This is a genomic window from Polaribacter sp. Hel_I_88 (genome assembly GCF_000687935.1).
Taxonomy (GTDB): Bacteria; Bacteroidota; Bacteroidia; order Flavobacteriales; family Flavobacteriaceae; genus Polaribacter.
The window spans coordinates 288,358-346,028 of record NZ_JHZZ01000001.1; the positions used below are offsets into that span (position 1 = coordinate 288,358).

The following is a 57,671-nucleotide window of genomic DNA, read 5'->3' on the forward strand; positions in this document are numbered from 1 at the left end:
TTTGATAGAATTCCGAAAGGTGTTTATGTGTTTGAATATGATGTTCGTGTAAACAATGCTGGGAATTTTAGCAACGGAATTTCTACCATCCAAAGTATGTATGCACCTGAATTTAGCAGTCATTCAGAAGGGATTAGAATCAACGTAGAAAAATAAATATGAAATACTTTTTAGTAATCTTTTTGTCGATAATTAGTTTTGAAAATTATGCTCAAACAAATCAAAAATCTAATATTGAAAATATAAAAAAACATCTTTCTGTTATCACAAAAACAGAAAAGCCTAGGAATTTTAAAAATTTAGAAACACTAAATTTTGTTGCTAATTATATCAAACAAGAACTAAATAAAGTTTGCGATTCAGTTGAATTTCAAAATTTTAATGTTGCTGAAAATGAATACAAAAATGTAATAGGATCTATAGGTTTAGAACATCAACAAAGAATAATTTTTGGTGCTCATTATGATGTTTGTGGAGATTCTGATGGTGCAGATGATAATGCAAGTGGTGTTGTTGGTTTGTTAGAGTTAGCCAGATTATTATCAAAAGAAAAGCTAAATTATAGAATTGATTTTGTGGCCTATAGTTTAGAATAACCGCCTTTTTTTAGAACAAAAAAAATGGGAAGTTATATTCATGCAAATTATTTGTATAAAAATAAAATACCTGTAAAGGGAATGATTTCTCTTGAAACAATTGGTTTTTATAGTGATAAAGTTGGTTCTCAAAAATTCCCAATTGCAGGAATGGAAAAAATTTATGGCAATGTTGGTAATTTTATAACTGTGGTTCAAAACAATAAAAATGAGTCTTTTAGCAATGAAGTTAACAGTTTAATGAAAAGAGAAAATTTAATTAACACAAAATCTTTTAAAGGAAATTCTCAAATTTCTGGAGTAGATTTTTCTGATCATTTAAATTATTGGAAACATAATTTTGAAGCTGTAATGATTACAAATACTGCTTTTTTTAGAAACGAAAACTACCATACTTCTAAAGACAAATTAGAAACTTTAGATTTAGTTAAAATGAATTTGGTTATTGAGCAATTGTATACTGTTATTAAAAAAATTGAATAATTTTAGCACCAGAATTTCTACAATCCAAAGCATGTATGCACCAGAATTTAGCAGTCATTCAGAAGGTATTCGTTTAAAAATAATTAAGTAATCATAAGTGTTAATAAACTTTCTGATTGCGTTAATTAGTAATGCTATTTATATCTAATATTGTGGCTCAAACAAAATGATATAAATTATGAAAAAAGTACTTTTATTAGTAGGATTTATAGTGAGTTCAGTAGTATCAATAAATGCTCAGGATATTTCTGAAAATGCAATTGGTTTACGTTTAGGATCTGATGATGGTTTTGGAGGAGAAATTTCTTACCAAAGAGCGTTAGGTGGTAATAACAGACTGGAAATTGATTTAGGTATACGAAATAGTAATGATTATGATGGTTTTAAAGCAACAGGTTTATACCAATGGCTTTGGAATATTGAAGGTGGATTTAACTGGTATGCAGGTGTTGGTGGTGGTTTAGCAAATTACAATGGAAACAACAACAATGATTTTTCTGAAACTTTTATTTTTGCTGCTGGTGATATTGGAATTGAATACAATTTTCCAAGTACTCCAATTTTACTTTCTTTAGATTATAGACCAGAATTTGGTTTTGGAAATCGTTTTAATGACTTTGGCAACGATGTTGCTTTGGGAGTTAGATACCAATTTTAATTTAAAAAAATATTAATAAAGAAAATCCTCTAATTAATTTTAGAGGATTTTTTTTGAGATTATTTTAGTTTTGGTGGATATTTCTCCAAAATATTTTTTATAATTTCTTGAAAATGAAGTTCTTTTTCTTCAGGTTTTCTTTTCTCTTTTATTTTTGAATTTAAGACAGCTTCCCAAAAAAGTGTATTATTGCTTGCATCTACAAACTCAACAACAAACTCTTCATTTAACTTATTACCACCAATTGGGATACCTCCAGAAACGCCAAAACCACCATTTCTATTTCCACTTCCTATTCCAATGCCAATGGTGTTATTATTGTTTGCTTCTGATATTTTTGAAATAATATTGATAAAAAAATCAGGATTTTCAGATTCTTGAACTCCTAAAGTATTCAACTCAGTTTTCATTATGGAAATAACTCGTTTTACATCTAATTCATTGAGTCCTTTTCCAACATCTTCATAAAAAGCATACGTTCTAAAATTCGAAAAATTAACTTGACCATCATAATCTGTAATTACTTTAGATGATGAACAACTCATCATCAAAACCAAAAACAAATAGTGTACATTTTTCATGATGTTATTCTTTTAAAACAACTCTAGTTGGTGTATCTTTTCCGTTAATAATGGTTTCAGTACCTTTTGCAACAGCCTGAATTGTTTGTGTAATAATCGTCATATTTAAGGTTTCTGCTTCATCAGAAACTTTGTGATAATCAGGATCTGTATCTATTGCAGTTGTAGAAAAAGTATGCGAAGGTACCCCTAAACGTGCTAAAGATGCATTGTCTGATCTAAAAAATAAATTAAAATTTTTATACGGATCAGGAAATAATTGATAGCCAGAACCTTCTAAATTTTTCTGAACAATTTTCCCAAAATCCGATCTTTCAAAACCTGTTAACCAAGCTGTGTTTGGTCCAAAACTTGGTATTTTACCAATCATTTCTAAATTAATTCCTGCAACAAATTTGCTAGCATCAATTCCTTTTCCAAAATATGTTGAACCAATTAAGCCCATTTCTTCTGCAGTAAAAGCTGCAAAAACAATAGTTCTTTCATTCCCAACTTTCTTAAAATATTCAGCTAAAGCCAAAACTCCTGTCACACCAGAAGCATCATCATTGGCACCATTGTAAATTTTATCTTCACCTTTTCCTTCATTTCCTAAATGATCATAATGTGCAGAAATAATTACATATTCATCTTTTTTACTTTTACCTTCTAAAACCCCAATAATATTAGCACTTGTAATTTCTTCCTTACCTCTTCTTGGAGTAAAATTAAACGTTTGTCTATAAGTTTCTAAACCATCAAAAGTGGTTAAACCAATTCTTTTAAATTCATTTTCTATATATTTTGCAGCTTTTTCAATTCCTGGAGTTCCAGATTTTCTGCCTTCCATTTCATCGGATGCTAATGTGTATAAATGTTTTTTAACAATTAAAGAATCTATAAAGAAAGTGAGCATTACTGTTTCTTTTATTTCTGATTTAGATTTCTCTACAATAACATTTTTTGTGCTATTACAAGAAATTATACTTATTGATGCTGCTAAAAGAAAAATTATTTTTTTCATTATATATTGATTTTTAAGTTGCTAAATATAGCATTTATAACGCTTAAATTTTATGTATTTTTGTTTAAAATTTACAAAAAATGATTTTATCTGAAATTCCGAACATAAAAAATATTGATGCAAATAACTTTTTTCTACTTTGTGGACCTTGTGCTATTGAAAGTGAAGAAATGGCCCTAAGAATTGCCGAAAAAGTAGTAACAATTACTGATAAATTAAAGATTCCTTATATTTTTAAAGGCAGTTTTAAAAAGGCTAACAGAAGTAGAATTGATAGTTTTTCTGGAATTGGAGATGAAAAAGCTTTAAAAATTTTACGCAAAGTTTCTGAAACTTTTAATGTACCAACTGTTACTGACATTCACGAAAGTTCAGATGCTGCAAAAGCTGCTGAATATGTAGATGTTTTGCAGATTCCTGCATTTTTGGTTCGTCAAACAGATTTGGTGGTTGCTGCTGCAGAAACTGGTAAAGTTGTCAACTTAAAAAAAGGACAATTTATGAGTCCTGCTTCCATGAAACACGCCGTTCAAAAAGTATTAGATGCTGGCAATCACAAAGCTTGGGTCACTGATAGAGGAACCATGTTTGGCTACCAAGATATGATTGTAGATTTTAGAGGAATTCCTGAAATGCGTGCTTTTGCGCCTACAATTTTAGATGTTACACATTCTTTGCAACAACCCAATCAAGTTGCTGGCGTTACTGGTGGAAGACCAGATATGATTGAAACCATTGCAAGAGCAGGCATTGTAAATAACGTAGATGGCTTGTTTATCGAAACTCATTTTGACCCTGCAAATGCAAAATCTGATGGTGCAAATATGTTGCATTTAAACAATTTAGAAAAGTTGTTAACCAATTTGGTTGCCATTCGTAAAACTGTGAATAGTTTACAATAAGCTCATTTTTATTTGGGCGTTTTAACAGGCTTTCCACTATATCTTTTTTCTGAAAAAGAAAAAAGGATGTCGTTTCAATCCTTAACGCAAATGGCAAGTTTATATAAACATTACATAAAAGGGCACAATATTTGACTTCTAAAAGTGTTTAAACTTTTATAATGAAACAACTTATTTTTATATTTCTATTTATTTCGTTTGCTACATTTTCTCAGAATTTTGATGCTGTTGATGCTAAAGTTGTAACCTATCTAAGATTTAATAAGGTAGAAGATTTAGCTAACCAAATTGAAAAAGATTTTAAAACAGATGCTGATAAAGCAAGAGCAGCATTTTTCTGGATAGCAAAAAACATTCGCTATAATTTAAAAGAATATTACAATCCAAAAAAAAGAAGTTATCGTTTTAAATTTTCATCAGAAGAAGATCGACTTCAAAAAATACAAGCCATTAATGATTCATTTATTGCAGCAACCTTTAAAAGCAAAATGGGCGTTTGTGAAGAATATGCACAATCATTCAAAAAAATATGTGATTTACTAAATATTGAAGCTGCTGTGATTAAAGGAAATGTTAGAAGTGATGCTAGAGAAATTGGAGTAATTTCAAATACCACCAACCATGCTTGGAATGCTGTTAAAATTGATGGAAAATGGCAAATTTTAGATGCAACTTGGGCAGCTGGTTATGAATATAATGGAAAATGGGTTCGTAAATTTAACGAGTATTTTTACAACATTCCAACAAACAAAATATTTAAAACTCATTATCCAAAAGAAGCTATTTGGATATTGCATTTTGGAAGAATGAGTTTGGAAGAATTTTACAATCAACCAATTTATACCAATACATTTTTAGCCTTAGAGGCTGAATTGATTGCTCCAAAAACTGGTTTTATCAACCTAAAAAAAACAGAAAATATTGAATTAACGTTTAAGAATTTAGATACAAATTCTCAAATTATTTATGGAATCACAGGTCAAAAGTATGCACAAAAACCTATGATTACTATTAAAGATAATATTGCTACTTTAACTATAAAAAATCCGAATAGAAATGCAGATTTAACATTGTACATTAACAATAATGATGCGCTACATTTTAAAGTTAATGTTGAATAAATAAACTTCTCGATACAAAATTTCTGAAAAAGAAATTTCACTCGAACTGACAGATTTTTAGTTTCTTTTATAAAATCCTTTCTCTTTTAGTTGATGCGCTTCTTCTAAAACAGCTAATAAAATTTCTTCATTGATTTCATCAACTGAAAAATAACGTAAGGATTTTACTACTTTTCTGTTTTCTGTCACTAAAAATTCGGTGTATTTAGTTAAATGTGCAGACACCCAAAATGCAACATCAACAAAACCTTTTTTGTGAGATGCATTTAAGTAACAAAAAGGTTTGTCTTCCAAATAATAAACAGGCAATCGCCATTTGTATTTCAAATCTACTGTTGGAAATGCACTCTCAATTAGAATTTGCACATGCAACAACATCGATTTAAAAGGTTCTGGCTGTTTTAAAATATATTCTTCTGCAGGTTTCATTTGTGTATATTTGTGAAAGTTATAAAAATTATGAAAACAGACACTACTTCTCAACTAAATTTTTCTTTAATTGGTTTTACGAGCATTCAAATTGGGATCTATATTTTACTAGCAGCTTATGCCATAGAAACGTTACTTTTAAATTTTATGGAAACTGATACTTTAGGGCTTTCATCGGAAATAAATTTAGTAATTGCTATTGCAAGTATTACGTTTTTTACAGTTCTATTTTCATTTTTCGCGATGTTTTTTAAAGGAAAAAGAAACGCTAAAAAACAGCAACTACAACTTTGGAATCAAAAATCAATTAGTACCTTCTGGATTATTTTTGTTTCTTTTTTAGCTATTTATGGAATACTATATTTGTTTTACACTCAAAACCTGGAAGACTTTATAACTCCCACTTTTTTAATTTTCTACGGACTTTTACTGTTTGCATTTCACAAAAAAGAACGAAAAAACCTTTTAATTATTAGTGGTATTTGCATCTTATTTTCTATAATTTGCTTTATGATTCCTAGTTATTGGTATTCTGCTTTGGTTATTTTAGGAGTTGCTCATATTACTTATGGAGTTGTTGTAAAAGAGTAATTTACACATAAAATTTCACAAACTTTTTTAGATTATATTTAATTTACATTTTTATAGAAATCAAAATATTGTTAGATAATTTACACCTAATATGAGTTGATTAACTAATAAATTAAACTTAAGAACAGTAATATTATTGAAGCCTTAAAAATCAAACTTTGTTAGTTTTTTACAGGAATAACTAAAGTTGGTATTTTAGAATTTTTAACAATACTTGTAGCAATATTTCCCATAAATACATCTTCTAAAAAACTGTGGCTATGAGTACCAATAACTAATAGATCTGCATTCCATTCTTTAGCAAAATTAAGAATTTCATATTCAGGATTTCCATCAAGTACCTTAACTTCAGTGGTTGGTTCTCCTAAATATTTTGCTGTGGAATTAAGAAAAGATTTAGCTTCTTTTTCTAAACTTTCTACAATTTTAATATTCTGATTTACTAAAAAACCATTATAATTCATAATAGGGTCATATCTATTTACATAAAGTCCAGCATCATAAACTACGTGTATAAATACAACTTCAGCTTTCAAAGCTTTTGCATAATTAAGGCCTGTTTGGGCTATTTTTTTAGCTGAAGGACTTGTGTCTAAAGCAATACAAATTTTTTTCATAATTATTGTTTTTTTTTAAGATGTTAATTTTTTAATACTATTTAAAATACTCAGAATTAAACGTTTGTTCTCAAAAATAAATATTTATACAAGCTTAACAAAATTAAAAGTACATTCTACTAGAATATAAAATTATTTGAGCACAAATTAAATAATAAGTGATTTTTAAATCTTAAATTCAATTTAAACAATAAATGCGTTTTTTATATTTTTTTGATTTTATTTAAATTTTATTAGTAAAATTAAGAAATAAGTATTTACTTTGTATTTCAAAGTTCTTTAAAAATGAGTCAAGAAGATTATTTAAGAGACATATCAGAAATTAAAACATTAATGAATAAATCATCGAGATTTATTTCTTTGAGTGGTTTGTCTGGTATTTTAGCAGGAATTTATGCACTAATAGGTGCAGCTTTTGCTTATTGGTTAGTTAGCAATAGTGGAAGAGAATATTTAATTTTAGACGGAAAAGTTTTTCGTTTGATAATTTTAGATTTAATAGTAATTACTGTATTAAGCATTGGAACTGCCATTTTTTTAACCACAAAAAAGGCAAAAAAGAACAATGAAAAAATCTGGGATTCTTTAACCAAAAGATTGTTAACCAGTTTTATTGTGCCATTATTGGCTGGCGGAATTTACATTATTATTATTTTAAGTAACCAAAAATATGGACAAACTGGAGCTTTAATGCTACTTTTTTATGGTTTGGCTTTGTTAAATGCATCAAAATATACCTTAGGCGATATTAAGTATTTAGGCTATACTCAAATTGTTTTGGGATTAATTTCTGCTCTATATCCTGGTTATGGATTCTGGTTTTGGGTAATTGGTTTTGGCTTTATGCACATTATTTATGGTGCAATTATGTACTTTAAATATGATAAAAAATAGCCCTATTTTTATATTTTAAATAAAAATTCGTTTGAAAAACATAATTCTTAACATAAATAAAGCTTTCGATCATAGAATACGACTAGGAATAATGTCGGTTTTAATGGTAAACGAATCTGCCGATTTTACAACCTTAAAAGAATTATTAGGAGCAACAGATGGTAATTTAGCAAGCCATACAAAAGCTTTGGAAAAAGTAGATTTTATAAAAGTAGAAAAACAATTTATTGGAAGAAAACCAAATACAAAATACATAGCCACCAATTTGGGTAAAATGGAATTCAAAAAACACATTGAAGCACTCGAAAAATTAATCAAAAACAAATAAGCTATTTTTTTAATTTATTACTTTGAAATACAAAGTACTTTTAAAAATGAGTATGAGAAAGAAATTTATTTATTGGCTCTTTGAACATTCACAAAGAATGTACATCAAATTTAAGAACAAAACTCCTTGGGGAATTACTTCTAAAGAGCTCCTAACCTACTCTAAAGATAGTTTTGGGTATCATTTAGGCAAACTTTTAGTAGATAACAATTTCGAATTATTACCCAAAGTAGAAAGACACGATTGTTATCACTTATTAACCAATTATGGCACAAAAGTAGAAGATGAAATTGCCTTACAATACGTATGTTTTGGCAATGGAAAAAGAAGTCCGTATTTACTTGGTGTGCTTTTCATTGGCACAATTCTACTGCCTGAATATTACAAATATTATTTAAAATCTTACAAATTGGGCAAAAACTGCAACCAATTTCATCACTTTAATTATAAAAATATTTTACAATTTTCCCTACAAGATATAAGAGAAAGCATTTTTAACAAACAACAAATTTTACAAATTCAATAATTATGGAAACGAACAAAGAACAAACAGGAAAAATTGGTAAATGGGCCAAAAAATCTATAACAGCAAGAATGTTAATGGTAGGTGTTTTAATTATTATTTTAATGATTCCACTTTCTTATATTGAAATGCTAATTACAGAAAGATCCATGAGACAACAAGATGTTGTTCGCGAAATCAATCAAAAATGGGCAGATGAAGTTTTAATTTACGGCCCAATTTTAAAAGTACCTTATAAAGTTTTTACCACAAAAAGTACTTATGAAGAAAAAACAAAAACTTGGTTAAAAGAAGAAATTGAAAGCATAAAATATGCATTTTTCTTTCCTGAAAAACTGGATATTATATCAACTATAAACCCTGAAGAAAAAACTAGAGGCATTTATAAAACTGCTGTTTATCAAAGTGAAATAGAAATAAATGGATTGTTTACCAAACCAGATTTTTCTGAAAAAGAAATTAAAGATGAACATATTCTATGGGATAAAATTAAGTTAATTGTACAAACCACCAATTTAAAAGGCGCTAACAGTTTATTTGAAATCAATATCAATAAAAACGTTTATCCTTTTTCTTCATCGCATTTTAATGATAATTATAACTCAAAAAATTATAGTAATCAAAATGCTGTTTCTCTAAATGAATTAGAGAGTAAAACATTAGAACTTACTGATATTCCCAAAGAAAAGAAAGTGTCTTTTGCTATGAATATCAACATGAAAGGAAGCAAGCAAATACAATTTATTCCTATTGGTAAAGAAACCAATGTAAATGTAAAGTCGGATTGGAAAACAGCCAATTTTATAGGCGAATATTTGCCTTATAATTCAGATAAAATTACAGAAGAAGGTTTTAATGCAAAGTGGAAAATATTAGACATAAACAGACCTTATTCGCAACAATTTTTTAAAGGAATTCCAAACTTAAAACAATTTGCTTTTGGTGTTAACTTTATGATTCCAGTAGATGAGTATCAAAAAAGTGAACGTTCTGCAAAATATGGGTTTCTTGTAATTGGTTTAACATTCTTAATTTTCTTTTTAATACAAACCATGAGTAAAATTCATATTCATCCTTTTCAATATTTAATGATTGGAGTTGCGCTCACCATGTTTTACACGTTACTAATTTCAATTTCAGAACACAGTAGCTATTTAAAAGCCTATTTAATAGCAGGTTTTGCAGTAATTAGTTTAATAACATTATATTCTAAATCAATCTTAAAAAACGTAAAGTTTCCAATTTTTATAGGTATTTCATTAACAGCATTGTACACCTTTATATTTGTTATTATTCAATTAGAAAACTATGCTTTATTAGTAGGAAGTATTGGGCTATTTTTAATACTTGCAGGTGTTATGTATGCTTCAAGAAAAATTGATTGGGAAAATAATTAACTAGTAGTTCCAAGATTTGAGCAAAATCTCTTCTAAATTTTATGCGATTTTGCTTTTTTGAAAGATAAATTAATCAAAAAAATCCTTCGATAGCCTCAGGAAAACATTTTTTAGATTTTAATTGTGCACATGAATTCTGAAAAAAATATAGTATCAAAATTAAATTAACAAATGCTTTCTCCAATTTTTATAACAAAATGTCAGTCTGATCTTGTCGAAAACTTCTAGATTTTATTTTAATTAGAAATGTAATAAACTAATACAATATATATGATGAAATTCAACCTAAAATATTTCCTAATTTTCTTACTACTCTTTTTTTCAGAAATTATCATTGCAAAATACACAACAGGTTTTATAAGACACACAATTGGCGATTATTTAGTTGTAATCTTACTCTATGCTCTTATTAAAAGTTTTATAAAATTATCAAACCTAAAAACAGGAATTATTGTTTTAATAATTGCTTATATGGTTGAATTTTTACAACTCACAAATCTCCAAAATTTTTATCCTGATAAATATGTACATGCACTAAAACTGGTTTTAGGGACTTCCTTTTCAATTGGCGATTTAGTAGCTTATACTTTAGGAATCATCACAACTTTACTAATTGAATACAAACCAAAAAAGCAACATGAAAAAACTATTTAAATCTATAAAAGGATCTTTATTAATATTGGTTTTGTTTTGCATTTTTCTTTGGTTGATAAGAATCTCAATAACCAAGTCTTTGTTTTTTGGTTTTTTAATTTGGAACTTATTTTTAGCAATTATTCCTTATTGCATATCAACAATTGTAAAAGATAAGATGCAGCAATCATCTAAATTAAAGTTGGTTTTAACACTATTAATTTGGTTACTTTTTTTACCAAATGCACCTTATATTATTACCGATTTTATTCACTTACATCATATAAAAGCGAACATAATTTGGTTGGATATTTTTATACTATTCGCTTTTTCATCAACAGGTTTACTCTTTGCAATACTATCATTAACTGACGTTTACAACATAATAAAAAAAAGATGGAACTTACAAAACGCAAAATATTTTTTAATATCAGCTACTTTTTTGTGTGGCTTTGGCATCTATTTGGGCAGATTTTTAAGATTCAATTCTTGGGATGTTTTAACAAGTCCATTGACTATCGTAAAGAAAAGCTTTTTAAGTATAAATGACCCAAAAACTTGGTTTATAACCATCAGTTTTGGATCATTTTTATATCTATTATTTTTATTTTTTAACAATGTAGAAAACAACTTGTTAAAGAAACAAAAACATTAATCATTCTTTATTATTGGTAATTTTTCTTTTTTGTGATATTAGAATTCCTAGTAAAACTCCAATTGCAAAACTGCCCAAAATTATCAAAACTTTAGAAATGGATAATTTCCAGAATAAAAATTTAACATCTGTAATTTCAGCATTTTGTAAAGAAAAAACTACAATAATAGCTGCAAATATTAAAATCAGTATAGTTTTAGTTTTCATTTTTTAATTAATTTTTAGGAAACTTCGTAATTTCGAAAGCTGCAGATGCTACTTCTATTCTTCCTTCAGAGGCTTTTATAGCTGATAAAATCTTATCAAATAAATTAGATTTTGTACCTCTTCTTGATTTGTAATCTACAACATATCTTAAGGTTAAAGTAATCCAGTTTTCATCAAAAGTCATAGAAACCATGGGTGCAACTCTTGCATTTTCTATGCTGTAAGTTCCTATCATTTGATCCCAAGCAATTTGAGATGTTTTTGAAAAATCGCCTACTTCATCTTCTAAAATTTGTGTAAATATTTCTTTGGCATATTTATAATCACCTTCTGTTTTTATGGGAATTGTCATTTCATCCCACAGAAAAGGAAAATCGCCAGAATAATTATAAACAGGTTCTTTAAACACAAAACTGTTGGCAATTCTTACCATTTTTCCATTATACAAATCGCCATTTACCCAATCACCTATTTCCATCAAAGTCGTTCTTAATAAGCCAATATCAATAACATCACCTTTAATTCCACCTAATTTTACACGATCGCCAACTTTATAGAAATTACTAGTAAAAACGGTAACATAACCAGCAACACTTACAATAACTTCTTGCAATGCAAATGCAATTCCTGCACCTGCAACTCCTAAAGCTGTTCCAATTCCATCTAACTTTGTATTAAAAATGTATAAAATTCCGAATACAAAAAGAATATAGCCTCCTAAGTTGATTAGTTTTTTAAATTTATATTTAGAGCTATTGTCTTTTGCTATTTTAAAAGCGGCTTTTTGAAGTACTTTAACAATTGCATATACAATTAAAAAAAGCAAAAAAATAGATGCCGTTTTTGTAAAAATAGGATGATTTAATATTTCGTGAAATTCCATGTAATTTGTCAATTTTATTTTTACAGTTCTTTATAAAAGTAACGTTTTTTGCTATAATTTAAAACTATTAAGAAAAATCGCGCTGAATTTTACGAACAATGTCTTCTAAACCATTCAACTGAAGTTCATAAACCAATTCCATTTGTTTCCCTAACTTTCCATTTGGAAACCCTTTGTTTTTATACCAAACTATATAATGTTCAGGTAAATCTATTAAAAAACTACCTTTAAATTTACCAAAAGGCATTTTCATTTTGGCTAAATCTATTAAAAATTGTTGATTTTGTTCCACTATTTTGTTTATTTGGTTATTTGGTTAAATTAAAAAAACCAAAATGGGATATAACAAAATAAAGTGCTTTTTAAAATTAATTTTATAACTGAAACTGAAAACTGCGACTGCCTATTCAACTACTACCAAATTATTCCTTACCATCAACATAATCTTGTAAATAAGAAAAACGTTCTGTTAATTTTCCGTTTTCGGTCATTTTTGCACGTTCTAAAACTCCATCTTTATCATTATTAAAAAAAGCTGGAATTACATTTTCTAAAAACATTTCACCAAAACCTTCACTGGCATCTTTTGGAAGTTCACAAGGTAAATTATCTACAGCCATCACCACTATTGCATCTTTATCTTTGTAATCAACTTCAATTTCTTTTTCTGGGTGATATCCATATATTGGATCTGCAATAGTGGATGCTCTTAATGTAGAAGCTACTGGTCCATCTACATCACAAGAAATATCTGCCACAAATTTTATATTGAAATCTTTGTGTTTTGCATCTTCCCTTGTATACAGATAAGGTGCTCCATTTCCATAAAAGTGTCCTGCAATAAAAAAGTCTGTTACTTTTGCAAATCGCATAAAATCCGAATCGTAATTTTCTGGGTGATTATAAAAATCAAAAACGTCAATTACTTTTCCATCTTTACGTTTGTTATAATCTAACACATCTGCCAAACAATATACTGGTTCTTTAAAATCTTGACTTAAATATTCATCTACAGAAACTTGTTTGATGTGCATTGCATCTAACATTTCTTTGGCTCCGTAAGCAACTTTTCCATTTCCTGTTAATAGGATTTTTAAGTTTTTTAGATTGATTTTTTTTAGTTCAGCAATCAACTCTTTCTGGCTATCTAACGTTTCTGCTTTTGGTAAATTAAAGGTTTCTTTGGTTACACCAATAGCTCTAAAACCATTGTACACACCAACAATTCCTGCATATCTTCCAAAACCAATTAATCTTGCTCCATTTTCTTTAATGATGGTTTCGTGATCAAAAAGTTGAATATTTTTATCTAAAATTGCGTTTAATAATTCTCTATTATAAGGTTGTTTTTTGATAGTATGACTAAAAAAGAAATATTTTTTATTCGGAATTAAAGCATCTATTGGTACTTCTTTTACGCCAAATAACACATCACAATCTTCCATAATTTTGGTAATTTCCAAACCTTCTTTTTGATATGATTCATCAGAAAAAACACGAATATCCGAGCTTTCTACTGCTATTTTTGCAGATGGAAATTGAGTTTTAAACTCTTTTAGTTTCGTAGGTGAAAAAACAACTCTTCTATCAGGTGGGGTTTTGCGTTCTTTTATAATGCCAAATTTCATATTTCTGTATTTTGCTCGAAGATATTTTATTTTAAAGGGAATAACAAATCAAAATTAGATTTTAAAAAAACAAAATTCGTGAAATTGTGACACAGATTTGACTGATTTGCATAGATTCTAAATAATTTTATAAATATTTAAAATTTTATTTGCATCAACTATGTAGACTTTTCTTTTTTCTCTTTTCATTTCTAGCTGAACATCCCTGATTAGAATTGACCGTTTCTTGTTTCTAAAAAAAACTAATCAACTCTTTCTACTTCACTTTCTGATTTTAATACTTTATCTCCATCTTCTTGTTCAATATATAAAGCTTTGTTTCCTTCTTCGCCATTTCTGGTAATTTCGTTCCCTTTAATGGTTTTGGTAACTTTTTCTGTGTAAGTTTCTAGCACTTTACCTTCTGCTGTTCCATTTCCCCAGTTCCATTTTACTTTTGTTCCTTTTTGTATCATCTTTATATTTTTTTTGATTCTATCAAAAATAATGCATTTTTAAAATTTTCTTTTGCTCGATAAAATCTTTTTTTAAAACAAACGCATTTTAACGTTTATTTTATTGTTTAAATAAATTGTAAACTTGACTATTTTTGTATTTTTGCAAACCGCGTTAAGGATTGAAGCGATATCCTTTTTAACTTTTTCGTTAAAAAGATTTAGCGGAAAGCCTGACCAAGCTTTTTTGCTTGGGAACGCCCAAAAACATAATATTGTTTTGCTCTAAAAAATTTTAGAATTTTGTAAAAGGTTCTGAAACGAGTTCAGAACAAAATAAATTAAAAATTTATTTTGGGGACGACTGGTTTTGACAGCAAGGACAGTTGATTTGTAAGCATATCAAGGATTGAAATTACACTTGTAAAACTATTTCAACTTTTTAAACGGCGAAGATAACTACGCTTTAGCTGCATAATTCGAATCATAGTAGAATTTGCCTAGGCTCACAAGGTGAGCAAGCTTTATGTCCACGAATAGCCTTGATTTACGGCGCTTCACTTTTGGATATCGTAAAAGTAAATATAGAAAACCTGAAGCTTTGGTGGGTTTTTGAAACTAAAGAAGCTAAGTTAAAAGTGGATTGTTCTTAATCAGCTTTTAAACGAAAACCAAGAAAGAACTAAATATGTAGAAAGCTTTTTAGCTGCTTGTTTGGACCCGAGTTCGATTCTCGGCGTCTCCACTTAAAACCTTGTAAATCAAACATTTACAAGGTTTTTATTTTTTACGATATCAATTTTTTTATTTTAATTAAGAGTTGATCCTCTATAAAATTCTAAAACTTTCACTCTTAAAAAATAATCGTATTTGGCAATAGAAAGATTAATTTTTGCATTTTCTAAATTGTTTTTACTAGTGATGTAAGCTAAAAAATTAGAAACTCCATTGTTAAATCTAGTTTCATTAATTTCAAAAGATTTCTCGAAAGCAGTTACTTGTTTTGATAAACTTTCATATCTGAGAAAAGCAGCTTGCATATCAAAATGGACTTGTTTTATAGCATTTTTAATTTCAAATTGTGTTTGTTCCAAAGCAATTAAAGATTCTTCTACTTGTAATTTTTCTAAAGCCACATTATTTTTTGCTTGAAAACCATTAAAAATGGGAATATTTACAGAAAAACCAATTACCGAATTTAAATTGTTATCAAATTGATCTGTATAGCCAATTTGCTGCGCACTAAATAAGGTTTGATTTGTGAAAACTGGACTATTTTGATTGTTGATATTTACAAAATCTCCAGTTTCAACAATAGCTGAACCAGTTTCTGTGAACGTTTCTGCTGCACTTGAATAATTAGTATTTAAACCCGCAAACAAAGAAATTTCTGGAATGTATTGTGCTTTTGCAACTTGTACTCCTTTTTTTGCTGATTCCACTCGTATTTCTCTTGCTTTAAAAGTCGCTAAACTTTGTAAAGCATCTCTAAAAACTTGATCTGATGTGAATTGGTATTTATCTAAACTAAACAAAAAACCATCTGAACTTACATTAACTTTTGAAGTTAAATTCAATAAGGCTGTTAAACTCAATTTTGCATTATTTAGTGCAATTTCTGATGCTAAAATATTGGTTTGATCAGCTGCTTTTTGCCCTAATAAATCTGTGTAATCTGCAGGATTATCTCTCCCTAAATCATACAGATCTTTCTGAATTTTAAGTTGTTTGTTTGTAGCTAGTAAACGTTGTTCGTTTAAAATCAAAACATCTTTGCTATTCATTACTTGTAAATACGCTAAAGTTACAGATAAGATAAGATTTTGCTTTTCTTGTTCAACTTCTAAATTGGCTGCTTTTGTATTTAATTGTTGTTGTTTTAAACTATTTATCAATCTAAAACCATTAAAAACAGTAGCATTTAAACTTAAATTTGCAGTAGAAAAGGTTAATTGTTGATTGATAAAATCGTTTGTAAAAGGATCAATACTTCTACCATTATTTATCCCTAAATTATAACTCCCATTTACAGTGGGTAACAAATCCATTTTTGATTGTTGGTAGTTTATATTGGCAGATTTTTCTGAATTTTTAGTTGATTTTAAACGTAAATTATTCTCTAAAGCAATGTTGATACATTCCTCTAACGAATATGCTTTTTCCTGTTCATTTTGACAAAAAACAGTAAAGCTAAAACCAAAAACAATTGCGTAAATTAAACTTCTTTTTATCATTATTAATTTTGTTGAACGTTTACAATTTTGCCATCTAATAAATGCACAATTTGCGATCCATAAGCTGCATTTTCCTCTGAATGTGTTGCCTGAATTATGGTAACACCTTCTTTGTTTAATTTTGCAAAAAGCTCCATAATTTCTTTACTTTGGTTGGAGTTTAAGTTTCCTGTGGGTTCATCTGCCAAAATTAATTTTGGACTGCTAATTAACGCTCTTGCAACACCTACTAATTGTTGCTGACCTCCACTTAATTGCTGTGGAAACAGGTCTTTTTTACCTACAATATTAAATCTGTCTAACATATCTGCAACTAATGCTTTTCGTTCAGAAGATTTTACATTTTTGTAAATTAAAGGTGTTTCTATATTTTCTTGTACGTTTAACTCATCAATTAAATGATACGCCTGAAAGACAAAACCAATATATTCTTTGTATAATTTTAATCGATTTCTTTCTCTCATATTTACAACAGATTCTCCCAAAAAAGTATAATCGCCATTTGTAAAACTATCTAACATTCCAATACAATTTAGCAAGGTCGATTTTCCTGAACCTGAAGGGCCCATTAAGGAAATGAATTCGCCTTCCTTTATTTTTAAATCGATATTAACTAACAAGTTAAATGTGTTTCCTCCAGATTTTATAACTTTTGAAGCCTTTTGTATGTCTATTAATGTATTCATCATTGTTTACTCTGTTTTTAAAGAATCTATAGGATTTGATATGGCTGTTTTTAATGAGACTAAACCAACCACAATAAAAGTGACAATTAATACTGATAACGAAATTGCCAATATTGCAAAATGATTAATGTCGATTCGATATGCAAAATTTGAAAGCCAATTTTTAACCACAATTATGGATATTGGCCAAGCAATTACAGTTGCCAATACAATAAAGAAAAGATATTCTTTAACGGATATTTTAAGAATTGAAGCCACTGAGGCTCCTAAAACTTTTCGGATTCCGATTTCTTTTGTTCTCCCAACAATTAAAAGCAACGTAATTCCAATAATACCCAATAAGGATAAAAAAACTGCTATAAAATTTAGGATAAAAACCAACTTTCCAACTTGTTGATCTTGTGCATGCAATTGTTTGTAATTAGTATCTAAAAACTCAATTTCTAAAGGATAAGGTTCGTTTAATTCGGCATATACTGCATAAATTTTATCTAAACCAGCTGTTGTACTTTCTGAATTTAAAGCGATAATGCTATTGCCATTCATACGAACTTGATTGGAAATTATGATAAAATAAGGTTTAATTTCTTCTCTTAACGAAAACAAATTGATGTCCTCAAAAATACCATCAATTTGAAATGGAAACCCAACATTTCCTTCTGCATCTGTATAATCTGGCTCGCTGATAATAGTTGTACCAATCAATTCTTCTTCAGATATATTTTTAATTGCTGCCATTTTTTTTGCAGCAGTTCTGTTGATTATTGTTCTTCTCTGCTGATTATCAGTATTTTCAAAAACAGATTTTGGTAAAGTAGTTTTTAATTCATACACTTGTATGGCAGCATAATCCATATACAATTGATTTGCATCATCGTAAATCGTTTCTATACCTTCTACTTTATAGGTAAGTTGATTAAAAGTACCAATTGCCAAAGTAGAACCATTTGCAACCCTTTCTACTTCTGGAATTTGTTTTAATTTTTGCTGAAAAAGCTCTAAATTGTCTGGAGAAACATTGGCGTAAACAATGTTGTTTTTGTTGAAACCCAAATCTTTATTTGCTATAAAATCTACTTGACTTTGAATAAAATAAGAGATTACAGTAATTCCAATAATAATCACAAATTGGCTAATCACTAAATATTTACGTACCGAAAAATCTTTGTATCCTTTTTCTTTTAATCGATTTTGAAACAAACTTTTTGCACTTTTTTGCGATAAATTTAAAGCTGGTAAAATACTAGAAACCAAACCAATTAGTACCGCCAAAATTAAAACTGCAAAGTAACTTTCATAATTTTCTATAAAACTCATTTGGATTTTTACACCCATCAACTCGTTAAATTTTGGCACAACTAAAGGCAAAAACAAAACTGCTAAAGGAACTGCAATTACTGCCAATAAAATTCCTTCAAAAATAAATTGTCTAATTACAGAACCTCTTGATGCTCCAATCACTTTACGAATTCCGATTGTTTTAGATTGTTTCGTTTTAATTGCTAACGTAAAATTGGAATAATTAAAAACACAAATTCCTAAAATAAATAAAGCAAAAAAGCTTATTAAATAAAGGTAATTTATATTTCCAGGTGTTTTTAATTCATACAAAATATTCGATTTTAAATGAATATCTTGTATTGGTTGTAAAAAGTGATTTTTATACGTTGAATTCCCAACAAGCCTTGGATTTAAAGTCGCAATGTTTTGATTAATTTGTGCTTCAATGGTTTTTTGATTTACTCCATTTTCTGCTTGCAAATACACGTGACTTCCCCAATATTCTAATCTTTCTTTGTGCAATGCCAAAGAAAAATCGAAATGCGAGTTTTTTGGAACATCTTTTATAATACCTGCAACATTGTATTTTACCCCAGCAATTTCAACTATTTTGTTGATTAACTCGTAATTATTATTCCCAGAAACCAATCTTTTTGCCACAGATTCTGTTAGTAAAACTGAATTTTTATTTTGATAAAAATCACTAAACGTCCCAGCTGATAAATGCCAAGAAAAAATATTTGTAAATGATTTTGGCGTATTTGTAGACAACACATCTTTAATAGTGATTTCTTTATCTCCAAAACGAATAAAATCTGAACTAGTTTCAGTTATAAAATGCGTTGCAGCTTTTACATTTGATAAATTAGCAAGTCGATTGATTTGAGCTACTTGATTTTTACCATCATCATTATTCCAATTCCCAAAACCAACAACACTATAATCTTGAGAACGCATTGTAATTCCTAATCGATATATTTCATCTGAATTTTCGTGAAATTTATCAAAACTTGTTTCAAATTTTAAGTAGGTAATCGCAATATAAATAACCATAATGCTAGCAACCAGACTCACCAAATTAAATGTGGTAAAAAAGGCTTGAGATTTAAAACCTCTAAATGCTGTTTTTAAACTATTTTGTAACATATTTTACTCTGTTTTTAAAGAATCTACAGGATTTGCAATTGCAGATTTTATTGCTTGATAACTAACAGTAATTAAGGTAATTAATAAAGATCCTGATGATGCTACTACAAAAACTGTCCAAGAAATATTAGTTCTGTAGGTAAATTTTTCGAGCCATTCACTCATCATAAAATACGCAATTGGCGAACCTATAATTAATGAAATAGTAACTAATTTTAAGAAGTCTTTAGACAATAACATCCATAGTTGACTTACAGAAGCACCTAACGTTTTACGAACGCCAATTTCTTTTGTGCGTTGTTCTGCCACAAAAGATGCCAAACCAAATAAGCCCAAACAGCTGATAAAAATTGCCAATAATGTAAATACTTTAGAGAGGTTTGCAATACGTTCTTCAGATCTGAATTTTTGTCCATATTGTTCATCAACAAATTGATAATCAAAAGGAATATTTGGAAAATTTGCTTTAAAAGTACTTTCTATAATCGCTAAATTATCAGCAACGCTCTTACTTGGATTCATTCTTAAATTATAATAACTTTCAGAACTATTTTTATCAAAAACATACATGGATGGTTTTACAGGCGAATAAGGAGATTGCACCAAAATATCATCAATAATACCGATAATTTTTAATGGCTCATTTGGATCTTCTGTATCAGAATCTCTCATATATTTACCTATCGGATTTTCTAAACCCATATAAGTAACAGCAGATTTATTTAAAATTACAGCAGTAGAATCTGATGGAAATTCACGCGAAAAACCTCTTCCCTTAATAATTTTTAAGCCTAACGTTTCTACAAACTCATAAGAAACAGCAGTATGCGTAAATTCTTCTTGAAAACCAGGTTGTTTTCCATCCCAAGTAAAACCACTGTAATTAGACCAAATATCTGTCATAGGGCTACTGGTGCCTGCCATTTCTGTAACAGCTCCAGAATTTATAAATTGGTTACGCATCAAATCTTTTTTCCCAATAAATTCTGATGACATAACAGGAATTTGGATCAAACCTTCTTTATCATAACCTGTTGGTCTGTTTTTTGCAAAATCAATTTGGTTCATCACAATCATAGTTCCAATAATTAAGGCTACAGAAACTGTAAATTGTGTAACTACTAATATTTTTCTTGGCAAAGCTGCATATTTTCCTGTTTTAAAAGTGCCTTTTAAAACAGTTACAGGATTAAAAGATGACAAATATAAAGCAGGATAACTGCCTGCTAAAAAAGAAGTAATCACAATAAAAATTAAAGAAACGAACCAAAATTCAAAATCTAACCAAGGAAATAGTATTTCTTTACTTGCTAAATCATTAAAACCATTTAAAAATAACAAAACCAACCCAATTGATAGTACAAATGATAGTACTACAATTAAAAAAGATTCACTTAAAAATTGCGCAATTAATTGACTTCTTTTTGAGCCGATAGATTTACGGATTCCTACTTCAATGGCTCTTTTTTCTGATCTTGCTGTACTTAAATTTACAAAATTAATACAAGCTAATAACAATATAAAAGCACCAATAATTCCAAATAACCAAACGTTTTCAATTCTTCCACCAACTTGCTTCCCATCCTCAAATTTATTACGCAAATACCAATCTTTCATTGGGAATAAAAATATCTGTGGATTAAATTCTGCTTCTTCTGGAGATGCTATTTTTTTAAGATTAATGATTTTTGCTGAAACATTAGCCATTGTTGTGTTTTCGTTAATTTGCGCAAAAAGTTGAAAAGAGTTATTTCCCCAATTTGTTTTTGCATTTTGTACCCAAGGTCTTATAGCCACATAATGATTCCAAGAAGCAATAAAATCTAAATCAGAAAAACTATTATTTTTGGCAATGTTTTTATAAACAGCACTTACAGATAAATCGTCTGTATTATTTACTCTTACAATTTTGCCAATTGGGTTTTCATCTTTAAACAAGGCTTTAGCAGTAGATTCAGCAATCATAATCGATTTTTGATCATCAATTCCGTTTTTTACTCCTGCAATAATTTGTAAACTCAACATATCTGGAGCACCTTTTTGCATAAAATTTCCTTGAAAATTTATATTGATTTCCCCATATTTTAAATACCTGGTTTGCGTCCAAGAAGACATTACCAAATGTTTAAAATTGTCTTCATATTCTTTTCTGATGGCAAATTCTAAAGGCCTTGGAATTGCTTCAGATGTTTCTGTATTTTCATTATACGTTTCGGTTTGCAATACCTGTGCAATTGTATCGTAATTTTCAAAATGATCATTGAAATTTAGTTCATCATTAATCCACAATCCAATGAGTATGGTTGCTGTAATTCCAATCGCTAAACCAGTAATATTAATCAAAGAATATACTTTGTTCTTAATTAAGTTTCTAAGCGCTATTTTTAAATAATTTTTAAACATAATTTTTCTTTTTTTGATTGCTGATTTTTTATTCTGATCGTAAAGAATTTACAGGATTTGCATTAGCTGCTTGCAATGTTTTTGCACTTATAATAATTAAAGCAAACAAAATCATTGCAAAAGCACTCACCACAAAAACCCAAAAACTAATACTGGTTTTATAAGCAAAATTTTGAAGCCAATTGTATGTTCCATACCAAGCAATTGGTGCTGCAATTGCAAAAGCAATGGCTACTAAAATTAAAAACTCCTTACATAGAATTGTATTAATTTGCCATAAAGAAGCCCCCAAAACTTTACGAACCCCAATTTCTTTTACACGTCTATTTGTGGAATAAATTACCAAACCTAATAGCCCTAAACAACTGATTAAAATAGATAAACCTGTTGCCCAGTTTAGCAGTTTAGAAACTTTTTGTTCTCTATTGTAAAATTTTGCAATGGTTTCATCTAAAAACTCAAGTCTCATATTTGTATCTGGATATACCTCTTTATACACATTTTTAATTTTTGCAAGACTATTTTTTAGATTTTCAGAGGAATTACTTTGTAAAGAAATATGTGCTGCTTGAAAATTAGACCATAATGATCTAAACCAATCTCCACGAAAAGCCATAGGTTTAATATCAGATCTTAATGATCGTTGATGAAAATCTTTCATAACTCCAACTATTTGTAAGTTTTCTTCATCATAAACCAAGGTTTGTCCTATTGCATCTTGTGGAGATTTAAACTTGTAAAATTTTCTTGCAGCTTCATTTATTACCAGTTCTTTTACGGTATCATTTCTTTGTACACGACCCGCTAATAATTCAATTTCAAATAATTCTAAAAATTGGGTATCACCTGACATAAATTGAATTTCTCCATACACTTCTTTGCCATCTACCATTCTATTCATATCAGTTGAATTAATACTTGTTGATGCTGGTGGATGACCACCAAGACTAATACTTTTAATAGCTGGAATTGATGATAACTGCTCTTTATACAATTTAATTTTATCGAAACTATCTTCTTCAAGCGGTTTATACACAGAAACAATTGCATCTTTTTTGAAACCCATATCCTTATTCAGTAAAAAATTAATTTGTTTCCCTACCAAAAGTGTAGCAATAATAAAAACCTGTGCTATTGTAAACTGAAATACTGTTAAAAATTTTCTTAACTTAACTTTACTATCTCCAACTCCTAAATGATTTTTTAAAACAGCAGTTGTATTAAATTTTGACAAAACCATTGCTGGATAAAATCCTGATAAAAAAGTAACTACTATTAATAGTAAAACAATTCCTATAACAACAATTGGTACAGTAAATAATTGAAAACTTAAACCTGCAGGCACAAAATCTGAAAATACATTTATTAACCATTTAGAAAGTGCTATTGATAAAATTGAAGATGTTAAGACTAGCAAAAATGTTTCGCCCATAAACTGACCAATTAATTGTTTTCTAGAACTTCCTAACGTTTTTCTGATTCCTATTTCTTTGGCACGTTGTGCAGCTTGAGCCGTATTTAAATTGATAAAATTAATGCAGCCTAACAGCAATAAAAATATGGCAACAAAAATTAAATTTTTTAAAAGTGGTTTACTTGCTCTTCCTTCAGACCAATCGTATAAACCATAATTATCATTAAAGTGTAAATCTGCTAATGGTTGTAATGAGAATATGCGTTCTTCTCCATATTTTATATCATCTTCATCTCTATGTTCTTTAGCAATTAGTTTTAAAGTATTATTAATTGATTCTTTTTTTGAGTTGGTATTTAATTTTACAAATAATTGCGAATTAGAATTTGTATTTCTCCAATTTTTATTTAAAAAATTGCTACGAAGTCTTGTTTGTAAAACGGTTGAATGAGAAATAAATTCTTGAAAAACAAAATCTGACCTGCCTTTGAAGTTCTCTACAATTCCAGTAACTTTTGCATTTATAGAATCATTGTAAATTAAAGTTTTACCTATTATTTCTGATACGTTTGTATTAGGGAAATATTTTGAAGCACGTCTTTCTGTTAAAATTACTTCATTAGGGTTTTGTAAAGTATTATTTTCATCACCTGCTATAAATTTATAATTAAAAATTTTAAAATAATCTTCATCAGCATAAACCACAAATTCTGGTAATTTAAAGGTTAAATTTTTAGTTCTATTTTCAACCTTCATTGGTCTTTCAACATAAAACTCGCTTATAACATCAAAATTAGTATTCTCTTGTATTGCACCTTTTAAAGCCAATGTAACTCCGGAATTAGAAAAATTTCCATCTTGCGTTTTAAAATCAGTAACAATTCTGTAAATTTTATCTCCATCTTTATGAAAATTATCGAACGTATATTCGTAATACACCATTAAACCAATCACAAAAGAAGCACTAAAACCAATGGTCAATCCAATAATATTGATAAATGAAAATACTTTGTTTTTCAAAATATTTCTGAAAGCTATTTTTATATAATTTTTAAACATTTCCTTTTGATTTTTTTGGTTCTGATTATTGGTTTATAACTAAAATAATTTTATTACACCAAAATATTTTCGGTTACTTTTTGTCCATCTAACATTCTAATAATTCTATGGCTATATTTCGCATCGTGTTCACTGTGTGTAACCATAATAATTGTAGTGCCAGCTTCGTTTAAATCGATTAACAAATCCATCACTTCATTACCATTTGCACTGTCTAAATTTCCTGTTGGTTCATCTGCTAAAATCAATTTTGGATTATTTACAACAGCTCTTGCAACTGCAACTCTTTGTTGCTGACCACCAGATAATTGTTGAGGAAAATGATTACGTCTGTGCATAATTTGCATTTTTTCTAACACTTCTTCCACACGTTTTTTTCTTTCTGAAGATTTTACACCTGTGTAAATTAATGGCAACTCTACATTTTCAAAAACCGTTAATTCATCAATCAAATTAAAACTTTGAAACACAAACCCAACATTATGTTTTCTTAATTGCGCACGTTTTCTTTCATTATAACCAGCTACTTCTTCTCCATTAAATTTAAAACTACCAGCATCAGGATCATCTAACAATCCTAAAATGTTTAATAAGGTCGATTTTCCACAACCTGAAGGCCCCATTATTGCCACAAATTCTCCTTTTTTCACTTCAAAAGACAATTTGTTTAAAGCAATGGTTTGTACTTCTTCTGTTTTATAATATTTCTCTAAATCTTTAATTTCTATCATTTTTTTTGGCTTTATTTTATGTTCTCGCAAAGACGCAAAGTTTTTATCTTGTTTCTTGTATCTACTCTATTTTCTATAATCTTTATTCTGTAATCTATTTTCTCTTGTTTCTTGTTTCATTTTTAATCTTGTCTCTTTTCTATTCTCTATCCTCTTTTATCTATTTTCTAAACTCTCTTTTCTCTCTTCTAAGATCTAACGACTAACGTCTATTTTAAAACAATCTGTTCAATTTCGTTAAATGAATCGTAGCTGGAAGTAATCACTTTATCGCCTACATTTAAGCCACTAATAACTTCGTAATATTCTGTATTCTGACTTCCTAATTGAATTTCTACTTTATAAGCTGATGAACCATCTTCACTTAATTTAAAAATCCAATTTCCACCCGTTTTTTGGAAAAAACTACCAACAGGAATTAACATTGCTTCTTTTTCTGCACTTAATGCCACTCTAATTTGTAGATTCTGACCTCTTCTAATTCCTTTAGGAACTTCATTTTCAAAAACCATATCAACTTGAAAACGTCCATTGGTTACTTGTGTAAAAATCTTTTTTATCACTAAAGTGAAATCTTTGTTGTTTAAATTTACTGTCCCTTTTTGACCTGTGTAAATTCTAGAAATATAATGCTGATCAATATCAACTCTCACTTTATAACCTGTTAAAACATCAATTTGACCTAAACGTTCTCCTTTGTTTTTAGATTGACCAATTTCTGCATCTAAAGACGTTAATTGCCCATCAATTGGAGCTCTCACCACTAAATCTTCCACTTTTTTACGCATTAATTTTAACGCACTTTGTGTTCTTTGATACGAATTATTAGCTTGTTCAATTTCTTGTTTTGTAGCAATAGAATCTTCTTGCAAAATTTCATTCGTCAGCTTCATTCTTTGTTTTTGGTAGTTGAAATTGTTTAGAGAAGACTCATAATCTTGTCTGCCAATGGCACCTTTTTCGTACAATTTTGAGTTTAAATCATACAAACGTTTGGCTTCAATCAAAGTATTTTCTACGTCTGTAAATTGATTCAGTCTATTAATGGTATTTTGTCTTGCAGCATTTTGAGAAATTTGCATTTGTGTTAACAAATTATACACAGAAGTTTCTTGGTTGATTAAACTCAACTCCAAATCTGTATTTGCTAATTTTAAAATTGGCTCGCCTTTTTTCATAATTGCGCCATCTTCTACAAATTTTTCTTCCACTCTTCCACCTTCAACAGCATCTAAATAAATGGTTGTTATGGGTAAAACTATTCCACTTACCGGAATATTTTCTTGAAAAACACCCTTTTTTACAGTATTAATTGCAATTCGTTCTTTATCAACAGACAATTTTGCGCCTCCAGAAGTTGCATATATCACATAAATAATCAACATTAAAAGAAGTGCAATTCCACCAATTTTAAGTAATATTGCTGTAGAAAATTTCTTTTTTTCTATTTTGATATCCATTTTTACCTTTTTATTTCCTTTTCTATACAGTCAAGATTATGCCAAAGGATAAACTATTTAATTATCAGTACTTTAAAAAAATAAACAAAAATTAAAGTGTTCGTTTTTGATACACTTCTGTTCGTTTTTGGTACAGATTAAACAGATGAACAGATTTTTTTTGACACGGATTTCACTGTTTTTCAAGCATAAAATGATAAAAAAACTAAAGATTTTTTAGTTTGTAAAATCCATAAAATTCGTGTCTTATTGATTTTATTTTCTATAAATCTGTGTAATCTGTGTCTAATCTTTTTGTTTAAAAAAATCTGTGTAATTCGTAAAATCCGTGTCTTAATTTTTTCCCATCACTTTTATAATTGAAAGATATTATTGTAATATTGTAACTATGGTTTTAAAAAATGCAAAAATTTTAGTAATCGATGATGATGTTGATGTTTTGACAGCAATTCGTCTTTTGCTAAAACCTTTAGTTAGCCAAATTGTAGTTGAGAAAAATCCAAATGCCATTAATTTTCAAATTGAGAGTAAAAAGTTCGATTTAATAATTTTGGATATGAATTTTAACGGACTTGTAAATACAGGCAATGAAGGTATATTCTGGCTGAATACAATAAAAAAATTCAACCCAAATATTGCTGTGGTTTTAATGACTGCTTATGCAGATATAGATTTGGCTATTAGAGGTTTAAAAGAAGGGGCAGCAGATTTTTTAATAAAACCTTGGAAAAATGAAAAGATTATCAATACAATTACTTCCATTTTAAAATCAGAAAAGAAAACAAACGCTAATTTTTCGTCAAATAACATTCCTATAATTGGCGAAAGTGCAATAATGCAAGATGTTTTTCTAAAAATAAAAAAAGTTGGGCCAACAGATGCTAATGTTTTAATTTTAGGCGAAAACGGAACAGGAAAAGATTTAATTGCAAGAGCTTTACACGAAAACTCCAACAGAAATAACAAACCATTTATAAAAGTTGATGTGGGCTCTTTAACAGCAACTTTGTTTGAAAGTGAATTATTTGGTTACAAAAAAGGGGCTTTTACTGGCGCGAATGAAGACAGAAAAGGACGTTTTGAAGCAGCAAATGGTGGAACACTTTTTTTAGATGAAATTGGCAATATTTCTTTGAGTCAGCAAGTGCGTTTGTTAACGATTTTGCAAAATAGACAAGTTACTCCTTTAGGTACTAATACACCAATTAATATTGATATTCGTTTGATTTGTGCCACCAATGAAAACCCAAATGTTTTAGCTGATGAAAAGAAGTTTAGAAAAGATTTAATCTACAGGATTAACACGTTAGATATTACTGTGCCACCTCTTCGCAAAAGAGAAACTGATATTATTTTATTAGCAAAATATTTTTTGAATTTATACGAAGAAAAATACAATAAAACCACTTTTGAATTTGATGCAAGTTTTATAAAAAAACTAAAAAACCACAACTTTCCAGGTAATGTTAGGGAGTTGCAATACATTTTAGAAAGAGCTGTTATTATGACTGATGGCAACGTTTTAAAAGCAGAGGATTTGGTTTTTTCATCTATAGAAAGAACTGTTGAAACCAATATTCCAAAAACTTTAAATTTAGATGATGTTGAAAAAAACACCATCCTTACTGTGTTAGAAAAATACAAAGGAAATATATCAAAATCGGCAAAAGAATTGGGGATTACAAGAGCAGCTTTGTACAGAAGATTGGAGAAATATGAATTATAAAAGTTACATTTTAAAACTCTTCCTTCGGAATTTTATGTTGATTTGCCTAATTTTAGGTTTGATTTACGTTATTGTAAAAAAAGAAGATATTTTATACATTGTGCTTATAAGTTTTGCAATATTGTGTAGTATTCAAAATTTATACACCTTTATAAAAAGACGTTTTGCAGCCATTGATGACTTTTTTGAGGCTGTAAAATACCGTGATTTTTCAAGATGGTTTCCAGAAGATCGTGGGCCAAAAGATATTCGATTTTTATACACAGGTTTTAATGAAGTAAACAGAACTATCAAAGAAATTAACGTTCAAAACGAAACGCAATACATTTATCTTCAGAAAATTTTAGAAATGATTGATGTTGGTATTATTGCCTATAATATTGAAACAGGAGACGTATTATGGTTGAATGATACATTTAAAGAAATTATTGATTTTCCTTCATTTAAAAACATTCGTTTTGTAGAAAACAGAAAACCAGAATTGTATACTATTATTTTTGAAACCTATAATAGAGAACCAAATTCTATTACAATTGCGCTCCAAAATGAGCAGTTAAAAGTTTTAATTTCTGATACTATTTTTCAAATTAAAGAAGATTCTTTTAAATTGGTTATCCTACAAAATATTGATAGTACTTTAAACAAAAATGAGTCTGAAGCCTGGAAAAAATTATTGAGTGTAATGACGCATGAAATAATGAATTCGATTGCGCCAATTTCTTCTTTAGCAGATACTTTACAAAGAAATATTGAATTGAGTTTAGAAAATCCACAAGAAAATTCTTTGGAAATTGAAGACTTAAACGCAGGCATAAAAACGATTAAAAATAGAAGTCAAGGTTTATTAAAATTTGCAAAAACCTACAGAAGTTTAAGCAAAGTAACCCATTTAAACTTACAAAAAGTACAAGTTTCTGAACTTTTTAAGAATATTGAATTATTAATGGCTCCATCAATCAAAGCAAAAAATATTGCTATTGAATTTTCTATATCTTCTAAAAGATTACAATTGGATATTGATGTTCATTTAATAGAACAAGTTATCATTAATTTGATTTTAAATGCAAAAGATGCTTGTCAACAAAAAGAAAATCCACTTATTAAAGTTGAAGCTTCTCAAACACAAAACAGAGCAATTGTTATTAAAGTTTTTGATAATGGTGCAGGAATTCCGAAAGAAATTATGGAGAATATTTTTGTGCCATTCTTTACAAGCAAATCTACAGGAAGTGGTATTGGCTTAAGTCTTTGCAAACAAATTATGTTGTTACACAAAGGCAAAATTTTAGTAAATAGTATCGAAAATGAAGGTACTGTTTTTACACTTACCTTTTAGCTGTATTTGTTAAATACTTGTTAAATAGTAATTTGCGTGCAATTTTTTAAACATAATTACGTCTTAGATAAAGGGTAAGATTTTATCTTATCCTTCTTTTTCATAGCAATTTCCCACTTCTCATTGAGGAGTGGGTTTTTTATTTTTTATATTGATGAGGATTTTCTCTAATTCCTTTTTCAAAAACTTTACGAACAGCTGTTCTTAAATTATTATCTAATCGAAAAAAAATATCTTTAACTTTTTGTGAAGGTCTTCCTCTAAACGTAGTTACATGAAAATTATCATCTTGTAATAAAGATTTTTCTGAAAAATAATAATTAGAAACACAACGCCTTACATCATCTTTTAAAACTTTATTTACAGAATGCCAAGATTTGTCATGAGTGGCCATAACAACCAATCTGTTACATTTACTTTGAACTACAATAGGTTCATTTTTTAAACCATTATTCCATAATTCTAAGTTACCACCATTGTCTAATTCCCAATTTGGTGTCACATAAAACAACAAATTCAAAACGCGCCAAAGATGCCTATCTTTATCATGAGAATTGTCTAAATGCGGACTTAAATAATTATCTTTTGCCATTAAAGATAAACCTCCTGCATACAAGTTTTCATCTGGAATTAAGCTTTCAATTCCACAAATTTCTGAGACTAATTGTACAACTTTGACATCTTGAAAAGCATAAATAACCTCTTCTAAAAGTGCGTTATACTTATCCATTTGATAGGCTATATACTTAAATTCTCTGATATTTTTTCGTTGCTTAGTTTGCGATAATTTTGGAAAGCTCTTGTAAATATCAAGCACTAAACTTTCAGGTAAAAGTTCATCAACATAAAAAAAACCAATTTCTTTTTCCGACTTTAAAAACTGTGCTTTTAAAGTTTCTTTTTCTTTGGTTAATTTATCGGAAATTAAAGTAGCTATTTCTTTTCTATGTATCATTTATTGTTTTTCTTGATAAAAACTTTATATATGCAATACTATAAAAAAAAGGGCTAAACAACACCGAACTTAGGTCAGTTTTTAAATCAATTTCTTCTTTATAGATTTTCCAACTACCTGCTTTAGAAACTCCATCTGAATTGCAGTTTGCAATGATTGTGTTAATTATTTTACAGGAAATAGTGCTTTTGTACAAATATAAATTCAACCAATAATCTGATAAAATTTTATATTTTAAAGGATATTTGATGTCTTTAAAGAGTACTTTTTTATAAAATGTTCCTTGATGATGCAATCCGTTTCTAATCCACATAGAAAAAGACCAAAAAGGCGTTTTAGTCATTTTACTTTTACTGTATACAAAGGGTTTTTTATTGCCTTGATAAACAATAGATCCTGAAATTATGGAATATGTATTATTTGATAAATACTTAGAAACTTCTTGCAAAACAGTTTCGTTATTAAAAAAATCGCCAGTTCCTAAAAAATAAAGCCACTCACCTTTTGCCAAAGAAATACCCTTATTCATGGCATCATAAATTCCTTTATCGACTCTAGATTGATAGAAAAATGGCTTTTCCAACGTATTTAGATAATCTTGAGTTTCAATAGCAGAACCTCCATCAACAATCCAAACTTCAAAATCTTTAAAGTTTTGAACTTTAATGCTATGAATTGTTTTTTGCAATCCTTTAAGATTGTTTAAAACAGGAATTATTATGGATATTTTTGGTTCGATAAAAATATTTATTTAAAATAATTGTCTAACTTTTTACGTTCAATTTCCCAACACAAAACTTCTTTTGCTTTCTGTTGATTTTGCTTTATTTCAGCTAATAAAACCTTATCATTTAAAAGGTTATTAATGCTTTTTGCAATATTTTCTGGTTGATAATCATCCACCAAAACACCTACTTTATATTCATTTATAATTCTTGAAATTTCTGGCATATTCCCAGCAATAATTGGTATTTCTGCATGAATATAATCAAACAATTTATTAGGCAAAGAATATTTAAAGCTCAATCCTAAAGGTTCTTCTAAAACCATTCCTAAAGTTGCTAGTTTTGTATAATTGAATAATTTTTCTCTTTTAATTCTCCCTAAAAAATGAACTCTATCTTGCATTTGCTGTTCAGCAACTAAAGCTCTTAATTCTGCTTTTACTTTCCCATAACCAATGATTATCAAATCTAAATTATCAATAAAATGCAAAGCTTTTATCATCGGTTCTAAACCTCTCCCAGGATTTAAAACTCCTTGGTATAAAATGGTTCTATTTTTTGTTGGGAAACTAACCTCATCAACTTCTAAAATATCTTTTTTTAAAGGAATGTTTCGAATCAGACCCATGTTATTTTGATATTTTGCACTATAAAACTCTGCAATAGATTGACTAACTGTATACGAATTTTGAACTTTTGGCAGGAAAAAATCTTCTAATTTTCTCCAAAAACCTTGTACAAATTTTCTTCCTTGCAATTCTGGACCTTCAGAAAAAAGTTCGTGACTATCATACACCAATGTTATATTTTTTAGCTTACTGATAAAAAAACAAGCTGGCAACGTATCTAAATCATTTGCTAAAATATAATCGTATTTTTTTAAAAGTAAATGGAAAAATAAACGAATATTAAACTCAGCATAAAACCAAACTTCGTTGTTAAAAAAATGCTTTTTCCTGATTATTTTATACGCACGTTTTACAGAAATTGTATTTGGTAAAATTCTACCATACACATCAATTTCAAAATTTTTATCAATTAAATAACTGCAAATTTTATGCACTCGATAATCGGTTGAAATATCATTTGTAACTGCAACAAAAATTTTCTTTTTTATCAATTTTGATACCTAAAATTATATCTTATGTAAGACACGTATTTCACAAATTACACTAAAAAATTCGTGTCTCATTATTACTTCCTTATTAAACTGTAGCCTGCTGCACAACTTCAAACAACTCCCCTGCTTCTACTTTTAAAGTTGCGTGTTTATACTTTACAATTAATTGATAATCATGTGTTGCCATTAAAATGGTTTTACCACTTTTATGAATTTTATTTAAAAGTTCCATAACTTCCAAAGAAGTTTTTGGATCTAAATTTCCTGTAGGTTCGTCTGCCAAAATTAATTCTGGATCGTTTAACAAAGCCCTTGCAATAGCAACTCTTTGCTGTTCTCCTCCAGAAAGTTCGAATGTGTTTTTGTAATGTTGAGACTGCATCCCAACTTTCTCTAAAACTTCATTAATTTTTGCTTTAATCTCGTCTTTATTTTTCCAACCTGTAGCTTTTAAAACAAACTCTAAATTTCCAAAAACGGTTCTATCACTTAACAATTTAAAATCTTGAAAAACGATGCCTATTTTTCTTCTCAAGTAAGGAATTTCTTTCTCTTTTAGATTTTTTAAATCAAAATCTACAATAGAGCCAATACCTTCTTGCAGTTTTAAATCGCCATAAAGTGTTTTCATTAAACTACTTTTTCCACTACCTGTTTTACCTATCAAATAATAAAAATCTCCTTTGTTAATGGTTAAATTAACTTTAGATATTACCAAATTTTCTCTTTGATAAATGGCTGCATTCTCTAAATGTAAAACTGGTTTGTCCATAAAATTAGTAGTTTATACAAACTTATTAGTTTCTAATGATTTTAGAACATTAAATTTGAAAAATTCTTACTTTTGATGTAAAATATTTTAAACCTTTTTTAAATGGTCATCCAACAAAATTTAAAAACGTTCGTTTAATAGATTATAACCAAAACAATTGTATGAAATTTCGATGTATCAAAAAACATATTTTATCGTATTTCTTTTTTATAACTTCTTTTGTGATGTTATCGCAACAAACTGTTATAGATGCTAATATAGTTTCCGACTTTAATAATGCTTTAAAACTTTATAATAATAAAGCGTATGCTGCTGCTCAAAAAGGGTTTGAAAAAGTACAACAAACAGCTAAAGTAAGTTCTAGTTTACAAGCAGATGCAACGTATTATGATGCTATGTGTGCTGTAAAACTAAACCAAACAGATGCAGATAAAAAAGTGTTGAATTTTGTTGATGAAAACCCAACAAGCAATAAAAAAAACAAAGCTTTTTTTAATGTTGCCAACTATTATTTTGCCAATAAAAAAGCGGCTCATGCTTTAAAATGGTACGAAAAAGTAAATACAGGTTTATTATCCGAAGAAAATAAAATTGAATTAAACTTTAAAATGGGTTATGGTTTATTAGTTGCAAAAAAATACGAACTATCTAAAGATAAGTTTTTACCATTAATAAACGATGCAAAATACGGAAACGACTCTAGGTATTATTATGGTTTTATCGCTTATAAATTAGAAGATTATGGTATTGCTGCTTCCACTTTAAAACAAATTGAAAATGATAAAACGTACAAAGCAGAAATATCTTACTATTTATTAGATATTAGCTTTAAAGCTGGGCAATTTGAAAAATGTATAGAAGTTGGCACCGAACTTTTAAAAACTGCCAGAAGAAATGACATTTCTGAAATTTCTAAAATTATTGGCGAGAGTTATTTTAATTTAGAAAAATATGCTGAATCAATTCCTTATTTAAAAGCATATACAGGTAAAGGTGGCAAGTTAAATAATACAGATTATTATCAATTAGGCTATGCGTATTATAAACAAAACGATTTTGAAACTGCCATAAGTTATTTTAATAAAATTATTGATGAAAAAAATATGGTTTCGCAAAATGCCTATTATCATTTAGCTGAATGTTATTTAAATATTGATAAAAAAACGGAAGCTTTGAATGCGTTTAAAACCGCAAGCGAAATGAGTTTTAACATAAATATTCAACAAGATGCTGCTTTAAATTACGCAAAATTAAGTTATGAGGAAGGCAATCCTTTTGAAAACGTTACCGATGTTTTACAAAATTATTTAAAAAACTATCCAAACTCAAAATCTTATAATGATATTAATGAATTGGTGGTTTCATCGTTTATAAATCAACAAGATTTTGAAGGTGCCGTACAATTTTTATCTAAAAAAAATACGCAAGAAAATATTGCTATGGCATCTGAAGTTGCCTTGTATAGAGGTATTCAATTATTTAATGAGCAAAAATTACAAGAAGCGTTGCCATATTTTATAAAAGGAAAAAGTTCTTCAGAAACAGAAATTAATCAAAAATCGAATTATTGGGAAGCAGAAACTTTGTATCAATTAGCAAATTACGAAGACGCTTTAAATAAGTTTATCAACTTTAATAATCGTTTAAAAAATAGTAACAGTAGTGCTTTTCCTTTATTAGAATACAATATAGGTTATGCTCACTTTAAGTTAAAAGATTATGAAAAAGCGGCAAAAACATTTACTGTTTTTTTAGAAAAAAGAAATTTAGAGATTGATTTAAAAAACGACACTTATATTCGTTTAGGAGATAGTTATTTTGCTACAAAAAACTATTTAGAGGCTTTAAAAGCTTATCAAAATGTAGTAAATAATGAGGGAATTGAAGCTGATTATGCTCAATATCAAATAGGAATGAGTTATGGTTTTAAGGAGTTAGATGATCAGAAAATTGAAGCATTAACTAATGTTGTAAACAAGTATCCAACATCTAATTTAAAAGATGATGCTTTGTATCAACTTGCAAATACCTACACAAAAATTAGAAACAATCAAAAAGCACATGAAGCTTATGAAAGATTGTTAGCGAAACATCCTAAAAGCGCCTTTTTACCAAAAGCTTTGGTTCGCCAAGGTTTGTTGTATTATAATGATAATGAAAACAGAAAAGCTTTAGAAAAATTTAAATTAACAACAAGTAAATTTCCTAATTCTGCTGATGCTCTTGAAGCTGTAAGAAATGCAAAAAATATTTATGTTGATGAGGATAATTTAGATGGTTATGTAAAATGGACTAAAACCTTAAAATTTGTTGATGTATCTGATTCTGAATTAGAAAACTCAACCTTTGCAATTGCAGAACGTAAATACTTTGAAGGCAAAAATAATAGCACTATTCTTAGTTTAAGAAAATACTTGAGCAGTTTTCCGAATGGTAAAAATCAACTAAAAGCAACGTATTATTTAGCAGATTTACTATTTAAAGAAAAAATGTATTCAGAAGCAATCGAAAAATATAAGATTGTTTTAGAGGCAGGACAAAGTGAATTTAGTGAAGATGTTCTAGCAAAATTATCTCTAATTTACTTGCAAAGAGAAGATTTTAATGGCGCAATTCCGTTGTTAGAAAGGTTGGAAAGAGAAGCTTACATTACTGAGAACATTCTGTACGCTCAAAGTAATTTAATGAAAGGGTATTCAACTACAAAAGCATATAATTTGGCCATAGAATATGCAGAAAAAATATTAGCCAAAAATAAATTAGATGATAATTTAAAGTTAGATGCTAAAACTGTAATTGCTAGAACTTCTTTTGTAAAGTTAGATCTAAAAAAAGCAGAAAAATTTTACAAACAGGTTGAAGAAATTGCAACTGGAGAGCTAAAAGCAGAAACTTTGTATTTTAATGCGTATTTCAAAAATTTAAACAAAGAATATGAAGCTTCTAACAAAGTTGTACAAGAATTAATTGCTACCTATTCTAATTACAAATATTGGGGTGTAAAAAGCTATGTAGTTATGGCTAAAAATTACTATGAATTAAAAGATATATATCAAGCAACTTTTATATTAGAAAACGTAATTAAAAATTTTACACAATTCGAAGATATTGTAAAAGATGCTGAATTAGAGCTTGCCAAAATAAAAGAAAACGAAGCCAAAACAAATAATTCTATAACTCCACAAACTAAAAATTAATGAAAAAAGGCTTTCTTATATTTTTATTTTCCTTAGGATTTTTGAGCGCAAATGCTCAAACAGAAGTTCCTGTAAAACAAAAAGATACTGTAAAAACCGAGATTGTAGAAGTTATTACAACTTACAACCCAGAAATTGCAGATGCTAATAAAATTAAAAAAAATCCGACTTTAAAATTATTGGATAAAAGTCAGAAGAAGAAATTAGAGTACGCAATTTTTTCTGCGCCTGTTGCTTCTACTTTTATTCCTAAAAGTGGGGTTGTAAAAGGGATTGATGTGGGTATAAAAGAACGAATTTTCGGCAATTACATAGCTGCTGGTTTTGGTAATTATTTTTCACCATATCTTGAAGCTTTTATTCATAGTCAAACTCGTTTTCAAAGTGAATTCGGTTTGTCTGCAAAATATGCTGCTTCTTTTAATAATATTGATAATACTGTTTTAGATAGTAATTTTTCTAACTTTTTAGCAAGTCTTTTCTACAAACAAGAAGAACGTTATTTCGACTGGAAAGTAACTTTAAATTCTGAAAGAAATAATTACAATTGGTATGGTATAAAAGACAATACTTTTCTTGATACTGTGATAGATAATATTCAAGAAAACCAAACCTATAATTATTTTAATATTGTTGGTGAAGTAGATTTTTTAGATTCTTATATTGATAAAAGTACGTTATCAATTGCTTATTTTTCTGATGATTTTAGCAGCAAAGAGTTTCTTATCAACCTAAACACAAATTTTGATTTACCTATTGATTTTATCAGCAGAAACTTAAACAACTTAAAAGTAAATACATCTTTAGAGTTTTTAAACGGTTCTTTTGAAAGCGATTATCAAAATCAAAATGAAGTAAATTATTCTATTTTTACAGCAAGCATAAACCCTGAATACACTACAACATTTAGTGGATTTGCCTTAAAATTAGGAACAAAACTTTTTGCTTCATTTGATTCAGAAAACAGTGTAAATCATTTTTTAATATATCCAGATATTAAAATTCAAAAAACAATTATTAAAGAACAATTAAATGTGTATGCTGGAGTTTTTGGTGATTTTCACACGAATACTTACAGAGAATTTGCAGCAGAAAATCCGTTTATTTCTCCAACACAATTTATAACCCAAACAGCAGAAAAATACAACGCTTTTATAGGATTTAATGGTGTTCTTAACAAAGACCTTAGTTTTAATATTTCTGCCAACATAAAAGAAGAAGAAGACAAAGCATTGTTTGTAAGAAACAACTCAAAATCTAATGGAATAACAAATACTGCAAACGGATCTGAATTAAAAGGTTTTGAATATGGAAACTCGTTTTCTGTTATTTATGATGACGTAAAAACCACTTCAATTTTTGCAGAATTAGCATATGATTTTAACAAAAACCTAGAAGTATCAACCAACATTCAATTTGATAATTTTAACATGGCAACTTTAACAGAAGCTTGGAATTTACCAACCGTTCAAACAACAGTTTCTGCTAAATACACAACCAACAAATGGTTTGCCACAACTAATATTTTTTATATTGGAGAAAGAAAAGACGTTTTATACAGTGCTGTTTCACCTTCTAATTTGAGTGGGATACAAACATTAAATTCTTTTGTTGATGTTAATTTAAATGGAGGCTATCATTTTAATAATCAATTTTCTGCATTTTTAAAATTAAACAATGTTTTAAATACAGATTATCAACGTTTCGCTAATTTTAATGTGCAAGGGTTTCAAATTTTAGGTGGTATTACCTATAAGTTTGATTTTTAAAAACCTACCATTTAACGATTCTTAATAACAAGTAAACTAAAATATATATAAGTTAAAATCACTTTTTGCTTATATTTACACCCTATGTTTTATTATATATTAATTGCTTTTCAAGCATTTTGTATTTTTCATGTTTATAAAAGTAGAAACGAGAACTACTGGTACTTTGTCATCTTTTTAGTACCTTTAATTGGGTCGTTAATATACCTTTTTTCGCAGATTATAAATAAAAATAACATTAAAAAAACTAAAAATAAACTTACTGAAGTTGTAAATCCCACAAAAAAAATCAAAGATTTAGAACAAAAACTAGCTATTTCAGATACCTTTCAAAATAAAATATATCTTGCTGATGAATATAAAAACCAGAAAGATTATAACAATGCTATTTTATATTACGAAAAAGCTTTAGAAGGTAAATTTAAAAACAACTCCCATACTATCAATAAAGTTTTAAAGTGTTATTTCGAAATAAAAAACTATAGCAAAGTTGTAGAATATGCCAAGAAAATTCCACTAGACACCTCTTTTAAAGGTTCTATTTGTATACATGCATTGGCTTTAGAGAAATGTAACTTTTTTGAAGAAGCCGAATTACAATTCAGAAAGACAAATATTCGCTATTCCAATTATGGAGAAAGGTTACAATTATCAGAATTTTTAGTAAGAATTGGTAAACAACAAGAAGCTAAAGTAGTCTTAGAAGAAATTATTGGCGAAATTGATAATATGACCGAAATTAATCAAAAAAAATATCGCGTTATTTATCTTGAATCTAGAAAATTGTTAAAAAGTATTTAGGTTTAGAAACAAAATTAATTCAACATTTTCCAAAGCTTATCTTTTAATTCTTGTAAGCCAATTTCTGCAACAGAAGAAATAAATAAAGCTTCAACTCCTTTTGGCAGCTCTGCTTTTATTTCTGCTTGCAATTCCTCATCTAACATATCTGATTTAGAAACAGCCAATAAGCGATCTTTATCTAACAATTCTGGATTGTGCTTTTTAAGCTCATTTAAGAGTATTTCATATTCTTTATTAATATCATCTGAATCTGCAGGAATTAAGAATAACAAAGCCGAATTACGCTCAATATGTCTTAAAAAACGATGTCCTAAACCTTTCCCTTCAGCAGCACCTTCTATAATTCCAGGAATATCTGCCATTACAAAAGTTTGATGATTTCTGTGTTCTACAATTCCTAAATTAGGTTTTAAAGTTGTAAAAGCATAATCTGCAATTTTAGGTTTTGCTGCTGTTAAAACTGATAATAAAGTTGATTTACCCGCATTTGGAAAACCAACTAAACCAACATCAGCTAACAATTTTAACTCCATTCTAAACCAACCATCTAAACCATCTACACCTGGTTGTGCATATCTTGGTGTTTGGTTTGTTGATGTTTTAAAATTCCAGTTTCCAAGACCTCCTTTACCACCTTTTAATAAAATAACTTCTTTTCCATGTTCCGTTATTTCTAAAATTACTTCGTCTGTATCTGCGTCTTTGATAATGGTTCCTAAAGGCACATCAATGTATACATCTGCTGCATCTGCACCAGAGCTTCTACTTGCGCTTCCTGCTCCACCACCCTCTGCTCTAAAGTGTCTTTTGAATTTTAAATGAAACAACGTCCACATATTTTTGTCTCCACGCAAAATAATATGTCCTCCACGTCCACCATCTCCTCCATCAGGACCACCTTTGGTTATAAACTTTTCTCTATGCAAATGCACAGATCCTTGACCTCCTTTTCCAGAAGATGCGTAAATTTTAATATAGTCAACAAAGTTACCTTCTGTCATTATTTCTACTTTTTAAAAACAGATTCAAAATAGCTAACAACCACTAGTTGTTCTCCTTTAAATTTCAAATCTTCAGTCAATTTTTTATTGTGTACTTATTTAATTGTTGAAAAGTGTAATTGTTAAGATGCGTTTAAACAATTAAACATTTTAACAGATAAACATTTTACAATTTATCAAATACTTCAGCAATTCTTTCTGTGATCTCTTTTATAGAGCCCACTCCATTAATTCCATAATATTTATCTTGCTCTTCAAAATAATTTTTTAGAATTGATGTTTTTGTATTGTATTCGTTAAAACGATTTCTAATTTTTGCTTCATCAGTATCGTCTGTTCTTCCACTCGTTTTTCCTCTTTCTAACAAACGAGTTACTAAAATATCTTCAGGAACTTCTAAAGCAATCATTCCATTAATTTGCTCGCCTTTATCAGCTAAAAAAGCGTCTAAGGCTACTGCTTGAGATTGTGTTCTTGGAAAACCATCAAAAATAAAACCATTTGCATCTGCATTTTTTTCTACTTCTGCTTTTAGCATATCTATAGTTACTTCGTCTGGCACTAAATCTCCTTGGTCCATATATTCTTTTGCTAACAAACCTAATTCTGTAGCATTTTTAATATTAAAACGAAATACATCTCCTGTAGAAATATGTATTAAATTATACATGTCTTTTAAAAATGTAGCTTGCGTTCCTTTCCCTGCTCCTGGAGGTCCAAATAATACGATGTTTTTCATTGTAGGTTTTGTTGATAATTGATATATTGATGCATAATTTCTTCCTAATCCATTGTAATCCAAACCATAACCTACAATAAATTTGTCTGCTATATTTTTACCAATATAATCTATTGGGAGTTCTTTTCTAAACACATCTGGCTTAAAAAACAACGAAACTACTTTTAATTTTTTTACATTTTTGTCTCTAAAAATATCATAAATTTCTTGCAAAGTTGCACCTGTATCTATAATATCTTCTAAAATTATAACAGTTCTTCCTGTTAAATCTTCATTAATACCAACTAAATGTTTTACTTTTTCTGATGAAGTTGTGCCTTGATAAGAGGCTAACTTTACAAAAGATACTTCACAATTTCCTTTATATTCTCTTATAAAATCAGCAGCAAATAAAAAACAGCCATTTAAAATACCCACAAAAACTGGTATTTCATCATTTGGTAAATCTGCTTTAACTTGATGTGCTAATTGTTTTACAATTCGAGTAATTTCATCCTTATGGATATAAGGTTTAAAATATAAATCGTCAAGTTTTATAATATTCATAAGAATGCAAATATAATAGCTATATGTTAAAGTAAAAAACCGTTTTCTTATACTGAACTTATTTAAGTGTCGTATAAGAAAACGGGTTTAAATTATAATAATTAGATGGTTATTCTTTATCGTCTTTTTTAGTAGTATCATACATAATTGGTGTTGCCACAAATATAGACGAATACGTACCTACAATAATACCTACAATTAATGCAAACATAAATCCTTTAATAGAATCTCCTCCGAAAAAGAAAATTGCTAACATAACCAACAAGGTTGTTAAAGAAGTATTTATTGTTCTTCCTAAAGTTTTGTTGATTGCATCATTAATTAAAACATTTCGTTTACCAATTCTCTCGTTTGTAAATTCTCTAATTCTATCGAAAATAATAACGGTATCATTTAAAGAGTATCCAACAACTGTTAATATGGCTGCAATAAAAGATTGATCTATTTCCATATCAAAAGGCATGATATTGTATGCAATTGAAAATACACCTAATACTAATAATACATCATGAAAAACTGCTGCAACTGCACCAAAACTATAAGATATTTTTCTAAAACGTAATAAAATATATAAGAACACAATTAGTAAAGAACCAAATACAGAATATAAAGCTGATGTTTTAATATCATCTGCAATAGTAGGTTCTACTTTCATGTAACTCATAACTCCAGCTCCGTTTTTCTCAAAACCTGGTTTAAAGTTTTCGTAAGTGGTAGTTCCTAAATAAGATTTTAAACCAGTATATAAAGTGTTTTGAACATCTTCATCTACTTCTTGACCTTCTTCTTCAATCTTATAAGCTGTTGTTATTTTCAATTGATTATCATCTCCATATGTTTTTACTTCTGGAGCTGTACCAAATGAAGCTTTTAAACTTTCTGCTACTTCTGTTGCATTCATAGACTGCTCAAAACGAACAACGTAAGATCTTCCTCCTTTAAAATCTACTCCCTGTTTTAAACCAACTGTAAAAATAGAAATAAGACTAATGATAATTAATGTACCAGAAATAACATAAGCAACTTTACGTTTCTTAATATATTGAATGTTAATTTTTTCGAACCATCCTTTAGAAACTGATGTATTGAATGTTAAGTTAGCACCTTTGTTAACAGCACCATCAATTAAAATACGCGTAATAAATACAGCCGTAAATAATGATGTTAAAATACCGATTATTAATGTTAAGGCAAATCCTTTAATTGGTCCTGTTCCAAAAACATATAAAATAACACCTGTTAATAAAGTTGTAATGTTTGCATCAATAATTGCAGATAAAGCTCCTTTAATAGAGAAACCTTCTTCTACAGATTGTTTTAAACCTTTTTTAGCATTCAATGCTTCTTTAATTCTTTCAAAGATAATTACGTTGGCATCCACACACATACCAATTGTTAGAATAATACCTGCAATTCCAGGTAACGTTAACACTGCATTAAACGACGCTAAAATTCCGAAAATAAAGATGATGTTTACAATTAAAGCAATATCTGCATAGATTCCTGCTTTTCCATAATATAAAATCATCCAAAGTAGTACTATTAAAATTGCAATACCAAAAGAGATAAAACTTGCATCAATTGCTTCTTGTCCTAAAGATGGCCCAACAACTTCTGCTTGAATAATTCTTGCAGCAGCAGGTAATTTACCAGCTTTTAATACTGTAGAAATATCTTCTGCTTCTGCAACTGTCATAGTTCCTCCAGAAATAGAAGTTCTACCTCCAGTAATTGCCTGGTTTACAGAAGGTGCAGTGTACACATAATCGTCTAGAACAACAGCAACAAAATTACCAACATTATCTGCTGTCATTTTTGCCCATTGTTTTGTTCCAGAACTATTCATTGTCATGCTAACTTCTGGCTTATTCAATTGGTCAAAAACCTGACCAGCATCTAAAATAACATCACCTTCAATAGTTGGTTTGTCATTTCTGTTTCCTTTAATTGCATATAACTCAATTAACTCAGCAGTTCCATCTGTACTTGTATTAGACTTGTAATTCCATAAGAATTTAGCATACTTTAGTTCGTTTGGTAATAAAGCTCTAATTTCTTTTCTTTTTAATAAATCATTTACAGTAGTAGTATCTAAAACATTAGCTTGTGCAACTACAGAGCTTAACTGTTGCTGAGATTGTGCAACATTTGGCATTAAATACGTAAATAAATTCTTTTGATTTTCTTCGGAAGCATCTAAATCATCACCTAATAAATCGTCAATATCATCTTTTTTAATGGTATCGTTTTCTTGCTCGTTAACTGTTTTAACGTTTAATAATTCAGCAACTTTTGCATTCGCTTCAAAGAAAAAGTTTTGAACCTCTGCATTGGTATGCACTTCCCAAAACTGTAATTCAGCTTTACTCGTAATTAATCTTATAACACGATCAATATCTCTTGCTCCTGGTAATTCAATTTGAATTCTACCAGAATTACCAATTCTTTGAATACTTGGTTGCGTTACCCCAAACTTATCAATTCTACTTCTTAAAACTTCAAAAGCAGTACCAATAGAACTGTTAATTTCTTCTTGCAAAGTTTCTCTTACAGTAATATTTGCTTCATCAAAAGATATTTTTTCGCTTAAAGCTTTTGTACCAAAAATAGAAGGATCACTTAATTTTGTAGTTCCAGCTACTTTTTCAAATTCCTCAAAAAATAAATCTAAGTAATTAGCATTACTATTTTTCTGAGCTTCATCTGCAGCAAGTAATGCTTTATTAAAGGCTTCGTTTTGAGACTCGTTAGATAAACTGATTAAAACTTCTTTTACAGAAATTTGTAAAATAGCGTTAATACCTCCTTTTAAATCAAGACCAAGATTCATCTCTTTGTCTTTCACATCATTATAAGAATAAGAAGCGATTCCTAAATCTATAATATTTTTGTTGGCAACACTGTCTAAATATTTTCCTTCAGATTTTGCGATTTCTCTTACATTTTCATCTGGATGTAAATTTTTAGCATATGCTACTGCATCATCTTCTACTTTGTTTGCTAAAAATGTAAATGATAATTGGTATAAACTCACTAATCCAAAAAGGATTGCGAATACCTTAATAAGTCCTTTGTTTTGCATTCTATTTATAGTTGTTTGTTAGTCAAAAAATTAAAACGGGCAAATATATAACTTCTCGTACTTTTTGACAATGATTTATTTTAATGATTTTTTTTTGAGTAATAAAGTTAATACTCAAGTGTAAATGGCGATTATTAGTATTTAAAATCTGCCAAATACAAAATTTAGCTATTGAAGTGTATTGGGCCAGCCCTAACCTCTGGTTTGCAATGAGGTTTGTTGTCTTTAACTATAGAAAGACTTTTATGAAACGTATAGCATGTTTTAAAAACCTTGTTAGCTTCTTTAACTTGAACATTTGCTAATGACGCATAGTTTTGATTTGTTGAAAACCTTTGTGCATCATATTTAATTTCTAAAACAGCATTTTTATCTGAATTCGATAATTCAACATCGGTATTTAGCTCATAAACATCTAAATTATAACTAGAGGTTGATTTTGAAAAAGGAAAATTTTCTTGTTGTTTTTTTGAAGAATTTTGAAGACCTAATAAATCATCTTCTGAAAGAATTTCTTTAATATCGGAAGCATTTACAACACTAAAATAAGAGATTTTTAAAGCGCCTTTTTTAGTTTCTTTAACCTCAATATTGGTTGCACCTGCTCTAAGTAACTTTTCTTTTACATCAAAAATGGTATTGTCTATGTTTTTTTTGTGATTTTTTACACCAACAAATTCAAGAACAATTTCTTGATTAGGTTCGTATACTTTATCTTGGAAAGCTCCAAAACAAAGGCAAAAAAATAATAAAGCACCAATAAACCACTTTGCTTTCATGCTCCAAATATATATAAAAAAGATGGGTTTGTTCTTTAGAAATTTAGAATCTTAATTATTTTAAAATTTAATTTTATTAATTGAGTATATTTAGTCTTTATAAAAAATAAAATCGAACATAAGTTAAAAATATGACACACCTATCTGATATAGAAATTGCACAAGCAAAACAATTACAACATATAAAATCAATCGCAGAAAAATTACATATTATAGAAGACGATTTAGAAATGTATGGTAAATACAAAGCTAAATTGCCTTTATTTTTAATTGACGATGCTAAAATTGCCAAAAACAATTTAGTCTTAGTAACTGCATTAACACCAACACCAGCAGGTGAAGGGAAAACAACAGTTTCAATTGGTTTAACAGAAGGTTTAAATAAAATAGGAAAACAAGCAACTGTGGTTTTAAGAGAGCCTTCTCTAGGTCCCGTTTTTGGTATAAAAGGTGGTGCAGCAGGTGGTGGTTATTCTCAAGTTGTGCCCATGGAAGATATCAACTTGCACTTTACAGGCGATTTTAATGCAGTAGAAAAAGCCAACAATTTATTAGCTGCTTTAATTGATAATAACATTCAAAGTAAAACAAACAATTTAAATATTGATCCAAGAACTATTCTTTGGAAACGTGTTATCGATATGAACGATCGTGCTTTGAGAGATATTACTATTGGCTTAGGAGGCACAGCTAATGGTGTGCCAAGACAAGATGGTTTTAATATAACTCCTGCATCAGAAGTTATGGCAATTTTATGTATGGCAACAAATTTAGAAAACTTAAAAAAACGTTTGGGTGATATTTTTATTGGTTTTACTTATGATAATACTCCTGTTTTTGCCAGAGATTTAAAAGCAGAAAATGCCATGGCTATATTATTAAAAGATGCTATAAAACCAAATTTGGTGCAAACTTTAGAGGAAAATCCAGCAATTATTCATGGAGGTCCTTTTGCGAATATTGCACAAGGAACCAATACAATTATTGCCACAAAAATGGGCTTATCTCTTTCTAATTATGTAGTTACAGAAGCTGGTTTTGGTGCAGATTTAGGAGCAGAAAAATTTTTAAATATAAAATCTCAGTTCGCAGGTTTAAATCCTAAATGTGTTGTTTTAGTTGCAACCTTAAGAGCTTTACGTCATCATGGAGGTGCTAAAGCAGCTGCTTACAATACTGCAGATTTAGAGAAAGTAAAAGAGGGATTCAAAAATTTAGAAAAACACATCGAAAATATTCGCAAGTTTAACATTGAACCAGTGGTTGCAATTAATTCTTTTGTTTCAGATACTGATGAAGAAATTCAGTTTGTAATTGAAAAATGCGCTAGCTTAGGAGTTACTGCTGTTGTATCTGAAGGTTGGGTAAAAGGAGGTGAAGGCACAAGAAATTTAGCCAAAGCTGTAGTTGATGTGGTAGAAAATAAAGCCACACAATACAAACCTTTGTATGATTGGAAATCACCAATAACTGATAAAATAGAAATTATTGCAAAAGAAATTTACGGAGCAGAAAAAGTTGTTTTCGATAATAAAGCACTTTTAAATTTAAAAAGAATTGATAGATTAGGATTTAATGATTTTGCTGTGTGTATGGCAAAAACGCAGAAATCTTTTTCTGATGATGATAAATTAATTGGAAGACCAACAGGATTTTCAATTACAGTTCGTGAGATAGAGATTGCAGCAGGTGCCCAATTTGTAATTCCTATTCTTGGTAAAATGATGCGAATGCCTGGTTTACCCTCAATTCCTGCATCAGAACATATGAATATTGATAATGATGGCGTAATTTCTGGATTGTCTTAAAACCCCTTTTAATTCCCCAAAGGGGAAATTTAGCTTTTTCAAATATTTATTTTTTTTGTTTTTTTTTTAAATGTTAACGTCAGACCTCACAGGTTTTTAAAACCTGTGAGGTCTTTTTAACTGGAAACAACAACTTAATTCACTTTTCTACTCATTTTTTAAAATCAATGTAATACTTATTCTTATTTCACTATAAGAAACTTCTTCACTTAATTTTTCATAAATTGGTTTTAGCTCAATTTTTCTATTCAAATCATTAAAAGCTACTCTAACTTTTTCGATGGTTTCTTGGGTTACATATTTTTCTAAATCGATGTCTTTTCCCTCAGCATATAATTGAGATAAGTGCGAAAAGATTGTAGTAATCGATAATTCTCTTTTTTCTGCAATTTCTGCAGGACTGAATCCTTCTTTATAATAATTATACGTTTTACTGGTTGTAGGTACTTTTCTAGGTTTTGCAACCGCTTTAAATTTACGAATCACATCAATAAATTCAGCTCCATATTTTTCCATTTTATTCATACCAACTCCAGAGATTGCTAAAAACTCATTTTCTGTTGTTGGCAATGCACTTGCCATTAATTTTAAAGTTTTATCACTAAAAACAATATAGGCAGGCATATTTTCTTCTTTTGCAATGGCATATCTTATCTTTTTGAGTTCCGTAAATACATCTTTATTTACTTCGCCTTCAGTAACAATTTTTAAAGTTTTTTGAACTTTCTTTTTATCTGCAGGAGCTACAGGTGTTGTTAAACGTATTTTTTTATCACCTTTTAAAACTTGCCAACCAATAGTTGTTATTTTTAAGGCAGAACTTTCTGCGTACATAATTTCTATCAAACCTTGGTTTGCCATTTGAATTACATAATCTCGCCAATCAAAAAAACTTACATCTTTCCCTACTCCATAAGTTTTTAAGCTTGCATAGTTTTTTTCATGAATATCTGCATTATTACTTCCTCTCAAGACATTTATTAGCATTGTAATTCCGTCTTTCTCACCCATTCTTACAATTCCAGAAAGTGCTTTTTGAGCTAAAATTGTACCATCAAAATCTTTAGGCGGATTTTCACAAACATCACAATTACCACAATTTTCTGATAAATGTTCTCCAAAATAGGATAACAAAATTTTTCTTCTGCAAGATTTCGCTTCTGCAAATTGCAACATTCTATTGAGTTTTTCTTTTTGCATCACTACATTTGCTCCTTGATCTGCAAACTGACTGTACAAAACAAAATCTCTCATATTAAAGTAAAGCAACGTTTCTGATGGCAAACCATCTCTTCCTGCTCTACCAATTTCTTGATAATATCCTTCTAAATTTTTTGGTAAATTATAATGAATTACAAAACGCACGTTCGATTTGTCAATACCCATTCCAAAAGCAATGGTTGCCACAATTATTTTTATTTCATCATTGATAAAGTCGGTTTGTGTTTGCTCTCTTTCTTCATTGTCCATTCCTGCATGATAAAACGCAACAGAATGGCCTTCTTGTTTTAAATAACTTGCAACTTCTTCTGTGTTTTTTCGGCTTAAACAATAAATAATGCCACTTTCATTTTTTCGCCTTTCTATAAAATTAGCGATTTCTTGCAGTTTTTTTCTTTTTTGAACTTGTCCACGAACATCGATACTCAGATTTTTCCTATCGAAAGAAGAGATAAATAATTTTGATTTTCTCAGCCCTAATTGTGCTTCAATATCTTTTCTGGCGGATTTATCTGCAGTAGCTGTTAATGCCATAAAAGGTACATTTGGCAGCGAATTTCTAAATACTTTAAGCTGTGTGTATTCTGGTCTAAAATCATGACCCCACATACTTACACAATGTGCTTCATCAATAGCAACTAATTTTATATTGAGTTGTTTTAACCAAGTATTACTTACGGAAATTAATTTTTCTGGGGATAAATAAAGCAATTGTATTTCTCCATTTATAGCGCTGTTGATGACCTCGTTTTCTTCTTCGACAGAAATTGAACTATTAAAAAAATCGGCTTTTATTCCATTTGATTTCAACGCTTGAACTTGATCTTTCATCAACGAAATAAGTGGAGAAACAACGATTGTTATTCCATCAAATAATAAAGCAGGAATTTGAAAACACATCGATTTTCCACCTCCAGTTGGCATCAGCACAAAACTATCTTTACCTTCTAAAGTTCTGTTGATAATCTCCTCTTGTAAAGGACGAAAATTATCATATCCGAAGGTGTTTTTTAAAATAGTATGTGTTTTGTTTTTCATTTTTTAGCAATTAGACTACAAACATACGTAGATTATATATCTATAGAAAAATAGATTATTATTTAAATATCTCAAAGTAGATATCTTAATTTATAAAATTGACTTTTTCAAGAACCTATTAATAAAATTCAAAATCTTTATAAATTATATTCTGACTCCAATTATAACTACGAGTGTCAGTCTGAGCTTGTCGAAGACTACTTGATCAACTATACTGCACTTCGACAAGCTCAGTGTAACATTTTGAGTTTTAATTGCACTATATAATTAAAATTAATTTTCTATCATTAAAAGTTATACGAACAAAAAAATCCAACTTTTTCAAGTTGGATTTTTTACTATTTACAAATTCCTAAAAACTAGGAACTATATTTTATAATTCTAACAAGCCATTAGTAGCAGAAACTCCCTCTGCAGATGAAGCTAAATGAGCTTTTTCAGCATCGCTTAAATTAATTTCTACAATGCTTTCAATTCCGTTTTTACCTAAAACAACAGGAACTCCAATACATAAATCGTTTAAACCATATTCACCATCTAACAAAGTAGAACAAGGGAAAATCTTTTTAGTATCGCAAGCAATTGCTTGTACCATTCCACTTACTGCAGCTCCAGGAGCATACCAAGCAGAAGTTCCTAATAAACCAGTTAAGGTTGCTCCACCAACTTTAGTATCTTCCATAACTTGCGTTAATCTTTCTTCTGATATAAATTCTGAAACTGGCACAGAATTTCTTGTTGCCAATCTTGTTAAAGGAACCATACCTTTATCTGAATGTCCACCAATTACCATTCCATCAATATCAGAAATAGGCGCTTCTAATGCTTCTGCCAATCTGTATTTAAAACGTGCAGAATCTAAAGCTCCACCCATTCCTATAATTTTATTTTTAGCCAATCCTGTAGTTTTATGCACTAAATATGTCATAGTATCCATAGGATTTGAAACTACAATAATGATAGTTTCTGGAGAATGCTCAATTAAGTTAGAAGAAACTGTTTTTACGATTCCTGCATTAATTCCTATTAATTCTTCACGAGTCATACCAGGTTTTCTTGGAATACCAGATGTAATTACACAAACATCAGAATTTGCTGTTTTAGCATAATCATTTGTACTTCCTGTAATTTTTGTATCAAAACCATTTAATGAAGCAGTTTGCATTAAGTCCATTGCTTTTCCTTCTGCAAAACCTTCTTTAATATCTAACAAAACAACTTCTGCAGCAAAATTTTTAATGGCAATGTATTCTGCACAACTTGCACCAACTGCTCCTGCACCAACTACTGTAACTTTCATATTTTTTATTTAAATTATTAATGATGTAAGTTGTAAAAATACACTATTTTAACATATTTTTTCTTAATATAAAGCAAAAAAAATGCCTGTAAAAATTACAGACATTAAGTTTAAAACTATATAAATTTTATCTAATACTAAAAGCGACTCCTAAATTAGCGGTATTGTATTCTTGAAGTGTATAACTTCCAAAAATTTTAAAGAACCCTAAGCTTAATCTTACACCTCCTGTGGTTCTAAAACCACTTGCATCAAATTTAGACGTTAAAGGATCTGAAATAGTTCTAGATAGTCCACTATAAGACAATGTATAGTCTCCTAACATGTTAAGAGTAGAGCTTCCTGAACCATAACCAAAACCTCCATAAAGATTAACAATTGGAAAATTTAAGGATGCAATTGCCTGAACTGTATAGGCATTTAACTTAAATTCAGCTAATCCATTTTGTGTTGAAATTCTTCCACTACTTTCTATTTCGTAATCTACTGTCATATTTGTGTATGCAGCAAGCAAAGAAACATGTAAAGGTGTTTTATCCATTGGGCCAAACCAACTTGTTATTTCTTTCTTTAAACCTACACCAAATAAACTTCCTTTTACATCATCAGAACCCACTTTTGGTACTAATCGTAAACTTACTTCAAATTTAGCAGGCAAACCTAAACTAACTTGAACAGCAGGAGCAGGAACAGCACTTAAAGGTAAACTTTCTTTAACTCCACCAGGTGCATCAAATGTTGTGTTGTATGCAATGCCGTTTTCAACAAAATTAACTGTGGTAAGAGGACTAAAGTCCTCAGAACCTGCAACAGTTGCAGCAGTAATTGAGCCTGTATTAATAGAAGTTAAGCCAGATAAGCTAAACATTTCGTCTTCTTCAGGAACTAGTGAAGCATTTAAACCAATAGCAATATCAAAACCAAATGGCTTGTGAACTTTAGCTGTATGGTACCAACCACTATTCATGCTGTAAATTAAACCTTTCATTGCAGGACTAATATAAGCTTCAATTAATTTACTTCTATCGTTATTATCTGCTAATAAATACCCTTCAAAACCATCTTGCGCTTTTGCACTAAAAGTCAAGGCAAATACACCTATAAATAATAAAATACTTTTTTTCATAATTTTTAAATTTTTAATGTTTTGGTTTGATAATAAGGCTAATATAAAAAAAAATACACACTTCGTAATGAAGTGTGTATTAAATGTATTAATTATTATATACTATACGTCAATATTTGCATATTTCGCATTTCTTTCAATGAAATCTCTTCTTGGTGGCACTTCATCTCCCATTAACATCGAGAAAACTCTATCTGCTTCTGCTGGGCTATCAATAGTAACTTGTCTTAACGTTCTAAATTCAGGATTCATGGTTGTATCCCAAAGTTGATCTGCGTTCATCTCTCCAAGACCTTTATAACGTTGAACGTTTACAGAACCTCCCATTTGCTGTGCTATTAAATCACGTTGATTATCATCCCAAGCATATTCTCTTTTTTGTCCTTTTTTAACTAAATATAAAGGTGGAGTTGCTATGTAAATATAACCTTGCTCAACCATTTCTCTCATATATCTAAAGAAAAAAGTAAGAATTAAAGTAGCAATATGCGATCCATCAACATCGGCATCACACATAATAACTACTTTATGATAACGAACTTTCGATAAATTTAAAGCTCTTGGATCATCTTCAGTTCCAATAGAAACTCCTAAAGCTGTAAACATATTTTTGATTTCTTCATTTTCAAAAACTTTATGTTGCATCGCTTTTTCAACATTCAAGATTTTACCACGAAGTGGCAGAATTGCTTGAAAGTTTCTATCTCTTCCTTGTTTTGCTGTTCCACCTGCAGAATCTCCCTCAACTAAGAAAATTTCACATTGTGCTGGATCCGTTTCAGAACAATCAGATAATTTACCAGGCAAACCACCAATACTCATTACTGTTTTACGTTGCACCATTTCACGCGCTTTCTTTGCTGCGTGTCTTGCTGTTGCTGCTAAAATTACTTTTTGAACAATGGTTTTTGCATCATTAGGATTTTCCTCTAAATAATCCGTTAACATTTCTGAAACTGCTTGACTTACTGCAGCAGAAACTTCTCTGTTTCCTAATTTAGTTTTCGTTTGTCCTTCAAATTGTGGCTCTTGTACTTTTACAGATACAATGGCTGTTAAACCTTCTCTAAAATCATCTCCTGCAATTTCGAACTTTACATTTTTAAGTAAGCCAGAATCGTCTGCATACTTTTTTAAAGTACTCGTTAAACCTCTTCTAAATCCAGATAAATGTGTTCCTCCTTCGTGTGTATTGATATTATTTACATACGAATGTAAATTTTCTGCATAGGATGTATTATAAACCATGGCAACCTCAACAGGAATCCCATTTTTTTCGCCTTCCATAGAAATTACAGAAGCTGTTAATTGCTCACGAGTAGAATCTAAATATTTTATAAATTCTGGCAAACCTTCATCAGAGTGGAAAGTTTCAGAAATAAAGTTTCCTTCATCATCTGTATTTCTTTTATCTGTTAAAGTGATGGTGATACCTTTATTTAAAAAAGATAATTCACGCATACGAGTTGCAAGCGTTTCGTAATTAAAAACGGTTGTTTGTTTAAAGATAGATTTATCTGGTAAAAAGGTAACAATGGTTCCTGTAAAATCTGTTTCTCCTATGGTTTTAACAGGATATAAAGCTTTTCCTTTCGAATATTCTTGCTGCCAAATTTTTCCTTCTTTATGAACAGTGGCTACTAATAAATCAGAAAGAGCGTTTACACAACTCACCCCAACTCCATGCAAACCTCCAGAAACCTTATAAGAATCTTTATCGAATTTACCTCCAGCACCAATTTTTGTCATTACAACTTGCAGTGCAGAAACGCCTTCTTTTTTGTGGATTCCAACAGGAATTCCACGTCCATTATCTTTGGTAGTAATAGAATTATCTTCATTAATTGTCACATCAATGGCATCACAATAACCACCCATTGCTTCATCAATAGAGTTATCTACAACTTCATACACCAAATGATGTAAACCACGAGGTCCAACATCTCCAATATACATAGAAGGACGCATTCTTACATGCTCCATGCCTTCTAATGCCTGAATACTGGACGCATCATATTCTTTTTTAATTTCTTCGCTCATAAAAATGAATTATTTATTTTTAGGTTGATGAAATTTGCCTTTAAAAAACAAACTTCTTAGACTCAAATTTACAAATTTATCATCTTCTTAAAAGCCTTTTTAGCAATTTTGTTTAAAATTTATCAACATTTGTGTAAAACATAAAAGTGGCTTAAATCGCTTAAAAATGACATTGAGGGTTAATTTTAATTTTTTTAAGATGATAGATTATCTCAAAAAAAACATCATGCTTCTAACGTTAAATTTCAAAGTTAGCTTTTCTCTAAAATCTAGCTATTTATTCTTTTTTAAATCGATTTTGAAAAGGAAAATCATTCCATTTCCAAATAAGAAAAGTAATTAAGAGAAAAAAGGAATTCCATAAGATGATAAAAATAATAAAAGAAGACCATGTTTCAAAAGTTGCATTATTTGAGATATATAAGAAACTATTCCCATCATTAGAAGTTGTAATTAAATGATTCGTTGCCCAATTATTACCAAGGTGAATTCCTACAGGAAAAATCAATGTGTTCGATTTTAACAATGCAGTTGCAAAAAGTAAATGACCAATAGGAATTGTGATCACTGTAAAAATAATCATAGGTACACTGTTAATTACTCCACTATCAAAAACATGCATCAGCATAAATAAAATAGAAAAAATAATATTTGCTTTTATAACTGAACTGATTTCGATTGTTTTTTTAAACAAATATCCTCTAAATAAAAACTCTTCAACAGCTACCATAGGTAACATAGTGTAAAATCCGTATAAAATATTTTTATAGTTAAAGGTTGAGCTTAAATTGAATGTTTCTCCAAAACATAGGGCTCTTAGATATTTTGCGCATAAAAAAGCTAATACACCTATTAGTATTCCTAAAGAAAAATAGGATAGATTTTTTAATTTTAAATTTAGGCCTAAACTTGATAGTTTTTTATTGTCATATTTTAGCAAAACCCAAGTAGCTATAAAAAGACAAATTGCAGATGAATATGGAAAATACTGCTTTAAAAGCCCTTTATTTAAAAGCCCAGATAAAAATAATGCAAAACAAAATAACAGTACAGCAAAAACATATTTAAATAAAACAGGATGTTTTTTAATGATTAATTTCATGATAAAACAGGTGTTATGAGAACTAATTTCTTTAGTTCTTATTAATGAATGATACTAAAAAAGTAGATTACTACTTTAAAAAAGAAATTGATAAGGGATAATTATAAGTCCCAGAGTTTGTAGCTGATAATATATTTACAAGAGAAATAATTATTCCGAATAAAAAAACAGCTCCTGTTAAAAAGAAATTAAATCCAGGAAAAGGAAAAAATAAAAGCAAAGAAATAATAAGATATAAATTTATAGAACAATGAAAATTGATAATGGCTTTTCCATGATTATCGTAAATTTTATTGTCTTTAGATTTGTGAATCCATAAAAAGATTGGGAACACAATATTTCCGAAAGGTATTAGTAATCCTAAAAAAGGAATTGCATGAAAAAGCAACATCCATTTTCTTTCTATGGTTTCTTCATTTGGATTTTCTATGGGAATTAAATCACCTATTTCAACTTCTAAACCAACAGCTAATAATTTTACTGTTTGCAAATGAGGTTGCACTTCGTATTCTATGACTTTACCAAATATATTTTGATTTATTTACGCAGCATATTTTAATACATCTACATAAGGAGTTTGTCTTTTTATAGTAGCAAAAATTCGTGATAATAGTTTATTTCTTATGATGTTAATTGTGCTCATTTTATTTTTTCCTTGTTCGAGTCTTCTATGGTAAAATATTTTCATTTCTGGGTTATTTTGTATTGCTGATTTTGCACACATATCAAAGAGGCTTTTTATTTTTTTGTTAGCAAGATTACTCACTTTAGTTCTTCCTCTAATACTTGTTCCAGAGGTATTAGGGAAAGGTGCAATTCCACAATAAGAAGCAAACTTTCTCCAAGAAGCAAACTTTGTAAATCCGTTTGTTGTTACAATCATAAATAAAGCTGTCTGACTACCCACTCCTTTGATACTCACAATTAGTTTATATTGTTTTTTAAGTTGTTCATTAGCCTTAATTATTACGTTCATTTCAGCCTCAATATTCTTAATTTGTTTGGTAAAATATTTTATCATTTTCTCTTGGGTTTCTATAAGAAGTTGATTCTCTTTTCTAGTATAAATTCTTTTTTGTTCTTTAAGTGTTGCTTTATAACCAGCATTTTGTTTTACTAGCCTTTCTCTTAATGTTAATAAGCGTTTTAGTTGATGAATATTTTTTGATGGAAGTTTATAAGGTTTAATTTCATCTCTTAATCGATACCCATAAAGTGCTATTTTTGTGGCATCTACTTTATCATCTTTTCCTCTAGAAATACCAAGGGATTTCTTTATTTCTAAACCTGGAATTAGTGCAAAATAAAAGTTATTTATATCAAAAAATAATGAGATTTCTTCAGAATAAATACCTGTATGTTCTAAAACAAATAAAGTTTGCTCTTTAGAAATTGGGTTGTTTTTTTCGACCCATTTTACAAGTGCTTTAAATCCTTTTGAGTTGTTTTCAAATGATTGATAACACTGGTTACTGTGAATACGGACATCAAAAGTTAATTTGCTAATGTCAATACCAATAGTTTGTTTAATTTTCATAATTTTGTTTTGTGTTAGTAAAAGATGATTACGTTGACTAAAACCTTTAAAAGGGCGAAGCTGAAATTCTATTTGGTCCTTTGTAATCGGTAATAAAAGAATGGAGACTAATACGAAGTATAGATCTTATTAATCTGGACTTTTGACAAGTTCACTCCATTCTTTTTCATTAAAAAAGTAACAATTCTTTAGTGTTCTAAATATATGAATTAAATGCAATAATTATACTTTGCTAATCTAAAGGCCTTTTTCAATGCGTTGAATTGTACGCACACCAACAGTTGTTTTTTCTGAAAGTTGATCTTGAGTTAATCCTTTTAACTTTCGCTGATACAATAAATTCTCTTTAATTGTTTGTTGTTTCATGATACTTACTTTGATGATACAAATGTAGGCCCAACACTCGGTTATTATCACGCCATTTATATGTCACCTATCTGTCAGTTACAGTGTTTATAAGGATTTAGAGCTAATATAAAACAAAAAAATCTCGCAAAAGCGAGATTTTTATATTTTTAAGAATTTACAAGAAAAATTATTTTCTCATAATCTTCACATTCATTTCCTCAACTTTTTTATCACTCAAAATAGAAGGCGCATTAAACAATAAATCTTCAGAAGAACCTGTTTTTGGAAAAGCCATTACTTCTCTAATAGAAGCTTTCTTTTCTAAAATCATCATTAATCTGTCAATTCCCCAAGCAATTCCTCCATGAGGTGGTGCTCCATATTGAAACGCTTTGTACATGGTTCCAACACTTTTCATCATTTCTTCTTTATTATACCCCATATTTTTATAGGTTGCTTCTAAAATCTCGGCTTTGTGTGCTCTCACTGAACCTCCACCAATTTCATAACCATTTAAGATTAAATCATATTGTTGAGCGATGATTTCGCCAATTTCTTCGTCTTTATTGTTTAGATGCTTTTCCAAATCGTAAATTGCTGGCATAGAGAAAGGATTGTGTGTA

At 29.0% G+C, this 57,671-nt stretch carries 52 protein-coding genes and 1 other RNA gene (2 of these 53 only partly in view); 20 read left to right on the top strand and 33 right to left on the bottom strand.

Going from position 1 to position 57,671, the window contains the following annotated elements:
- The 4 genes from P161_RS0101255 to P161_RS0101265 all read left to right on the top strand — a co-directional run.
- Positions 1-156 carry the 3' end of a carboxypeptidase-like regulatory domain-containing protein gene (locus tag P161_RS0101255; RefSeq protein ID WP_036841136.1) on the top strand. 6,429 nt of this gene lie to the left of the window's left edge, so only the last 156 of its 6,585 coding nucleotides appear in the window; its start codon lies off the left edge, out of view; its stop codon occupies positions 154-156.
- A 2-nt stretch (positions 157-158) separates the two neighbouring features.
- On the top strand, positions 159-596 hold the full coding sequence (locus P161_RS18915) for a M28 family peptidase (RefSeq protein ID WP_051605627.1): 438 nt from the start codon (positions 159-161) through the stop codon (positions 594-596).
- Between the two features lie 24 nt (positions 597-620).
- Positions 621-1,079, top strand: a complete 459-nt coding sequence (locus tag P161_RS18920) for a M28 family peptidase (RefSeq protein WP_051605628.1) — start codon at positions 621-623, stop codon at positions 1,077-1,079.
- A 178-nt stretch (positions 1,080-1,257) separates the two neighbouring features.
- Complete coding sequence (locus P161_RS0101265; protein WP_026775282.1) at positions 1,258-1,737, top strand: hypothetical protein; 480 nt, start codon at positions 1,258-1,260, stop codon at positions 1,735-1,737.
- A gap of 59 nt (positions 1,738-1,796) precedes the next feature.
- Here P161_RS0101265 and P161_RS0101270 read toward each other — a convergent pair whose 3' ends face one another.
- Both P161_RS0101270 and P161_RS0101275 read right to left on the bottom strand, forming a co-directional pair.
- On the bottom strand, positions 1,797-2,318 hold the full coding sequence (locus tag P161_RS0101270) for a DUF4136 domain-containing protein (RefSeq protein ID WP_026775283.1): 522 nt from the start codon (positions 2,316-2,318) through the stop codon (positions 1,797-1,799).
- Positions 2,319-2,322: 4 nt separating this feature from the next.
- Positions 2,323-3,321, bottom strand: coding sequence for a M28 family peptidase (locus tag P161_RS0101275; RefSeq protein WP_026775284.1), 999 nt, complete (start codon positions 3,319-3,321; stop codon positions 2,323-2,325).
- Between the two features lie 80 nt (positions 3,322-3,401).
- On the opposite strand from P161_RS0101275, the gene kdsA reads away from it, so the two are divergent.
- Together kdsA and P161_RS0101285 are read left to right on the top strand one after the other, a co-directional pair.
- Positions 3,402-4,223: a 3-deoxy-8-phosphooctulonate synthase gene (gene kdsA, locus P161_RS0101280; RefSeq protein WP_026775285.1), complete on the top strand. Its 822-nt coding sequence runs from the start codon at positions 3,402-3,404 to the stop codon at positions 4,221-4,223.
- 161 nt (positions 4,224-4,384) lie between these two features.
- A complete protein-coding gene (locus P161_RS0101285; protein ID WP_026775286.1) occupies positions 4,385-5,344 on the top strand; it encodes a transglutaminase domain-containing protein in 960 nt (319 codons plus the stop codon).
- A gap of 57 nt (positions 5,345-5,401) precedes the next feature.
- Here P161_RS0101285 and P161_RS0101290 read toward each other — a convergent pair whose 3' ends face one another.
- On the bottom strand, positions 5,402-5,773 hold the full coding sequence (locus tag P161_RS0101290) for a DUF1801 domain-containing protein (RefSeq protein WP_026775287.1): 372 nt from the start codon (positions 5,771-5,773) through the stop codon (positions 5,402-5,404).
- A 30-nt stretch (positions 5,774-5,803) separates the two neighbouring features.
- Here P161_RS0101290 and P161_RS0101295 point away from each other — a divergent pair, with 30 nt between their 5' ends.
- Positions 5,804-6,364 (top strand): hypothetical protein, encoded by a 561-nt coding sequence (locus tag P161_RS0101295; RefSeq protein WP_026775288.1) that lies wholly within the window; start codon positions 5,804-5,806, stop codon positions 6,362-6,364.
- A gap of 161 nt (positions 6,365-6,525) precedes the next feature.
- Here the strand turns inward: P161_RS0101295 and P161_RS0101300 are convergent, their stop codons facing one another.
- Complete coding sequence (locus tag P161_RS0101300; RefSeq protein ID WP_026775289.1) at positions 6,526-6,981, bottom strand: universal stress protein; 456 nt, start codon at positions 6,979-6,981, stop codon at positions 6,526-6,528.
- A gap of 285 nt (positions 6,982-7,266) precedes the next feature.
- Between P161_RS0101300 and P161_RS0101305 the strand changes: the two genes are divergently transcribed.
- The 6 genes from P161_RS0101305 to P161_RS17860 all read left to right on the top strand — a co-directional run bounded on the left by P161_RS0101305 (position 7,267) and on the right by P161_RS17860 (position 11,411).
- Positions 7,267-7,875 (top strand): hypothetical protein, encoded by a 609-nt coding sequence (locus P161_RS0101305; protein WP_026775290.1) that lies wholly within the window; start codon positions 7,267-7,269, stop codon positions 7,873-7,875.
- Between the two features lie 31 nt (positions 7,876-7,906).
- Positions 7,907-8,203, top strand: coding sequence for a transcriptional regulator (locus tag P161_RS0101310; protein WP_026775291.1), 297 nt, complete (start codon positions 7,907-7,909; stop codon positions 8,201-8,203).
- A 52-nt stretch (positions 8,204-8,255) separates the two neighbouring features.
- Positions 8,256-8,729 (top strand): Coq4 family protein, encoded by a 474-nt coding sequence (locus P161_RS0101315; protein ID WP_036841137.1) that lies wholly within the window; start codon positions 8,256-8,258, stop codon positions 8,727-8,729.
- A gap of 2 nt (positions 8,730-8,731) precedes the next feature.
- The gene (creD, locus tag P161_RS0101320; protein WP_026775293.1) at positions 8,732-10,123 is read left to right on the top strand and encodes a cell envelope integrity protein CreD; all 1,392 of its coding nucleotides are present in this window, start codon (positions 8,732-8,734) and stop codon (positions 10,121-10,123) included.
- A 270-nt stretch (positions 10,124-10,393) separates the two neighbouring features.
- On the top strand, positions 10,394-10,777 hold the full coding sequence (locus P161_RS17855) for a DUF2809 domain-containing protein (RefSeq protein WP_081816957.1): 384 nt from the start codon (positions 10,394-10,396) through the stop codon (positions 10,775-10,777).
- Positions 10,761-11,411 carry a DUF1361 domain-containing protein gene (locus P161_RS17860; protein ID WP_051605630.1) on the top strand — a complete coding sequence of 217 codons (651 nt, stop codon included), beginning with the start codon at positions 10,761-10,763 and terminating at the stop codon, positions 11,409-11,411. Before P161_RS17855 ends, P161_RS17860 begins: the two co-directional genes overlap by 17 nt.
- Here P161_RS17860 and P161_RS17865 read toward each other — a convergent pair whose 3' ends face one another.
- From P161_RS17865 to P161_RS0101355, 5 genes are all read right to left on the bottom strand, one after another.
- Positions 11,412-11,618: a lipopolysaccharide assembly protein LapA domain-containing protein gene (locus P161_RS17865; protein WP_036841140.1), complete on the bottom strand. Its 207-nt coding sequence runs from the start codon at positions 11,616-11,618 to the stop codon at positions 11,412-11,414. It abuts the gene before it with no gap.
- 7 nt (positions 11,619-11,625) lie between these two features.
- Positions 11,626-12,501 (bottom strand): mechanosensitive ion channel family protein, encoded by an 876-nt coding sequence (locus P161_RS0101340; RefSeq protein WP_026775294.1) that lies wholly within the window; start codon positions 12,499-12,501, stop codon positions 11,626-11,628.
- 67 nt (positions 12,502-12,568) lie between these two features.
- Positions 12,569-12,793 carry a DUF3820 family protein gene (locus P161_RS0101345; RefSeq protein ID WP_026775295.1) on the bottom strand — a complete coding sequence of 75 codons (225 nt, stop codon included), beginning with the start codon at positions 12,791-12,793 and terminating at the stop codon, positions 12,569-12,571.
- A 130-nt stretch (positions 12,794-12,923) separates the two neighbouring features.
- Positions 12,924-14,129 (bottom strand): NAD(P)-dependent oxidoreductase, encoded by a 1,206-nt coding sequence (locus P161_RS0101350; protein WP_026775296.1) that lies wholly within the window; start codon positions 14,127-14,129, stop codon positions 12,924-12,926.
- Positions 14,130-14,371: 242 nt separating this feature from the next.
- Entirely contained in the window at positions 14,372-14,584 is a 213-nt protein-coding gene (locus P161_RS0101355) for a DUF2945 domain-containing protein (protein WP_026775297.1), read from the bottom strand.
- A gap of 335 nt (positions 14,585-14,919) precedes the next feature.
- On the opposite strand from P161_RS0101355, the gene ssrA reads away from it, so the two are divergent.
- Positions 14,920-15,311: a transfer-messenger RNA gene (ssrA, locus tag P161_RS19270) on the top strand.
- A 61-nt stretch (positions 15,312-15,372) separates the two neighbouring features.
- On the opposite strand, the gene P161_RS0101360 is transcribed toward ssrA, so the two are convergent.
- The 7 genes from P161_RS0101360 to P161_RS0101390 form a co-directional block, all read right to left on the bottom strand.
- The gene (locus P161_RS0101360; RefSeq protein ID WP_026775298.1) at positions 15,373-16,797 is read right to left on the bottom strand and encodes a TolC family protein; all 1,425 of its coding nucleotides are present in this window, start codon (positions 16,795-16,797) and stop codon (positions 15,373-15,375) included.
- A gap of 2 nt (positions 16,798-16,799) precedes the next feature.
- Entirely contained in the window at positions 16,800-17,486 is a 687-nt protein-coding gene (locus P161_RS0101365) for an ABC transporter ATP-binding protein (RefSeq protein WP_051605631.1), read from the bottom strand.
- A gap of 3 nt (positions 17,487-17,489) precedes the next feature.
- The gene (locus P161_RS0101370) at positions 17,490-19,910 is read right to left on the bottom strand and encodes an ABC transporter permease (protein WP_026775300.1); all 2,421 of its coding nucleotides are present in this window, start codon (positions 19,908-19,910) and stop codon (positions 17,490-17,492) included.
- A gap of 3 nt (positions 19,911-19,913) precedes the next feature.
- A complete protein-coding gene (locus P161_RS0101375; RefSeq protein WP_026775301.1) occupies positions 19,914-22,313 on the bottom strand; it encodes an FtsX-like permease family protein in 2,400 nt (799 codons plus the stop codon).
- A 28-nt stretch (positions 22,314-22,341) separates the two neighbouring features.
- Positions 22,342-24,747, bottom strand: coding sequence for an FtsX-like permease family protein (locus P161_RS0101380; RefSeq protein WP_368086199.1), 2,406 nt, complete (start codon positions 24,745-24,747; stop codon positions 22,342-22,344).
- Positions 24,748-24,839: 92 nt separating this feature from the next.
- The gene (locus P161_RS0101385) at positions 24,840-25,517 is read right to left on the bottom strand and encodes an ABC transporter ATP-binding protein (RefSeq protein ID WP_026775303.1); all 678 of its coding nucleotides are present in this window, start codon (positions 25,515-25,517) and stop codon (positions 24,840-24,842) included.
- 209 nt (positions 25,518-25,726) lie between these two features.
- Entirely contained in the window at positions 25,727-26,977 is a 1,251-nt protein-coding gene (locus P161_RS0101390; RefSeq protein WP_026775304.1) for an efflux RND transporter periplasmic adaptor subunit, read from the bottom strand.
- 388 nt (positions 26,978-27,365) lie between these two features.
- Between P161_RS0101390 and P161_RS0101395 the strand changes: the two genes are divergently transcribed.
- Together P161_RS0101395 and P161_RS0101400 are read left to right on the top strand one after the other, a co-directional pair.
- Positions 27,366-28,703 carry a sigma-54 dependent transcriptional regulator gene (locus P161_RS0101395; RefSeq protein WP_026775305.1) on the top strand — a complete coding sequence of 446 codons (1,338 nt, stop codon included), beginning with the start codon at positions 27,366-27,368 and terminating at the stop codon, positions 28,701-28,703.
- Positions 28,693-30,039, top strand: a complete 1,347-nt coding sequence (locus P161_RS0101400; protein WP_026775306.1) for a PAS domain-containing sensor histidine kinase — start codon at positions 28,693-28,695, stop codon at positions 30,037-30,039. Before P161_RS0101395 ends, P161_RS0101400 begins: the two co-directional genes overlap by 11 nt.
- 139 nt (positions 30,040-30,178) lie before the next feature.
- Here the strand turns inward: P161_RS0101400 and P161_RS0101405 are convergent, their stop codons facing one another.
- From P161_RS0101405 to P161_RS0101420, 4 genes are all read right to left on the bottom strand, one after another.
- Positions 30,179-30,994, bottom strand: coding sequence for a 2OG-Fe(II) oxygenase (locus P161_RS0101405; RefSeq protein WP_197026314.1), 816 nt, complete (start codon positions 30,992-30,994; stop codon positions 30,179-30,181).
- Complete coding sequence (locus P161_RS0101410) at positions 30,984-31,745, bottom strand: glycosyltransferase (protein ID WP_368086215.1); 762 nt, start codon at positions 31,743-31,745, stop codon at positions 30,984-30,986. Before P161_RS0101410 ends, P161_RS0101405 begins: the two co-directional genes overlap by 11 nt.
- Positions 31,742-32,839, bottom strand: a complete 1,098-nt coding sequence (locus tag P161_RS0101415) for a glycosyltransferase (protein ID WP_026775309.1) — start codon at positions 32,837-32,839, stop codon at positions 31,742-31,744. Before P161_RS0101415 ends, P161_RS0101410 begins: the two co-directional genes overlap by 4 nt.
- A gap of 85 nt (positions 32,840-32,924) precedes the next feature.
- Complete coding sequence (locus P161_RS0101420; RefSeq protein WP_026775310.1) at positions 32,925-33,611, bottom strand: cell division ATP-binding protein FtsE; 687 nt, start codon at positions 33,609-33,611, stop codon at positions 32,925-32,927.
- Positions 33,612-33,772: 161 nt separating this feature from the next.
- Here P161_RS0101420 and P161_RS0101425 point away from each other — a divergent pair, with 161 nt between their 5' ends.
- The 3 genes from P161_RS0101425 to P161_RS0101435 all read left to right on the top strand — a co-directional run bounded on the left by P161_RS0101425 (position 33,773) and on the right by P161_RS0101435 (position 39,378).
- Positions 33,773-36,808 (top strand): tetratricopeptide repeat protein, encoded by a 3,036-nt coding sequence (locus P161_RS0101425; protein ID WP_026775311.1) that lies wholly within the window; start codon positions 33,773-33,775, stop codon positions 36,806-36,808.
- Positions 36,808-38,577, top strand: a complete 1,770-nt coding sequence (locus P161_RS0101430; RefSeq protein ID WP_026775312.1) for a hypothetical protein — start codon at positions 36,808-36,810, stop codon at positions 38,575-38,577. The genes P161_RS0101425 and P161_RS0101430 overlap by 1 nt, the downstream gene beginning before the upstream one ends.
- A gap of 84 nt (positions 38,578-38,661) precedes the next feature.
- Positions 38,662-39,378, top strand: a complete 717-nt coding sequence (locus P161_RS0101435; RefSeq protein WP_026775313.1) for a hypothetical protein — start codon at positions 38,662-38,664, stop codon at positions 39,376-39,378.
- Positions 39,379-39,392: 14 nt separating this feature from the next.
- Here P161_RS0101435 and obgE read toward each other — a convergent pair whose 3' ends face one another.
- The 4 genes from obgE to P161_RS0101460 all read right to left on the bottom strand — a co-directional run bounded on the left by obgE (position 39,393) and on the right by P161_RS0101460 (position 45,528).
- Positions 39,393-40,382 carry a GTPase ObgE gene (gene obgE / locus P161_RS0101440; RefSeq protein ID WP_026775314.1) on the bottom strand — a complete coding sequence of 330 codons (990 nt, stop codon included), beginning with the start codon at positions 40,380-40,382 and terminating at the stop codon, positions 39,393-39,395.
- Positions 40,383-40,548: 166 nt separating this feature from the next.
- Complete coding sequence (locus tag P161_RS19275; RefSeq protein WP_081816959.1) at positions 40,549-41,667, bottom strand: adenylate kinase; 1,119 nt, start codon at positions 41,665-41,667, stop codon at positions 40,549-40,551.
- Positions 41,668-41,776: 109 nt separating this feature from the next.
- Positions 41,777-44,749 carry a protein translocase subunit SecDF gene (gene secDF, locus P161_RS0101455; protein ID WP_026775315.1) on the bottom strand — a complete coding sequence of 991 codons (2,973 nt, stop codon included), beginning with the start codon at positions 44,747-44,749 and terminating at the stop codon, positions 41,777-41,779.
- A 164-nt stretch (positions 44,750-44,913) separates the two neighbouring features.
- Positions 44,914-45,528 (bottom strand): hypothetical protein, encoded by a 615-nt coding sequence (locus tag P161_RS0101460; protein WP_026775316.1) that lies wholly within the window; start codon positions 45,526-45,528, stop codon positions 44,914-44,916.
- A 131-nt stretch (positions 45,529-45,659) separates the two neighbouring features.
- Here P161_RS0101460 and P161_RS0101465 point away from each other — a divergent pair, with 131 nt between their 5' ends.
- Complete coding sequence (locus tag P161_RS0101465; RefSeq protein WP_026775317.1) at positions 45,660-47,336, top strand: formate--tetrahydrofolate ligase; 1,677 nt, start codon at positions 45,660-45,662, stop codon at positions 47,334-47,336.
- Positions 47,337-47,483: 147 nt separating this feature from the next.
- Here P161_RS0101465 and recQ read toward each other — a convergent pair whose 3' ends face one another.
- The 9 genes from recQ to gatB/aspS form a co-directional block, all read right to left on the bottom strand.
- Positions 47,484-49,595, bottom strand: coding sequence for a DNA helicase RecQ (gene recQ, locus P161_RS0101470; protein ID WP_026775318.1), 2,112 nt, complete (start codon positions 49,593-49,595; stop codon positions 47,484-47,486).
- Between the two features lie 373 nt (positions 49,596-49,968).
- A complete protein-coding gene (gene mdh / locus P161_RS0101475; protein ID WP_026775319.1) occupies positions 49,969-50,895 on the bottom strand; it encodes a malate dehydrogenase in 927 nt (308 codons plus the stop codon).
- 127 nt (positions 50,896-51,022) lie between these two features.
- Positions 51,023-52,021, bottom strand: a complete 999-nt coding sequence (locus P161_RS0101480) for a DUF6588 family protein (protein ID WP_026775320.1) — start codon at positions 52,019-52,021, stop codon at positions 51,023-51,025.
- Positions 52,022-52,123: 102 nt separating this feature from the next.
- On the bottom strand, positions 52,124-54,061 hold the full coding sequence (gene gyrB / locus P161_RS0101485) for a DNA topoisomerase (ATP-hydrolyzing) subunit B (protein ID WP_026775321.1): 1,938 nt from the start codon (positions 54,059-54,061) through the stop codon (positions 52,124-52,126).
- 277 nt (positions 54,062-54,338) lie between these two features.
- Complete coding sequence (locus P161_RS0101490) at positions 54,339-55,163, bottom strand: CPBP family intramembrane glutamic endopeptidase (protein ID WP_026775322.1); 825 nt, start codon at positions 55,161-55,163, stop codon at positions 54,339-54,341.
- 70 nt (positions 55,164-55,233) lie between these two features.
- A complete protein-coding gene (locus tag P161_RS17875; protein WP_231494686.1) occupies positions 55,234-55,653 on the bottom strand; it encodes a DUF4870 domain-containing protein in 420 nt (139 codons plus the stop codon).
- Positions 55,654-55,704: 51 nt separating this feature from the next.
- Entirely contained in the window at positions 55,705-56,700 is a 996-nt protein-coding gene (locus P161_RS0101500; RefSeq protein WP_026775323.1) for an IS110 family transposase, read from the bottom strand.
- A gap of 237 nt (positions 56,701-56,937) precedes the next feature.
- Entirely contained in the window at positions 56,938-57,066 is a 129-nt protein-coding gene (locus P161_RS19280; RefSeq protein ID WP_081816961.1) for a helix-turn-helix domain-containing protein, read from the bottom strand.
- Positions 57,067-57,235: 169 nt separating this feature from the next.
- A protein-coding gene (gatB/aspS, locus tag P161_RS0101510; protein WP_026775324.1) for a bifunctional amidotransferase subunit GatB/aspartate--tRNA ligase AspS crosses the window boundary here: on the bottom strand, positions 57,236-57,671 show its final stretch. 2,903 nt of this gene lie beyond the right edge of the window; the window shows 436 of its 3,339 coding nt (coding positions 2,904-3,339); its start codon lies off the right edge, out of view — the gene reads right to left on this strand; its stop codon occupies positions 57,236-57,238.

Bases quoted from the DNA above. Each gene is read 5' to 3' on its own strand.
- P161_RS18915 (WP_051605627.1), top strand. From the start codon at position 159: ATGAAATACTTTTTAGTAATCTTTTTGTCGATAATTAGTTTTGAAAAT.
- P161_RS18920 (WP_051605628.1), top strand. From the start codon at position 621: ATGGGAAGTTATATTCATGCAAATTATTTGTATAAAAATAAAATACCT.
- P161_RS0101265 (WP_026775282.1), top strand. From the start codon at position 1,258: ATGAAAAAAGTACTTTTATTAGTAGGATTTATAGTGAGTTCAGTAGTA.
- P161_RS0101270 (WP_026775283.1), bottom strand. From the start codon at position 2,318: ATGAAAAATGTACACTATTTGTTTTTGGTTTTGATGATGAGTTGTTCA.
- P161_RS0101275 (WP_026775284.1), bottom strand. From the start codon at position 3,321: ATGAAAAAAATAATTTTTCTTTTAGCAGCATCAATAAGTATAATTTCT.
- kdsA (WP_026775285.1), top strand. From the start codon at position 3,402: ATGATTTTATCTGAAATTCCGAACATAAAAAATATTGATGCAAATAAC.
- P161_RS0101285 (WP_026775286.1), top strand. From the start codon at position 4,385: ATGAAACAACTTATTTTTATATTTCTATTTATTTCGTTTGCTACATTT.
- P161_RS0101290 (WP_026775287.1), bottom strand. From the start codon at position 5,773: ATGAAACCTGCAGAAGAATATATTTTAAAACAGCCAGAACCTTTTAAA.
- P161_RS0101295 (WP_026775288.1), top strand. From the start codon at position 5,804: ATGAAAACAGACACTACTTCTCAACTAAATTTTTCTTTAATTGGTTTT.
- P161_RS0101300 (WP_026775289.1), bottom strand. From the start codon at position 6,981: ATGAAAAAAATTTGTATTGCTTTAGACACAAGTCCTTCAGCTAAAAAA.
- P161_RS0101305 (WP_026775290.1), top strand. From the start codon at position 7,267: ATGAGTCAAGAAGATTATTTAAGAGACATATCAGAAATTAAAACATTA.
- P161_RS0101315 (WP_036841137.1), top strand. From the start codon at position 8,256: ATGAGAAAGAAATTTATTTATTGGCTCTTTGAACATTCACAAAGAATG.
- creD (WP_026775293.1), top strand. From the start codon at position 8,732: ATGGAAACGAACAAAGAACAAACAGGAAAAATTGGTAAATGGGCCAAA.
- P161_RS17855 (WP_081816957.1), top strand. From the start codon at position 10,394: ATGATGAAATTCAACCTAAAATATTTCCTAATTTTCTTACTACTCTTT.
- P161_RS17860 (WP_051605630.1), top strand. From the start codon at position 10,761: ATGAAAAAACTATTTAAATCTATAAAAGGATCTTTATTAATATTGGTT.
- P161_RS17865 (WP_036841140.1), bottom strand. From the start codon at position 11,618: ATGAAAACTAAAACTATACTGATTTTAATATTTGCAGCTATTATTGTA.
- P161_RS0101340 (WP_026775294.1), bottom strand. From the start codon at position 12,501: ATGGAATTTCACGAAATATTAAATCATCCTATTTTTACAAAAACGGCA.
- P161_RS0101350 (WP_026775296.1), bottom strand. From the start codon at position 14,129: ATGAAATTTGGCATTATAAAAGAACGCAAAACCCCACCTGATAGAAGA.
- P161_RS0101355 (WP_026775297.1), bottom strand. From the start codon at position 14,584: ATGATACAAAAAGGAACAAAAGTAAAATGGAACTGGGGAAATGGAACA.
- P161_RS0101360 (WP_026775298.1), bottom strand. From the start codon at position 16,797: ATGATAAAAAGAAGTTTAATTTACGCAATTGTTTTTGGTTTTAGCTTT.
- P161_RS0101365 (WP_051605631.1), bottom strand. From the start codon at position 17,486: ATGATGAATACATTAATAGACATACAAAAGGCTTCAAAAGTTATAAAA.
- P161_RS0101370 (WP_026775300.1), bottom strand. From the start codon at position 19,910: ATGTTACAAAATAGTTTAAAAACAGCATTTAGAGGTTTTAAATCTCAA.
- P161_RS0101375 (WP_026775301.1), bottom strand. From the start codon at position 22,313: ATGTTTAAAAATTATTTAAAAATAGCGCTTAGAAACTTAATTAAGAAC.
- P161_RS0101385 (WP_026775303.1), bottom strand. From the start codon at position 25,517: ATGATAGAAATTAAAGATTTAGAGAAATATTATAAAACAGAAGAAGTA.
- P161_RS0101390 (WP_026775304.1), bottom strand. From the start codon at position 26,977: ATGGATATCAAAATAGAAAAAAAGAAATTTTCTACAGCAATATTACTT.
- P161_RS0101395 (WP_026775305.1), top strand. From the start codon at position 27,366: ATGGTTTTAAAAAATGCAAAAATTTTAGTAATCGATGATGATGTTGAT.
- P161_RS0101400 (WP_026775306.1), top strand. From the start codon at position 28,693: ATGAATTATAAAAGTTACATTTTAAAACTCTTCCTTCGGAATTTTATG.
- P161_RS0101405 (WP_197026314.1), bottom strand. From the start codon at position 30,994: ATGATACATAGAAAAGAAATAGCTACTTTAATTTCCGATAAATTAACC.
- P161_RS0101420 (WP_026775310.1), bottom strand. From the start codon at position 33,611: ATGGACAAACCAGTTTTACATTTAGAGAATGCAGCCATTTATCAAAGA.
- P161_RS0101425 (WP_026775311.1), top strand. From the start codon at position 33,773: ATGAAATTTCGATGTATCAAAAAACATATTTTATCGTATTTCTTTTTT.
- P161_RS0101430 (WP_026775312.1), top strand. From the start codon at position 36,808: ATGAAAAAAGGCTTTCTTATATTTTTATTTTCCTTAGGATTTTTGAGC.
- P161_RS0101435 (WP_026775313.1), top strand. From the start codon at position 38,662: ATGTTTTATTATATATTAATTGCTTTTCAAGCATTTTGTATTTTTCAT.
- obgE (WP_026775314.1), bottom strand. From the start codon at position 40,382: ATGACAGAAGGTAACTTTGTTGACTATATTAAAATTTACGCATCTTCT.
- P161_RS19275 (WP_081816959.1), bottom strand. From the start codon at position 41,667: ATGAATATTATAAAACTTGACGATTTATATTTTAAACCTTATATCCAT.
- secDF (WP_026775315.1), bottom strand. From the start codon at position 44,749: ATGCAAAACAAAGGACTTATTAAGGTATTCGCAATCCTTTTTGGATTA.
- P161_RS0101460 (WP_026775316.1), bottom strand. From the start codon at position 45,528: ATGAAAGCAAAGTGGTTTATTGGTGCTTTATTATTTTTTTGCCTTTGT.
- P161_RS0101465 (WP_026775317.1), top strand. From the start codon at position 45,660: ATGACACACCTATCTGATATAGAAATTGCACAAGCAAAACAATTACAA.
- recQ (WP_026775318.1), bottom strand. From the start codon at position 49,595: ATGAAAAACAAAACACATACTATTTTAAAAAACACCTTCGGATATGAT.
- mdh (WP_026775319.1), bottom strand. From the start codon at position 50,895: ATGAAAGTTACAGTAGTTGGTGCAGGAGCAGTTGGTGCAAGTTGTGCA.
- P161_RS0101480 (WP_026775320.1), bottom strand. From the start codon at position 52,021: ATGAAAAAAAGTATTTTATTATTTATAGGTGTATTTGCCTTGACTTTT.
- gyrB (WP_026775321.1), bottom strand. From the start codon at position 54,061: ATGAGCGAAGAAATTAAAAAAGAATATGATGCGTCCAGTATTCAGGCA.
- P161_RS0101490 (WP_026775322.1), bottom strand. From the start codon at position 55,163: ATGAAATTAATCATTAAAAAACATCCTGTTTTATTTAAATATGTTTTT.
- P161_RS0101500 (WP_026775323.1), bottom strand. From the start codon at position 56,700: ATGAAAATTAAACAAACTATTGGTATTGACATTAGCAAATTAACTTTT.
- P161_RS19280 (WP_081816961.1), bottom strand. From the start codon at position 57,066: ATGAAACAACAAACAATTAAAGAGAATTTATTGTATCAGCGAAAGTTA.